This window comes from Arthrobacter sp. TmtSoilC79 (assembly GCF_059739405.1).
In genome coordinates, this window is sequence record NZ_AP046052.1 from 115343 (window position 1) to 173013 (window position 57671).

Below are 57671 nucleotides of genomic sequence, written 5' to 3' on the forward strand. Positions count from 1 at the left end.
GCCTGACGATGTCGGCATTCGCCAGCCAGGCTGCAACCGCCACGACGCCAAGCCCAACCTCAGACGTGCTTCCCGCAGTGGGGGCCGAGGGTGGCATCGGCTCGCTCCGGGAGGAGGCCGCGAAGGCTGGCCTCATCATCGGATCCGGTTCAATCAAGGGCATGACATCAACAGCCGATGGCCGGCCCTCGAACTACCTGGCAGAACCTCAGTTCGCGAAGGTGCTGGCCGAGCAGTTCAACAGCCTGTCCCCCGAGAACGACCTGAAGTGGCAATTCGTTGAGCCGCAAGAGGGCATCTTCGACTTCGAGGGCCTGGACCGACTGGCAGCCTTCGGTAAAGCGAACGACATGCAGGTCAAGGGCCACGGCCTGATCTCGGGTTGCTGCAACCCCGATTACCTTGTATCTAAGGTCAATGACCCTGTCGCGTTCCGCGCCGCCATGGTCAATCACTTCAATACGATCATGAAGCGCTACAAGAACAAGATGGACCGCTGGGACGTCGTAACCGAGGCGCTGGAGACGATGGGTGGGGGCCTTCAGCACAACGACTTCTACAACGCCCTCGGCCCAGGCTACATCGCAGACGCGTTCCGGATCGCCCATGATGCGGACCCGAAGGCCAAGCTGTTCCTGAACGAAAACCTTGTGGAATCACTCCCAGGGAAGCGGCAGGAACTGTACGACCTCGTTTCCGGTCTCGTTGCCGACGGGGTGCCGATCAACGGCGTGGCCTTGCAGATGCACGAAACACTCCAGGGGCCTCCGCCCGGAGCCATCACCGAGATGACCAACTTCTTCCACGGCCTGGGACTCGAAGTCTCCATCGCGGAACTGGACGTGCACACATACGACCCCGTCTCCCAAGCAAAGATCTACGGCAACATCGTCACTGACGCGCTCAACGCCGGCATCAAGGAAATCAGCGTCTGGGGCTTCACGGACAAGCACCTCTACACATGGCTCCCGGGAGCGAAACCGTGCCTGTTCGACGAGAACTACAACCCCAAGCCGGCGTACTTCGCCGTTCGTGATGCCCTGCGGAACTACGTCGAGAAGACGGAACCACTCAAGTACCCGCTCGGCAAACTACCCAAGCAGCCTGTCAGCAAACCCTCCAACACCAGCGACTTGCAACTGTAGTCCCAAAATGGACGCGGCAGCTGATTGTGCACCGGCCGCCCGGTGACACCCGTTGTGGTGCGTGGTCGCACTAACGCACCACAACGAGTGTCCTTCCTGCACAGCGGTAGAGCATCCAAGGGGTGATGGCGCCCGGAAATCTCATCCCCTCGTAGTAGTAAGCCTTCAGTCGAGTCGGCCGGCAGTGAAATGGGAGCTAGGGTCTAGTCGACGCTGGGAAGCCAGGCCGTCGCCAGCAAATTGGAATCCGTCCGCCACCACCCAATGACGCTCTCCGACCCGGGTAGGACTCCCGCCGGGCTCACCCTGGTAACGCGCAGGTTGGAGAGGTGCGACGACGGTTCTCCGCACTCTCCGAGCTTCAGCCCCGCGCTATGCACACAGTCCCGTGCCGCGGCCAAAGCATAAGTATCAGAGGAAGCGTCTTGGCCAGAAGCCCCCGCCTTGGCATTTACACCCCAACCTGACTTCACAGCCTTCTGACGAGGGAAGACTTTGGCGTTCGTGCGACCTATCCGCACTTTCTTTGCGGCAGTCTGCTCACAACTTGAGAGGTGGCAACCGCGGGTTCGATCAGGGCCTGTTCAATCCTAGATTTCCTAGGCTATTCCGAGATTTCGTCGTATCCCACCCGATCCATCTTTGTGAAACCTGTCAGGGTGGGGTCTATGAACAGCATGAGGCACTGTCAATAAAGCGACATAGTGAACTTACTCTGACGCCGGCGGGCGTCGCGGCGAACGGAGCACTACTTCGAGGGGAGTTCAGGCTTCACTCGAATGGAGCTGAATTGGGAAACCCGATATAGTTGAAGCACTACGACCGGTTCCGCCTACTTCGGTAGGTCCAGGGCCGGTCTTCACTTTCTCCTGAGCAGGAGGCTCAGTTGCCCGCACCGGTTAAGGCCTATATGACCTACGACGAGCAGGTCGACCTTCTGGCTTCCCGGGGTATGGGCATCGGGGACAGGGAGGCTGCGATCAAGCAGCTTCAGCACATCAACTACTACCGTCTCAGCGGGTATTGGTATCCGTTCAGGCAACAGGGATCTGCAGGACGTGACGACAGCTTTTACGCCGGGACAACCTTCACTGACGTCGTGAAGCTGTATAGCTTTGATGCGAGTCTCCGAACAGCAACCTTCGCGTCTTTGGCACCGATCGAGCTGGCATTGCGGGCCTTGCTCGGGCACGCCCTTGGGGCGATCGATGAATGCGCACACCTCAAGCCGGCGCTTTTGGGCCGCGGGCGACCCACGGACCCTCCTACGCCACGTGGTTACAGCGGTACAAGAAGAGCCTCGATGATTCGAAGGAAGACTTTGTCAAGCACCACCACTCAAAGTACGGCGGAACTCTCCCCATATGGGCGGCAGTAGAAATACTTGACTGGGGAGCGCTCACCTACCTGTACGGTGTCTCCCCACGGCAGACACAGGACGACATCGCGGACAAGTTCGGCCTGACCGCTCCCCAGCTGGAGTCATGGATGAAATCGCTCAACGTCGTGAGGAACATCTGCGCCCATCACGGAAGACTCTTCAACAAGGTCCACGCAATCAAGCCAAAACTTCCCAGCGTTGGCCGGCTGCCTGAGCTCGATCAAGCCCGCCGCGAGATGAACCGAACCTTCGGGCAAGCTCACTCTCATCCAGCACATGCTCCGGAGCCTGGATATCGGGCGGCACCAGCTGCTTCCAGCCGTTCTACGCTCATACCCAGATGTACAGTTGCTCCCCATCTCGCACATCGGCGCCCCGCCCGATTGGGCCGCATCTCCGCTCTGGAGCTAGCCTCCAACCAACAGCCGTGTCCCTCCGGTAGCCCAAGTAACCTACGGAATCACAATTGTCGGCGTTTGAGAGGACGAGTGCTTCAAAACGGCGGCCGGTTCCGTCACGCATTCCTAGTGTCCGGAACGCGTCTGGCAGTCGACGGAGGGATGTCCGGACTAAGGCTGAACTGACCATCAGGAGGTCGGAACAGCTTGCCCGGCCTCCGGACCTGATCCCTGGCTGGACGAAGCCCAAAATTTCGGAGTGCGGGGCCGACATGTGCGAGAGTTCTTCCATGGATCACCCCCAACCTGGCGTCAAAGGCGCCTGGCAAGGAAAAACGTTGCCATCTGTCAGCGCTGGTCTAAAGCTGTGGTCGAAGCTGAAGTCCTCCAACGATTTACGGGCCGGGAACCCCGCGGTCCTGGGTACGGGCTTCGGCTCCGGAGGCTTCACGGGCGGCGACTTCCCGGGAAAGGACCGCGGCGAGGTATTCCTCATGGGTCCATCCGGTCTCTCGTGCCTGCTCAGCGAGACGGGTGGCAGCTTCCCGGATCCGGGGTGCTTTCATTGCCCGGGAGTAGTACTCGATCTGACCGACTGTTTCCTTGGTCCCGGGCATCACGCGACCTGCTCGTCATCAAGGTCGATCCCAAACGCGCGGTCATAGTCAGCAAGGTCCCGCAGCCCTGCGGCGTCCGCGGCGGGTACGGGGTTTTGGAAGGCTTTGCGCAGGGTCCGGGCGGCGTCGACGTGGTCCGGGTCGGTGATCGTCAAGCCGGTGCCCAGGACCGGGGCATGATCGCCTACGGTTCTGCCGTCCAGGCTGATGCGGATCGTGTCCAGGTCTTCGGTGATCTCGACGAACCTGCCGATGGCCTGCGGGTGGACGGAGTAGTCATTCGATACCACCCGGACGTAGTAATCCCGTGGGAGCCTGATCCTGGCAGCGAACCCTGTCACGGGCGGGACCGGAGGCAGGGCCAACATCGCCGCTTTGTCCTGGGCAAGCAGGTCCGTGGGCCGGGCCCCGGTCCGCCGGACCAGCCGGGCATTGGCCTTGGGCAGCCACTGGCCGAGCTGGGCGTTGAAGTCCTCGGGCGAGGCGAAGGACCGACCTGGCAGGAATGATGTTTCAAGGAACCCGTTGGCCCGTTCCACCACTCCCTTGGATTCCGGGTCGTAGGGCTTGACCTGCACGATCTTCGTCGCGAGGACCCCGGCGAACGCAGCGGCCCCAGCCGCGAAGCTGTTCCGGCGACCGATGCCTGTCTCGTTATCCCAGATCAGCCGCCGCGGAACAGGGACCAAGCCACCAAGGAGTTCCCACATCCCAGCGAGCAGATCCCCGGTCGTGCGGGAGGAAATCATCCGCGCCATGATGAACCGCGAATGCAAAGACACCATCACCAGCACCGGCAGGATTCTCGGCTTCCCGGACCCGACAGGGATCCGCACCTCCGGGAACCACAAGTCGCACTGGGCCTGCTCGCCCGGTTCGTAACTGATCGGATCCGCGGGATCCGGTGGTGCGTACTCCGGCGGGATCCTGGCCACGTCTTCCCTGAGCCAGGCCGGTGACCCGGTCCACCCCACCCGCTCTGCCACTACCGTGGCCGGCATCCGCGGACTCTCTTTCAACAAGGCCCGGATAGCCGGCTCGACTGCCTTAATCCCGGAATCCTGCGGCGCGCGCACATACACCGGCGGCCCTTCGGCTCTGACGGCCTTGGCCACCGTATTCCTCGAGATACCCAGCCGTGCGGCTATCGACCTCATCGACTCACCCTCGGCGAGATGCAACCGCCGAATAAGCGCCCAATCCTCCACAGTGATCACCCACCCAATCGTTTGGAACAGGTGGCTCAGTTTTCAACCGTCACAATGGCTCAATTTTCGACCGTCGCCGACACCATCCCGGAAGCGTTCATCTGGCACCCGCCCAACACAACATGCGGAAAACCAGTTGCTGACTCCAGACGGATTCCACCTGCTCTGAGTTCCTTGCACTATCTAGACCCAATTCGAGTCATAGCACACCGGAGTGGATTGAACCCGCCAGGATTTTTCCCTAGCAACTGTCAAGTCAGGTTCTAAGAACAACATGGCGTTGTCAGTAGTGGAAAGTATGCCCTCAAGCGAAGGGTCGGGTCGCAGGACCTGGTCCAGTCGGCGACGATCTGGGTGGATCACCCGACGCTGATTATCAACATATCCGCTAGGGGCAATTCGTGTGCTTGTCCTTTGATGGTGCCCGACGCGCCTACTTTTTGATTTTCGGTGCCTTTAGTTGCTGCGTCATTAGCCCGGCGGTGAGCCCTCCCGCACCGATGCTGAGGGTTGCAATTCCTGCTGAAAGAGCCTGCACTGACTCAGCCGAGACGGCGCAAGTGATGCCGGCGGCGAGGAGTAATGCCATGACGGCATAGTAGATGCGGAGCATTGGCCTTCCCATTTCGTTCCTGGTGGGTTTTTGGTTGGATCGATTCGTAAAGGATTAACTGACGGTCTCTGCGTTCGGAGGTAAGGATGAAAGCGGACGACCCTGATGGACGCTCTGCAGGACCACTAGATGCATAGTGTTTTTCATGCCCATGGGACCGCCTGTTCCGATGGTTCGGCGTCTCGGCTAGGTGACGCCGAACCAGGGGTCTAAGGCTTCTGCAGGATGCCATCAGGGGCGAGAACCGGTTAGGGTGCAGAGCCTGCCCCAGGTACTCTTCGCCTGCATGCAAGTGGAGTAAGTCTGCAAGGGGACTGGAACCTGCGAACCTCACGTTCTGCCTACGGAGCGGAAATTCTTAACTTCTCTGGAGAGCCCACAGGGTGAGCGCTTCCGTCGGATGCCAACAGCTCGTTCGAGGCTCTTGCCGCCCGGAGTGCAGATTCTATTGCCCCGTCAATCCAACCGGCCCATCCAGACGCCAGATCAGAATTTGCAAAGTGAACACGACCGTGAGGTACCTGAAGCTGGTTTGAGTACTTCATGACCTGGCCCGGCCGGTAGGCCATCCACGTTCCCAGGGAGAATTCGTCTTTGTTCCAGTCGTGCGAGTCGACGGCGAGGACGGTTGCTTCGGGAAGGAATTGGCGTACCGCATCGGTGACGGCGTCCATGTCAGTTGCATCAATGTCTGCTTCGGCGCTGGCGAAGCAGCAAAGGTAGGTCCCGTCGTTGGTTGTGTATTCCGAGGCAATCCACTTGAATGTGGTGTCCATTCCGATGCCGTAGAAGTCCTTTTCCAACGTTGGCACAAGTGCCCAGACTTTTACCGATTGCCCTGCCTGCTTCTCGATGGCCATGGCGCGGTGCGCGTCGGGCAATTCGGGTGCGAAGTTGATTCGCTCCCAGGTGTTCACAGGAGCAGTTACGATGACGGACCTAGCGAGAATGGTCTGGCCGTCTCGGGTGACGACTCGTACTTGTGTACCTTCATCCGCGATCGATGACACAGCGGTGTTGTATCGCACGTCGGCTTCAGCTTCGGCGAGGATGTGTTCGATGAGATTCTTCGTTCCTCCGACAAACTTGTCAGTTAGCAGGGTGTACCAACCGACGGAGCTGCCGAAGCCACTGACCCAGGAGATCACGTGAAGAGCTGAAAGCTCGTGAGGGTAGGCCCCGAAATAGAACGTTGGCCAAGCCAGAAGGAAGTCCCGCGTCCTGGCCGGGGCGTTCAGTGCCTCTACGTATGCTGAGAATGGAATGTCCAAGTCCTCCAATCCGGGCTGTCCAAGGGGCGCTTCGTAAAAACGGATTCGTTCGGCGTCTTTGTCGATTTGTACGATGGCATATTCCAACGCGGCCCATTCGTCGGCCGGGATCGGAAATGCAGTGTTCAGCATCTCGCCGTCAAGGCCCCACCCGAAGCTGGACGCTACGGGGCTTTGAAAGGTCTGCAGGTTGTAGCGTTCCAGCTCCGCGTGCACGAACTTCTGCTGGTCGGGGGCAACCCAGGTTCCGCCGATCTCGACTCCCTGATCCGTTCCACGGAACTTTCTGTACCAAGTACGGCCGCCGAGGCGGTCGCGCCCTTCCAGGACAAGCACGGACTTCCCGTCGGCCCGTGATTCGCGGGCGGCAATTGCGCCTGCGAATCCGCATCCGACGACAACGACATCAAATGACTCCATTATGGTCATCTCCTCTTTATTCTTGCTCCGGCAATAGGCCAGCCGGTTGGCATTCAATTCATGGACGTTTGTTGATCAGGTGTGGCAGACTCATGGTCCCGTCGGTTAGCGCCGTTTAGGACCAGGGTGGCCTTCTGCTCGGTTCTGTATTTGCAAACTCTCATCTCGGGTTGTCTGCCTTCAGCCGGACCACGGCCGGGTGTCCTTGGCCGTGGGCCGGTGGATACTTCGTTCGCTTCGTCGCGAAGCTCGTTAAGAAGTGGCCGGCCTATGATCTGGGGCTCTAAAGGTAGTCCCGTTATCTCGAGTCCGCTCGCCTGTGTGAGGAGCCAGCACCGGGGTGTGGCTCAGACTAAAAGTCATCTCCTTCGGTAGTGCTCGATGTGATTCACCTTACGCTCAACCGAGAAGCCTTCGAATAGTACGTTTGCAAGAATTGCGGAACTTTATCCAGCATGAGTACTAGTCAGGAGCGTCGTCCTGGACTTCCCTGGTCGCTGCGCATTCAGCACGTCCTGCAGGCCTGGCACTGGGCGGGTCCCGCCTGTGTGGGTTCGTTCAGCTGCACACATGGCCGAAGGGCCAGGCTAACGCTTACGCGTCGGCGCTGGCCCTTCAGCGGGTATTCATAGATTCCCAGTCCGCGAGGACGAGTATCCGGCCTTAAGCTTCTTGCCGTCCGATGCGGGCGTAGACCGCGGGCTTCGTCCTGCGATAGATGAGCGCGAGAGCGATGCCTACGATGAGCGCACCATAGAACAACGCGAGTAGAATGCCAGCCAAGACCTCATTGCCCCCGATCAGAAGGGCTATGTTCTGAGTGCCGATCACGGCTACCACCGCAAATCCGATTGCCGCTAAACCAGGGGCCAGCAAGCTCTTCCATGCACCCACCTGATACTGGGGGTTCCGGCGGAAATAGACGATGACAGCGACGCTGGTGAGAAGCATTAGGAGGATGAGAGGATAAGCGGCGATTCCTTCGAGAATGCCGAACAAGGAGGTTCCATCTACTCCGGCAATGGCCAGTACGGCGATAAAGACCAGGGCGACAAGACTCGTGGCAAGTGAGGCCACATGGGGGGAACCGTGCTTTGCGTGGATCTTCCGTAGGGATGCATGGAAGACGTGGTCCATGCTCAGGGAGTACATGTACCTGGCGCTGATATTGTGCGTGGCGATCATGGCCGCGAAAATGCTGGTGCACACCAGGGCCAGGACGACGTCGAAGGCGATCTTGCCAAGGTAAAGTGCGACGGCCCCGGTGGCGGTTCCGCTTGGATCTTCTGCAGATGCGGCAACGACGCTGCTTGCCCCCACTCCGTTGATGAGTGCCCAGGCGCTGATCGCATACATGGATCCCATGGACAAGATGGAGATGTAAGTTGCCCGCGGGATCGTACGTTCTGGATTGCGCGCCTCTTCGCGGAAGACCGCCGTTGCCTCAAAACCGGCGTAACACATGACGCCCAGAAGGGCGGCCAGACCCACGTTCCCGGAGAAAATGTTCGACGGCAGGAAAGGTGCGACACTCACGCCCTCCGGTCCGCCATTCACGAACGAAGCTACGTCGAAGGCGACGATGATGACAACTTCGAAAATCATGAACACTGTCAGTATTTTGGCGGAGAGGGAAATTTCAACGTAACCCAGGACGCCGACGATGGCAATCAAGACGAAGGTGTACACCCACCACTGGATGTCAGGTCCTGAGAAGACGTCCGTCACCAACGACTCCAGGGATACGCCACCAAATGCGAACGCGCCTGCGAGGAAGAAGAAGTAGGCCAGCAGGGCCAGGAACGACGCGCCGAGTCCGAGCGGTTTGCCAAGTCCTGCAGTGATATATGCGTAGAACGCACCTGGATTGGACAGGCGCCTGCCCATGCTCGTGAATCCGACAGCGAAGCAAAGCACCAACGCGCACGCTGCCAAGTATGTGACGGGGGTCCCGAGTTGATTCCCGGAGCCGATGATGAAGGGTATCAGGCCCACGAAGACTGTAAGAGGCGCATTGAAGGCCAGGACGGTGAAGACAATCCCCGACGTTGTCAGATTGCCGGTAAGCCGCTTCGTCGCCGCTCCCCCAGGAGGCGATTCAGGGATTTCTTTCTGTTCGTTCACAGTTGTCATTTCTATGCTCCAAAAATTATGGCCGGGGTAAGCCGGGCCTTGCTGCGGAGGGAATGCAGTCGATGCCGGCATTACCGGCCAGGCTGCGTCTCGACATGTTGTCTGTGCTGCCTACCCGTACGCTCTTCAGGATCAACTGATGGTCGTGTTCTCTAGGTCAGCCCCGGCGCCGTTAGTGGTGTACCGGCTGATCGAATGTGTGCTGGGTCTCATTTCTTACGTCAAGAAGACCACGTGGCGTACAGCGGGCCAATAGTGGCAAGTTACATATCTTTGATTTTTTTCATACTTATGTCTAAATCAGCACCTGCACTCCGGTGGAGTTGGACCTAAGGCGAACGGGTTTATGGCCTCCACGCCCCGGGTGGCATGGGAAACGATTCGGGAGGGGATGCTCACGCTAACGGTGCTGTATGGATCGCGGCGTACTGGACGGGAGATGCGCGCTGGGTTGAGCATCCCTTTACCGGAATCACTTAACCTCCCCACTTGATTCAACTGATCAGCCATTGATATGAAAAGCATCATCTTTTGTGGCATTTTTAGTATGGTTGCGACGGCATTGCTCGCATAAGTTCGAATCTATTCAGCTACCGGATACGGCCTGTCCATCCGGTGCTCTCTGCCAATTACACGAGGGTGCTTCTGACGGCCCCGCCCACGCACCGAAATCCCTAGGAGTACTGTGGAGCACGACACCACCCGAGAAGTGATTCTTTCCCTCAGCTGCCGAGACACTGTCGGTATCGTCCACGCTGTCTCAGGCTTCCTGGTCAAACACGGTTGCAATATTCTCGCCAGCCAGCAGTTCGATGACTCGTCGATCAACCGATTCTTCATGCGCGTCCAAGCTACCTACCCTTCCAAGGTCGCCATTGGTGAGCTGAAGGTAGCTTTCCAGACGACGGCCGACAAGTTCGGCATGAATTGGACCATGTCGGACACGACTGTCAGGCCCCGGGTCGCGCTCCTTGTCTCCAAGGCTGAACATTGCCTGAACGACCTGCTGTTCCGGTGGCGGTCCGGGCAACTCAAAGTTGATTTCCCTTTCATCGCCTCGAACCACCAAACACTCCAGCCTGTAGCAGAAACACACGGCATCCCGTTTTTCCACATCCCGGTGACACCCGAGACCAAAGCGGCAGCAGAAGAAAAGCTCGTCGCCTTGATCGCTGAACACCAGGTCGATCTGACCGTTCTGGCCCGCTACATGCAGGTGCTCAGCGATGACCTCTGCAGTGAGCTCGCAGGAAAGGCGATCAACATCCATCACTCCTTTCTTCCCGGCTTCAAGGGTGCCAAGCCCTATCACCAAGCGTTCGACCGCGGTGTGAAACTGGTCGGCGCCACCGCTCATTACGTGACCGCCGAGCTTGATGAAGGACCCATCATCGAGCAGGAAGTGCTTCGCGTTGGACATGACTACAGCCCGGCGCAACTGGCAGTTACTGGACAAGACGCTGAGCGCCTTGCTCTGGCACGTGCCGTGCAATGGCATGCCGAACAACGGGTCCTGCTGAACGGCAACCGCACCGTTGTTTTCAACTGACGAACCACCCTTGCGCCTTAGCGGTGCACCGATCCCAACAGAAGTGAGAATTACCATGGACCGCCTCGTCGACCGCTCCATCAGCGCCAAAGCCTTCACTGAGACCTCCCGCGATCCGCTCCCGCCTCGGGTCCGGACGGTCATCGTGGGAGGCGGGATTGTAGGCAGCAGCATCGCGTACCACCTGGCCGCTGCGGGCGAGAGCGACATTCTCGTGATTGAAAGCAATGTCCTGGGCAGCGGCACCTCCTGGCACGCGGCAGGCCTCGTAACGGGTGCCCGGGGATCATCCACAATGACCAAGCTGGCAAAGTACGGCTTGGAGTTCTACACCCATCTGGAGCAGACGTCCGGGATTGACGTGTCTTTCCAAAGGTCCGGTTCACTCAGCGTCGCCCGCACTCCCGGCCGGGTTGATGAACTGCTCTATGCCAGGGACGTAGCTGACCAGCAAGGCGTCCCCACGGAATGGCTCACAGAAGACCGCTTCAAGGAGGTATGGCCGTTGGCTAGCCATGAAGGGGTCCTGGGTGCGCTCCTGTTGCCGGAAGACGGACACATCAACCCGGGTCACGCCACCGTAGCCCTCGCCAAGCTCGCTCACGATTTGGGCGCCCAGATCCGTGAGAGTGTCACGGTTGAGAAGATCCTGCAAGAAGACGGCAAGATCGTCGGCGTCCTCACTGATCAGGGCACCGTCCACTGTGATCGTGTGGTCCTCGCTTGTGGCTTGTGGACACGGGAGTTGGGCGCAACTGCCGGCGTTCATGTTCCGCTGTATGCAGCGGAACATGTGCATGTCAGGTCCGGGCAGATCGATGGAGCCGCGCCGGAACTGCCGGTGTTCCGCGATCTGGATGGCAGCTACTACCTGCGACATGAACAAGGCCGGCTGCTGGTGGGCGCTTTCGAACCCGACGGGCTGCCCCGCCCGGTCGAGGAAATCTCCAAGGCAGGCTTCGCTGAATTCGACCCTGACTGGAACCATTTCGCTCCCATCCGGGCGAAGGCCGAAACGACCGTCCCCGCGTTGGCGGCAGCCGGATACGACCGCTTTCTCAACGCTCCCGAAAGTTTCACCCCCGATGCGAACTTCGCGCTCGGAGAGACCGCTGAGGTCTCAAATCTGTATGTCGCAGCAGGTTTCAATTCCCAAGGCATCATTTATGCCCCCGGCGTAGGCAAGGAACTCGCAGACTGGATCATCTCAGGGACGACGCGTTTCGATTCATTCAGCGTGGACGTGCAGCGTTTTTCCCGACACCAGAACAGCCGCAGGTACCTCAAGGCCCGCACCAAGGAAGGCCTCGGCCGCCTCTACGCCATGCACTGGCCCAACCTGCAAATGGACACAGCCCGGAACGTACGCCGGACACCCTTGCACTCCAGGCTGGCCGAACTCGGAGCATGCTTTGGCGAGGTCAACGGTGGAGAACGCGCCAACTGGTACGGCGAGCCCGGAACGTACCCGGCCTACGACTACAGCTACGGGCGTCCCGGCTGGTTCTCCCGCATCGCCGAGGAACACAAAGCCGCGCGCGAAGGAGTCGTGCTCTTTGACCTGAGCCCGTTCGCGAAATTCGAGGTGGCGGGGCCGGACGCGCTGGCTGTGTGCCAGCAAGCCTCAACCGCCGACGTCGACGTTGAGGTGAACAAGGCGGTCTACACCCTGTTCCTCAACGACGCTGCCGGAATCGAGCTCGACGGCACCGTCACGCGCCTCGAAAAGGACCGCTTCCTCGTTGTCACTCCCTCTTTCACACAGCAAAAGACCCACGCCTACTTGAAGCGACTGGCAAAGGGCCGGGCCGCATCCGTGTTCGACTGCACAGCCGCCCTGGCCACGATCGGAGTCATGGGACCGAAAAGCCGTGAACTGCTTTCCCGGATTTCACCAGAGGACTGGTCCGACGACGCCCAGGAATACACCCATGGCAGGACCGTTGAAATCGCCGACGGCTACGCCTACAGCCTCCGGGTCAGCTTCGTCGGTGAACTCGGCTACGAGCTATACCCCAGTGCTGACCTGGCCGTGAACATATTCGACGCCCTCTGGGACGCCGGTCAGGATCTGGGCATCCGACTGGCCGGATACCATGCCCTCGATTCGCTCCGAAGCGAAAAGGGATTCCGGCACCTCGGACACGACATCGGCCCCATTGACGATCCCTACTCGGCCGGTCTTCGCTTCACCGTTGCCCTGGATAAACCCGGCGGCTTCGTGGGCAAAGAGGCACTGCTGAAACTCGACCCCACCAAACCCGATCATCGCACGGTGTACGTTGCCATCGACGATCCAGAACCAGTTTTCGTCCATGACGAAACCGTCTACTGCAACAACGTCCCCGTCGGCAGGATGACCAGCGGAAGCTACGGACACACACTCGGCCGCGCCGTAGGCATAGCAGCAATCGACCCCGAGGCAGACCTTTCCGGTTCCTTCGAAGTCCGGTGCAAAGGACGCCTCTACCCAGCCACCGTTTCCCGTCGTCCGTTCTATGATCCCAAGGGCGAACGCCTGCGCGACTAACACTGCGGCGGAGTCCGCAATCCCCTCAGGAACTGCGGACTCCCCCGCCATGGCCCCGGATACCGGAGCCCTATAAGCCACACGAAAGGACTGACCATTGTCAGAGAATCAGCTAGAACGTGAAGAATCCGCTGCCCTCCATGGCCCGGGCAGCGTTCTCGACGGCAAAGCCACAGCAGCAACTATCAAGGCAGAACTCGCCGGACGCGTCGCCGCGCTCAGGGACGCGGGCATCGCCGTCGGGCTGGGCACGGTCCTCGTCGGAGACGACCCGGCAAGCCACTCCTACGTAGATGGAAAGCATCGCGACTGCGCTGAGGTCGGAATCACATCGATCCGCCGGGATCTTCCAGCCGACATTTCACAAGAAGAGCTCGAAACAGTCCTCTCGGAGCTCAATGAAGACCCTGCCACCACCGGGTATATCGTCCAGCTTCCCTTGCCGGCACACATCAACCAGAACGCCGTCCTGGAAAAGATCGCCCCCAAAAAAGACGCCGACGGACTGCACCCAACCAACCTCGGCCGACTTGTCCTGAACGTCGGAGAAGCCATCGATTCTCCCCTCCCCTGCACACCAAGCGCCATTGTCGAGCTGCTCGAACGGCACAACATTGCCTTGAAGGGTCTGGAAGTGCTCGTGATCGGGCGCGGCGTAACCGTCGGACGGCCCTTGGGCCTGTTGCTCACACGTCGTGCCATCAACGCGACGGTTACCCTGGCACATACTGGCTCCGCTGACCTGGGCAAACTGATCGCACGTGCTGATGTCGTTATTGCCGCAGCGGGCGTGCCCGCGATCGTCAAAGCCCACCAACTCAAACCCCGGGCGATTGTTCTGGACGTGGGAGTGTCACGGGCACTTGACGAGGTCACAGGTAAGTCCAGGCTGCAAGGTGACGTCGAGACCGGTGCCAAGGTAGTCGCCAGCTGGTACTCCCCAAATCCCGGTGGCGTTGGTCCCATGACCCGGGCCATGCTCCTGGTCAACGTCGTGGACATAGCCGCAAGAACAACTCCGAACGGCCAGTAAACGCGACGACTTCGTCTTGGGCAGGCGTTGTGGCGTCACTCGCAATAAGCTCACCCACACAACCCGCGCGTAGGCCCACGACGAACCACCGACGGCTCAGAAATATAAATTGCCACAACGGATGCCCCGCCCCAGGGAACGGGGCATCCGTCGTCTCTGCCTCAGCCTTCTGCTGTGGACAGTCGGCATTAAAAGCTGCAGCGCCGGCCGTTAGGGCCGGCGCTGCAGCTTTCGGACTTTCAGATCGCGTACAGGGTCAGGGGATCTTCCCGCAGGTGCAGAGACCGTGAACCGATGAGTTCGAAGCGGAGCCAGACAATGTTCCATCCCCAAAAAGCGTATCCACAACTGCCCTGGTGACTTGGCCATCGCCGGTGTCCACCTGAACCGGTTGACCCGGCCTTAGGTCTTTCCAGTCGGAGATCTCGTTGGCCAAAGGATGGTTCACTGCCCCCATGTCCCCTCCGCCCCAACCGCGTCAGGAGCTATCCACACGGTCTTCATGTTGGTGAATTCGCGGATTCCCTGGCGGCCGAGTTCCCGCCCATACCCCGATTTCTTAATCCCACCAAATGGTAAGCGCGGGTCAGAGACCACCATGCCGTTGACGAAAACCGCACCGACATCCAGTCGGCGCACGACTGCCTTAGCTCTGTCCGTGTCCCGGGTCCACAAGGACGCCGCCAGGCCAAACTCAGTCTGGTTTGCCAGGACGATTGCTTCTTCGGTCGATGAGACGCGGGTAATGGCCGCGACCGGGCCAAAGGTCTCTTCGTCAAAGGCAGCCTGCCCCGGAACAACCCGGTCAATGATCGTTGGCGGGTAAAAATACCCAGGCCCCTCTGGCAGTTCTCCACCCAGTAGAAGCCGTCCTCCTGCCTCCAGCGTGCGCTGTACCTGATCGTGAAGGGTCGCGCGAAGGTTTTCCCGGGCCATGGGTCCGATGTCCGTGGCTGGGTCCAGCGGATCGCCAAGAACGAGTTCCCTGGTTTGGATCACGAACTCGGCCACGAACTCGTCGGCGATCTCTTCATCGACGATGAATCGTTTGGCGTTGATGCATGCCTGTCCCGCGTTGGTGAAGCGTGCCTTAACGGCGGTCCGTGCGGCGTCTTTGATGTCCGCGTCGGCTAAAACGATGAATGGATCAGACCCGCCGAGCTCGAGGACCTGCTTCTTGAGGGCCGCTCCGGCCCGGGAGGCGACAATTGCGCCGACTTGAGTGGAACCGGTGAGCGCGACCGCGGCGATCCTGTCGTCGGCAATTACCGCCGCGACCTTCTCTGGTTCGATCAGCACCGTAGCACAAAGACCCGGGGCCAAACCTGCCTTGTCGAGAATGTCCTGGACGGCCAATGCCGACCGGGGAACGTTGTTCGCATGCTTGAGGATCGCGCCATTCCCGGCCGCCAGCGCCGGCAGTGCGAAGCGGAAGAACTGCCAGAACGGATAGTTCCATGGCATGATGCCCAGCACGACGCCCAGCGGCTCGTAGGCCACTCCGCTTTCCTTGGCGTCGGCATCTATGCTTTCGAAATCCAAGAACCTTGCGGCGTTGTCGGCATAGAAATCCGCGGCGCCGGCTGACTTCTCAATCTCGGCCCGTGCCTCGGAAATCGGCTTGCCCATCTCCAACGTGATCAGATGCGCGTATTCGTTGACGTTTTCACGCAGAACCTTGGCCGTGTTGCGGAGGATCTGTACGCGATCCTCAACGGGTACCAAGCGCCAAGCCTGCTGCGCGTCAACGGCGGCAGTAAGGATCCCGTCCAGCTGGAAATTTGAGTGCGAATCGAATGTCTGAAGTTGTGTGCCCGTCGCCGGGTTGATCGAGGAGATCATGGGTTTCTTCCTTTGCGAAAGGGGATAAACGTCCCGGTGTTGGACCAGTCCGGGCAACCGTGGGGAAAGTACTGCCGCCGTGTTCTGGCTAGGTAATCCAGTCAGGACACGACGGCAGCAGATGCTGGTTTCACCAGCTCCGTTGCACCCGGGAGGTCATCCGTCCAGTCGTGTCAACAAGGTTGAGAACTGGCTGCGGTCCGATGACCTCAGGTGCCGCAGGGTCAGGCTCCAGCGGCTGCGTAGCGGTGGGAACTCTGGACGGTGGCTTCTTCGCTGATCTGGGCACCCTGCCAGGCTTCCTTGTCCCGATAGGGGAACCACCAGAAGTCGTGGCTGGAGGCTGCCGGATCGATCATGACGAGTTTGGTGTGACGGAAGGTGTCGAGCCCTTCGGCGCCGAGCTGGCGGCCGATACCGGACATCTTGCGGCCACCGAACGGGCCTGCATCGTTGTCGAGGATCGGTGCGTTGACCCACACCATGCCACTTACAATTTCGTTGGTGGCCCGGGTGATCTCTTCGACGTCCTTCGAGTACAAGGTAGCGCCGAGACCGAACGGGGAGTCGTTGGCGACCTTCAAGGCCTCTTCAAAGCTTGAGACCTTATACACCGGAGCAACTGGACCGAATACCTCAGTGGTGAAGATATCCATGTCCGGGCGCAGGTCCTCCAAGATGGTGGGGGCGTAGAAGAACCCGTCCCGCAGCTCCCCTCCCAGGTTCAACCTGTTTCCGCCGATCGTGACGGTGGCGCCCTGCTCGACAGCCCGGGCCACCAGCTGCTCAACACGGGCTACCTCGCGGGCGTTTTCCATCGGTCCGAAATCAACCTTGTCAAGGCCGTGGCCAACCCGCAGCTGCTTCACATTGGCGATAAAAGCGTCCATAAACTGGTCATAGACCTCCTCATGGACGAGGATCTTCTCCGCCGACGTACATACCTGGCCGGCGTTGAAGAAGGACGCAAAGGTAGCTGCACGGGCGGCGACATCCATGGGGGCAGAGGGCATGACCAGGAAAGCATCACTGCCTGACGCCTCAATCAGGTGTGGCTTGAAGTGCTCAGCACAGGCCCGTGAAACGGCCTGTCCCGTCGCAACACTTCCGGTGAAGGCGATCATGTGAGTGTTCTTGTGGGAAACGAGCTGCTTCGCCGTGTCGGCACCACCGGAGACACACTGGACCAAACCAGCAGGCAGGTTCCGAAAGACCCGCATGAAGGAAAGAGTCGTCAGGGAGGCGTTCTCTGAGGGTTTGACGATCACGGAGTTACCAGCTGCCAAGGCAGCGGCCGCTGACCACATGAACAACAGGATGGGGAAGTTCGCGGGAAGGATGCTCACCACCGTGCCCATGGGTTCCTTCAGGGTGTAGTGGGTCTGACCGACAACAGAGGTGCCAAGAACCGAACCAATCGAGTGCCGGCCCAGTTCTGCATAGTAGTCCACTGCAGAGCCTGACCAAGCCATTTCGTCGGAGCTCTCCTTGTACGGCTTGCCTGTTTCACGGGTCAGTAGTTCGGCAATTTCGGGTGCGAGCTTCTTCATCTCCGCTGCCACTTCGTGCAGCATCTCGGCACGCTCGAGTGCCGTACGGGCGTACCATGCCTTCTGCGCAGCATTGGCGGTGGCCACGACGGCTTCAATGTCGTCGTGGCCGACCTCGGCCATTTGGCCGATGACTTTGTTGTTGGAAGGGTCCACGACATCGCGGCCCTGCGATACGGGAACGTATTCTCCGTCGTGGAAGAACGTGTTACTGACTCGAGCGAATTCGAGGTTGGCATTCATGGGTGGTTCCTTACGTTGTTTATGTGAAAGCAAAGAATGGGGAGCACCGTGCTGGCGGCTCTACCTGGTCCGGACAATCGAATAGGACTTAATGAGCTCTGTTTGCACTTTCCAGCGGCCCGCCCAGCCCTCAGGGAGGACCACAACAATTCCGGCCTGCAGGTTGGTTTCGTGCCCCTGGTCATCAACCAGTTGACCTTGGCCGCCAACGATGTGAATGATTTCCGTGTAGCCAGTCAGCTTGGTGGTGAATTCGCCAGGGGTGACCCTCCAGAGGCCAGCTTCCGTTGCCGGGTCGCTGTACAAAACCAAGGTGCTGGCCGAAGGGTCCCCTGAGAGGACGCGTTCCGGGCTGATGGCCACCTGCCCGGGCCAGTGGATATCGTCTGTCGCTAATACGGCTGCGTTCATGCGCTGACCGCGTCAACTTTGAGGCCTTGGACAGCATTCCGAATCCTGACCGCCGCCCGTTCGCCGCTGCGTAGCGCGCCTTCCATCAGGCCCGTGAAGTCCGGGTCCGCGTACTCGCCAGCGAAGAACAGGTTACCCACAGGTCGTTCCAGTTCTTCTGAATCCTGCTTTCCCCCCGGGGCGAAAGCCGCATACGCGCCGCGCGCAAGGGGATCGTTACGCCATATAGTGGCAACTGCGCCGCTTTCGCTGAAGTCCAGGTCAGGGCGGATGTGGCGGGCATGGGTTATCCAGGCGTTGAAGTCTCCATTGCCTTGTGCGCGGTCCAAGGCGCCAGGTGATCCCATGAAGGAGTTGAGCACCGGAGCAACGGTGCCGGTATTGCCCAGGGCCGTCCATGTCCAGAAGCGGCCGTTGGTTGACATCACCGCGCTGGTTGCCGGGACTGACCGCAGGGGGAGATGAAGCTTGGCGGCATCCCCTTGCAATACCCGGTTCAGTGCGTTGGTCTTCCACTCCGGAACGGACATGGCAACAGTTGAAGGGTCGCGCACGATGGACAGCGGGAGCGCTACGATGGCGGCGTCGAAGGCGGCACTACCAGTTGATGTTTCAACGAGCACCTCGTCGCCGACGTCCGTCACAGCTCGCACGGTCTCCTCGTAGCGCACAGAGCCGCCAAGGCGGGCTGCGAGGGCGTTAGGAAGTTCCTGGTTTCCGCCGCTGATCCTCCAACTCGGACGCGGCTCGAAAGAGGCGATGTGCTCAAGAGTGTCAGCGCTGACCTGGTCTGCTGCGACAGCGGTTGAAATTTCGATACGTCCGCGAAGTGCATCCACGAGCCGTCCGTTACCGTCCAATCGCTGGAGAACTTCCTCTGCCGATGGTGGTGATGGGTAGGTCCGGGCGATGGCCGCAGCTGCCCTTCCCGCCTCAACCACATCCTGCGTGCTGATCCCTGGGGTGTCAGCCAGTTCACGAACGTAGTAGCTCATGCCAGTGTCAACGAGGGACAAGTCAGTCAAATTAAGCAGACGCTGCATCGTCGTGTAGCCATGCAATACGAATTCAGCGCCACGTTCGATGATGCAAGATTCGTCGCGTCCGGCCCTGATTGCTTGTGACCAGACGCGCCCACCCGCACGTTTGCGAGCTTCGAAAACGGTGACATTGAATCCATCAGCTTCTAGCTGTGTGGCAGCTGCCAAGCCAGCAAGCCCGGCTCCCAGCACCGCGATGCGCGAACCTTCGCGGAGGAGGCTCATGATGCGGCCTCCATCGCGTGCATCAGGCCAATGGAAGCCATGACACAGCTCCCCCTCGCTGCAGTCCTCAGCGCGGACATCGGTGCAATATCTGCGGCCATGTCGGAGTCATCTCCTTTGATGAGGTGTTGTCGTATGACTCACGATAGTGACGCAAAGAGCCGCAAAGAATCGTACCAATGTAAGAAATTTGCCCTCTATTAGTAGAGGTGTATATTTCATTGCATGGAACAGTCGGTACTAACCGTCAACGATCTAGTCGATACGCAGAGCCTAGGAACACGTGTTCTGGCCGGGGCCAGCGGACTTGACCGTCAAGTACTCTGGGCTCATAGCTGCGAACTCAGCGACCCGGCACGTTGGCTTGGCCCCCACGAACTACTCATGACTGTGGGTCTGTGCGTTCCTCATACCGCCGAGGAACAGAGCGCGTTTGTCCGCAAGCTTAACGAGGCCGGCTTGGCGGGTGTCGCCCTCGGCGACCACCCCAGCCTTCCGTCGCTGACCCAAGCGCTCTTCGACGAAGCTGACAGACTGGGTTTTCCCGTTCTCCTAACTAACGAGGAAACGCCTTTTGCCGCCATTGGCCGTACCGTTGCCGCAGCAACAGCCACCACGCAAACATTCCAGGTCCTGAAACTCAGCAAGCTCTACCAACTATCAACGTACGCACACGCAGACCCCAAGCGCCTCATAAGCGATCTTCAAGACCTCCTAAGGTCCCGACTCACTGTCGTGGACACGCAAACAGGGCTGACCATTATTGACGGTCCTGCCTTGCCTGCCCTGGGAGAAAATGGTCGCGAACGTTCATACACTCTTCCTGGCGGGCGTGGAGCGAAGCTGGTCGTCGGAGAATACCCTGGAGAGGACATCAGCAGCTTCCTGTTGATCCACATCCTGCAGGTCGTTGACGTGGCAGTAAACCAACTGTTGAACGCCATCCATGAGCGGGCAGAACGTTCCAGGAACATGCTGGAAACAATCCTGGAAGGGCGTATCCCCGAACAAATCGATGATGTCCTCAACCCCGCAGACATGGTCGGAGGCTACAAGATGGTAGCTCTCAATGCGGAGGAGGGTCCGAAGATAAACCGCGCAGCTTCGATCGCGGCTCTGCCCGTCCTCGCCGGGCCCGGACGGAACTCTTTCTTTGTGCTCGTTCCTGAACCAGCGCTGCACCCCATTCGTGAAATTCTCGAAAAACTCGACATTCGAGCTGCAGCGTCCTCCTCATATGCAGACATCCGGGACGCAAAAGTTGCCGCCGAAGAAGCACACAAGGTCCTCTCTGCCGCAGGAGCCAACGACAACTGGCTCGACTTCACCGGCGTGCCCGTCTCGCTTCTCGCAAGATCCAGAAAAGAAGCAGACAGTATTGTCCGGCAGGTACTCGGAAGTCTCGCAGACCTGGACCCGAAAACAACAGCCCTACGGGAGACTCTCTTTAGTTTCCTGAAAAATGACCGCCGTTGGAACGAAACCGCCGCAGAGTTGGGCATCCATCGACAGACACTGTCTTACCGGCTCGCCAAAATCAAAGAGACAACCGGACGGGACACCTCGACCTCAGCGGACTTCGCCGCACTCTGGCTGGCATACCAGGCATGGCTTTCCCACCCGCGGAGCGATGCCCAAGAACCATCATCGCTTCGCCGGTAAGGCCCCAACTACTGCGATCGCCAGCCAGCTGCCCCGATAGCCCCAGCCTGGTCATCGTGGCCGACCTTCCCCGAAAAGGCGCGCCTGTTCCACCAGTTCGGTCATCCATGGTCGATGGCCCTGCCGAAACGTCAAGCCCTCGGGCAGCCCTTGAACGGCCGCCTCAGAACCGATGACGTCAATAGTGATGGGACCTCTGCCCGTCGGTGCGTTGGTGATGTGCAGATCGCCAAATGACTCCGGAATAGCCGGGTCCATCCACAAGCCCCCTCGGGAAACATGGGCGTCGTAGCGCAGCAGACTCATGACCAGGTGTATGGGGGTCGTGGCAGCCCACGCCTGGGGCGAACAAGCCGCGGGATAAGGTATGGGTTGCGGAAATACATCCCGACTGAATCCGCAGAACAGCTCGGGAAGACGGCCATCCGAAAACTCAGCCGCCTCAAAAAGAGCTACGGCTATACGCTGTGCCTCCGCCACGAATCCATATCGCATGAGACCGGTGGCGATGATCGCGTTGTCGTGCGGCCACACAGATCCATTGTGGTAACTCGCCGGATTGAAGGCCCCCATGTCACTCGCCAAAGTCCGTACGCCCCATCCACTGAACATCTCTGGCGACATCAGACGGTCGACAACGAAGGGCGCCTTATCCTTATCCACGATCCCCATCCACAGGCAGTGGCCCATGTTCGATGCGCACGCGTCAACCTGCCGCTTCTTTGCATCCAGCGCAATCGCATAATAGCCCCGTTCCGGGATCCAGAACTGTTCGTTGAACTGCTTCTTAAGCCGTGCCGCCTTTTCCGCCAGCTCGGACCCCAGAGCGTCATCGCCAACGTCGTAAGCCATCCAAGCACGCGAAAGATACGCGATGTAAACGTAGGCCTGCACTTCGCACAGTGCTATGGGAGGTTCCGCGAGAGTCCCATCGGCAAAGTTGATGCCATCCCACGAGTCCTTCCAGCCCTGATTGATCAGTCCCCGCTCGTTAAGCCGTTCATATTCAACAAAGCCATCACCGTCTTTGTCACCGTAATCGCGAATCCAGGACAGTGCGCGATCCGCATGCGGCAGCAGGGCAGCGACCGTATCCGAGGCAAAGCCCCAACGACTAAGCGCTCCAATGGTGTTCACGAAGAGGGGCGTGGCGTCCACACTGCCGTAGTAAACGGACTTACCACCCAACGACAATCCACTTGAAACACCGAGCCTGACTTCGTGAAGAATCTTTCCAGGTTCTTCCTCCGTCAGCGGGTCCACAGCCTTGCCTTGGCGGTCGGCAAGGGTTTGCAAGGTGCCCAGGGCGAGTGAGGGGTCCACAGGAAGCGCCATCTCAGAAGCCCACAACGAGTCACGCCCAAACAGAGTCATGAACCACGGCGCGCCAGCCGCCACAACAACCCGCTCGGGTTGATCAGGATCTTCAATCCTCAGAGCGCCCAGATCGTCATAGCTGCGCTGTAAAGTGCGTTCAACAGACCTGTTGCCCATACGCATTGCCGGGATCTTAGCTACCCACTCCTGTCGGCGGCGATCTTCCGGGGAAAAGCCCGTCTCATCCGATCCTGTGAACGGTAGAGACGCCCTTCCCTCAACTGCCGGGACAATGGTCAGGCCAGTGGTCCAGGAATCACGCGATGAAACGACCGCCTGATAAGTCACACACCGAGGCTCGACCACAGCACCGGCGGCATTAATGTCAACGCCCTTGCGGACATCCTCCCAAGCCGCCCAAATTTGAAGTGAATCTTCGTTCGCTTGGTGGGTTTTGTCCCAGCGGCGCTGACTCCGTGCCTCCTTAACCTCGAACAGATCAGCAAAATCCGCGTCTACGCTAAACCGAATGACACAATGGAACGGCTCTGACGAATAATTGCGAATTGTGATCCGCTCCAACATTCCCTGACCCACCTCCCTCAGCCGTTCGACAATCAGAGAGCTATCCGCATGGCCGTCGGTTCGAGGAACACGGCCAATAAACTGGGCCCGATAGGGTTCCTTTCCCCCTGAAGCCAGAGGCTCGAGAGCCAATCCGTTGATCGTGAGACTCCAGCAGGAGATGATCCGCGTGTCATGGACAAACAATCCGTGCGGAAGTGCCGGATCCATGTCCCCATTCGGAGAAGAGATACAGAAAGACGAACCCGCCACCAAGGTAACGGCTCCAGATCCCGGCGTACCTGCCAACGTATCGGCATTCCATCCAGCCACGTGCTGTCCCTTCGACGGCTGGTCAGTTGGGAACCTACGGAGACTTCGAGTCCCGATGAAGCCTTCGTCGCTGTAATTGACGCTACGCCAGACTTCCTCCCGGCACCATAGCCCGATGAGGTGCGACTGGGCACGGGAAAGCCGCGTCCGCTGCTTCTCAATCAGGAATGAGGGACCTAGAGATGGCCTGACGATGCCGCTACGCACAGTCCGCTTAGAGCACACCCTAACCTGACGTCAGGTTGGTCGTAGATACGCGTCAGGAAAGGGTGCGTAAAGCCTTTGTTGGACAGGTTTGACCGGACGCCTTAGGGGCTAACCTGCCACTTACGGTTCCCCTCCCCGTACCTGCCATGCAAGCAAAGGACCAATCTAATAACAACGGTGTAACACTATATATTGGGGCTGGGATTCGGTAACACTACAATATATAGTGCTCAAGTGACCGCTTCGTTCGGTTGATATTTGGAACACATCTGATTGGGGAACCGAGCTTTGGCTAAGACCGTATTCTATTCTTTCCATTACGAGCGAGACGTTCATAGGGTCCAGCTTGTCCGAAACATCAATGCGCTAGAGGGGCAGTCGCTGCTCAACTCACAGGCCTGGGAAGAGGTCCGCAGGCGAGGTCAGCAGGCGATCAAGAACTGGATCGACGAGCAGATGAAGTGGAAGAAGGCCGTAGTGGTCTTGATCGGCCAGGAGACGGCTGAGCGTCCCTGGGTTACTTACGAGATTGAGAAGGCCTGGCAAGCCAAACGTCCGCTACTTGGAGTTCGTATACATGGGCTCTCGTCTATGGGGACCGTCGATAAACCGGGCGCCGACCCCTTCGCGGGGGCAGCAGGGGTTTCGGGTGTTCCAATTTTCGACCCTACGGTTTTGGATTGGCAGCGGCGAATCGATTCGAAGGCGACCTACAACAACCTCGTTCGGAACCTCGAGCACTGGTCCACCCAAGGAGTCGTTCGCTGGTGGTGATGGCGCAATGCCCCTTCTGCGAGATAGCCGAGAATGAGGATCCCGACGCCCGCGAGGTGTACCGGGACGGCAAAGCTGTTGCATTTTTCCCACTTGAACCAGCAACACTGGGGCATACACTCCTCATCCCTCGAGTTCACGTTCCTGATATCTGGAACCTGCCGGAGGAGGTAGCAGCGCATCTAGGCATCACCTCCGTGCGTCTCGCCACTGCGATACGCCAAGCTGTGGCGCCTGAAGGGCTAAACATCATTCAGTCCAACGGCGCGGCCGCGACCCAAACTGTTCCGCATTTGCACATCCATCTGGTGCCTCGTTGGACGGGAGATGCCGTAGGACGGATATGGCCGCCTGAGACCCACTACACCGAGGAACAGAAGGACGATGTCTGGGGCAGGCTGAAGACCGAAATGCGCAGCTTGGAGCAAGGATGACCCAGGGGCCGACATATGATTCTCCGACCCGCGAGGATCTCAGGAAACACCTTGATTTAATCCAAGCAGTGGTTACTCGGATGTCCGCTGCATCGTCTAGTTCTAAAGGCTGGCTGCTGCCCGTGGCGACGGCAGCGTACGGCTTTTCGTTGACACAGCACTCTGGGTCCGTCGGCCTCCTCGGAGTATTCGCGGTTGTAGTGTTCGCCTACATAGACGCTAATTACCTGAGGCAGGAGCGGGCTTACCGGACGCTTTACAACGCTGTTGCCCAGGGGGACGGCAGAATTCCCCTTTACTCACTCAATCCGGCTGATGCTCAGGTTCCCCTCCCCGAGGATGCGGCCCGAGGGAAGTTTGCAGGTGCAATTGGCATGGCCAGACGCTGGGTTCCAGGTTGGCGCATCTGGGCGTCTTGGTCGGTAGCGCCATTTTATGGGAGCCTGCTGATGCTCGGTGCGGGCGTTTTCGCTTATGCCCTGGTCACTTAGTAGTACCGCCTAGGCAAGCCTCGGTACAGGTGGTTGACCAATTTTACGAGGAACCGGAAGCGTCTGACGTGTTGAAGACGACGGATCTGGTTGCAGCGCGACATATGGGCGCTTATCGGCGTTCGGCCGTTCGAAAATCCTCTTTCAACTGTGGCGAGCTGAGGTTAGTGAGGAATTCGGGAGGACTCGCAGGACTCAAGCTTCTTGCGAGTGAGTTCTAGTCAATGACTAGCGCAGCCGGCGTCGTTCAGTCTTCGGATTCTGTGCTTGCTTCTGCCCATTCGAGCGCGGCGACAACGTGTCCTTCGTTAGGAAGGGCGGCTTTTTCGTCTGCTGGCAGTTTGTCGTAGGTATAGGCGGCGACGGCCATGGGTGAGGTTGAGCGGCCGAGGCTGTACCGGACGCTGCGGTCGTTCTTGGTGCCACAGATAAGGATGCCGATGGTTTCGTTATGGTGCTCACGGCGGAGCATGTCATCGACAAGAGCGACATAGAAGTTCAGCTTGCCGGCATGCTCGGGCTGGAACTTTCCTGTTTTGAGCTCGATGACCACATACCGGTTCTGGTCCATGTGAAAGAACAGCATGTCAACGTAGTAGTCATCGCCGTCAACATCGAAGTGCACCTGCCGGCCAACGAACGAAAACCCAGGGCCCAGCTCCCGCAGGGTTTCTGTGATCCTGCTGGTCAGCGCCAGTTCAAGATCACGTTCGGCAACTTCCCCCGACAGGCCTAGAAATTCGAAATTGTAGGGGTCCTTGGCGACTTGCTGGGCCAGCTCGGAATCCTGTCCAACAAGCCGTTGGACAAAGTTCGACGGCGCCGCGCCAGTCCTCTCCAAGGTCCGGTTCATGATCATGTTCAGCAGGACGTTGCGGGACCATCCATGTTCCGCTGCCGCCCCGGCGTACCAGTCCCGCTCACGCCGGTGGTCCAACTTGTCCAACAGCACTGTGATGTGGCCCCACGGCAATTGTCCAACAGCCTGTTGGACAATTGGGTCCGGCCAGGCCGCGGCGAATCCCCGCATGTAGAAGAGGTTGGATCGAGACAGTCCCTTCATCTCGGGAAACTCGGCCCGAAGGTCTTCGGCCAGACGCCCCATAACCCCGCTTCCCCATTCCTCGACCTCCTGACGGGCCAAGACAGCCTTGCCAATCGACCAATACAACTCGATCAGCTGAGTGTTGACAGTTCGCAGGGCGGTCAAACGCGCGGTCCGGACCCGTTCCTTGAGCGAGGCCAAGAAATCGGAATACCCTGACGGCAGGGCCAAGGAGCGCGAGTCAGTCATACCCTCAACCCTAATGGCCGCCACTTAACCAGGGATTCAGTTGTCCAGACGGTGTACGGATAATTGCGCCACAGGCTGTGGCGCAATTGGGGGCATCATCTCAACCGGAAGCTGTTTTGGGATCGGATTGTGCCCTTTGTGAGGCCCCCCCGGATGAACAGCCAGTAGTGCAACAGCGTGTTGCACTATTGAGCCTGAACCAGTGCGTGGTCGATTCGCCCTGCTACCGCGTACATTCGCTGCCGGGAGCCTACGGCCGCATCCCTCTCACATCGGGGAACCAGCCTGCGGGTGCTTTCTTGGGTTCCAGATGTTCGGGGTCGCGGTGTTTTTGCATGTCGCATTTGTGAAAGGGCCCCCGCGGGTCCAGGAGGACGCGCATGTGGTGGTCTGCGTGGTCTCTCCACCAGACGCTCATTCCGGTGGCCCCGTCGAGTCGGAGGTTTTCCCAGGCCCGCCACAGCGCTTCGACGCGGGAGACGGCCTCGGGGTGGAAGTACCACTCGATGCACCACTTCGCGGCCCGACCATCTACGTCCCGCACGTAGGTGGGGAGCAAGTGCTCGTGCAGGAACTCTTCGGCCGACCTGTACACCAACTCCGGTGCTTTCGGCTCTTCTGTTTGTCCCTCGCCAGGGACCCCTGAATCACCGACCACGGTGGCAGTGGCGAATAGTCCAACTTCGGCTGTCATCGCAGACTCCTAGTTCGTAACCCAGGGATTGACCGCCGGCGCAGCAGCTGGAACCGGTAGAGCCGGTTCTTCGGAGCGTGGGCTGTACTTTTTGATGGAGGCTTCGACCGTTTCCTTGTGGGGTCCGGTGTACCAGGGCATGGTGCGGACGAGGGTGGCGGGTGCGCCTGAGGCGAGGACGACGGCGCGGCCACGGTCCAGCTCGGCCAGGTTGGAGACGTCGAAGATGCGTTCCTTGCTCTCTTGGCGGGAGCGACTGGACCCGGACTTGCCGGAGGAGGTGGAGACGTTGATGTAGCTGTAGTCCCCGATCAGGTCCATGAGCTCGCGGAGGAAGCCTGCTTCTGCCACGCCGCCGCCGTAGACCTTGACGTTCGCCGCTGACCAGATTTTGCGCATGTTCGCCTCTCCCCACAGCTCGACCCCCTGGGACCAGGACTGCAGGATGCCCATGACGATCAAGCCCTTGGAGCCGTAGTGGCTGAACTGGTCCGGCAGTCCCGCCCAGCGGACCACGTTGGCCAACTCATCGAGAGCGAACACTGCGGGCTTGGGCAGGCGGCCGCCGCTGCGCTCGGCTCGTTCTTCCATGGCTTCGGCAATGGCCACAGTCAGGGCAGTGGTGAGCGGCGCTGCCGAGCCGGCACCTTCCTTGGAGAGAATGTAGATCGTCTCCCGAGAGGCAGCGAAGGCGTGCGGGTTGAACTGGCGGCGGGCGTCGGTGGTCACCGTGGCCCCACCGGTCGGAGCGACCCAGCGCAGCGTGTTCCGGCTCTTGAGGCATTGGATCATCTTTTCGGCCGTGCCGAAGATACCGTCGCGCTGCTTATCAGCCAGCTTCAACGTCGATTCAAGGCCTTTGTACTGCAGCTCATAATCATGCTCGCGAAGGATCTCAATAGGTTCCTGACTGACCTGCTCCGTTACCCAGATGTAGACCTGCGTGATGGGCAGATCCTCGAGTGCGGCCGCGAGGAAATAGGAGGACAGAATGTCCTCGGCCTTGGGATCGAAGTAGGCATCGGGCTTGGACCCGGGGACGCGGGAACCGACGGAGAAGTGTTGGGTGAGTTTGTAGGCCTTCTCTTCGTCGGTGACGTAGGAGAGCGGGTTCCACCACCAGCCCGGTTCTTCCTGCGCGATCTTCTGCGGATCGAACACCCACACCGGAGCGATGGTCTCGCGGACACCACGTGTGCCGTCCACGACGTCGCGCTTGTTCGACGTCGACACCACGGCGCCTGGTGCGTCCAGGATGGCGGGCATGACCCGTGAGGTCGATTTACCGGTACGGGGCCCCCAGATGTCGAGGGACAGGTCTTCCCAGGACTGAATGAACTTCTGCCCAGTGGAGACGACCTTGCCCACCACGATGCCGGGAGTGTCAGTGACGCCCAGGCGCTCGGCGGTCGCTTTCGCTCCCTTCTCGGAGAACGCAGCCAGCGACTTACCCCGTCCGAGATAGCGGGCGGCCTTATCGACGCGGGCACGCTTTGAGGCACCCTTCCTCCAGGCCACCAGGACGACAACGGTCAGAGCCAGAACCACGGCGGCCATGAGGCAGGCGACGACTGTAGCTTCGGTGGGCCACCGTACACGGCCCTTGGCCAGTCCGGCGATCAGATCAATCGGATGGGCTGGCGGGGCGGCGATGCCTGCCATCGCCGAACCTAGGTGCAGGGCGGCGTAGGTTCCGCCGCCGAAGACGACGATGAAACCGATGGCCAGCCAGACCAGCAAGGCATCACCCAGGCCGATCCCTTTACGGTTTGGCGCGCTCATTTCTTGCCACCTTTCCCTTTACGGCCATTCGAGAGAACATCTCCGTCCCCGACCGTGGCCTTCCTGTTCTTTGCTGCGTTGTCAGACTCCTGCTTCTCCCGTAGTAGCTGTGTCCTCTCCGCCTCGGCGGCGGCTTCGCCCTTCCAGATTGGTACAAGCGTTGCAAGCGACAGCACTATGAAGATCCAGCCGATCAGTGTGCTCCACAGGGGAACGGCCTCCCATCCTGTTTTCCAGGAAGGAGGAAAGTTGAAGGCAATGGCTGTGGCGTAGACGCTAAGTATCGAAATCCCGTTTCTGGACCAAGTGATTTCGTGGTTTCGAGTTCGCTTTACGAGGTAGATCACGACGGCTACGGCGGCGGATATCAAGCCCAGACCCACCCAAAAATAGAACCAGCCGAGCTGGCTCTCGTAGACCGACGGATCAGCAATGATGTTCATGCCGACGCTAAGAGCCACAGCACTTAAAAAGATCACAGTGGTGACGCTGCCGTACCACCATTCGTTTGGGGTTGGGGCTCTCATGACGTTCCTTCTTGGGTGGGTAGGGCCGGGGCTGCCGTCTCGAGCAGGGTTTCCTGGGCTGCGTGCCATTTGCCGTCGGTATCGTTGACGCCTTCGGGGCCTTTCTCCAACGAGGTGAGGCCGACTTGGACGGGGATCCCGGGACGGCCACCGACTTTGATGAGGAATTTTCCCCGGCCCGGAGGTTCGACGTCGACGCCGCGTGAGTCCCACGCGGGCGGGTCCTGCCAGCCGATGAGTTTCTGCTGCTCCTGCCGGGACAACGGAATAGCGGAAGTCAGCAGCGGCATCTCGGAGGCGGGGAGGCCGCTGCAGATCACCATGCCGGAGCGTTCGACGAAGCCGCGGGCTTTCATCCGGTCCTCTTCTGCCGGCAGGGCCAGCAGGTCGGACATGGTGTGGGAGATCATGATCTGTCCGACGCCCACGGAGCGGTTCAACCGGGTCAGGGCGTCCACACGGTCGACCATGCCTTTACCGGCGCGCAGCGCCCGCCACAGCTCGTCCAGGACCACTAAGTAGTTCCGTCGCGGTTCCAACCCTGCGTCGGCGAGGGCGTTAGCGACGTTGACCGTGCCGAAGCCGTAGGACCAGCACGCGAGCAGGATGGCGGCCTGCAGGTCCGTTTCTGTCTCGTCAATGCTGGAGACGTCGAAGACCACGGCCCGGTCACGGACCATGGGCTGGCTGGTCTGGCGGGAGAAGATCTCTCCGAGCTTTCCGCCACCGGTCAAGCCGAGCAGGGTTGCCTCCAACGCCCGGGTTTCCTGCAGGTAGATCTTCATGTCGCCACGATCCAAGGCGACCTGGCGCAGCTCGTCAGGTGCGGAAACGATGACGTCGAGGAGGTCCTTCAACACCGGCACACCGTCGAAACGGTCATCGAGGACCCGCAGCGCACGGTCCAGGATCGTCTGTTCCTGATCGGTGGGCGGGTTGTTCCGGCTAATCGTAATGAGGGAGACGACCGTGGTCAGGCGGCGGCCGTGCGCGTCGGCACGGACCCGGGCCGCGTCCTCGGGGTGGCCGTTGTCTTCAAGGAGCTGCGCGGCTTCAACAGCCTGGCCCGGGTCAAGGATGTTCAGATACCCGACGCCACGGCCGAGCCGGATGACCTGCCCACCGAGGGCCCTCACGGCTTTGACGTGCTCTCCCTTGAGGTCACCAAGGATCAACGGGTGAACACCTTGGGCGGAGAGTCCGATGAACATCCGCCGCACGACCGTGGACTTTCCCAGCCCGGGCTTGCCCAGGATGAACGCCGAGGGGTTGGAAATCAGGCGTGCGCGCTGGAACCAGCTGATCGGGTCGCAGCAGACCGTGGCCTGGGTTTCCTCGTGGCGTCCCAGCGGGACACCGATCATGGGCGAGGACGCACCGGAGGAGAACGGCCACAGACCACAGACCTGAACCGTCGTTCCCCGGTACTCCTTCACGGAAGGTACGAGCTGGGCCATGCCACCGCCGCGCCCGGGCCAGCCACGGGCACCAGGACCGGCCTCACGCGGCTGCTTCTCAGCCTTCTTCGGCGCAGCCTTCGCAGGGGAAATGCTGTGCTTGGAGGAACGGGTGAAGAGTTTCGGGAAGGCCATTACAGAGCATCCTTAATCTCGGACGGGACCATGCTGTGCTTGGGCAGCACCAGACCCAGTGGCAGGGAAGCGGCGAACGCGGTGTCCTGCGAGCCGTAGGCGCGGCGCAGCAGCACCCGGGCGGTGCCCGAGGTCTGCTCCACGGCCGCTACAGCGTCTGCGAGTCGTTCCCGGTCGGTCACGGTGGCGGTGACGACCATGCCGAAGTTCACCAGCCCGGCACCTTGGGCTTCTTCCTGGGCGGTCTGCGCCGCCGATCGGGCATCGACCAGCGCCCGGGCTGAGGGGCGGGTGCCGGAGGTGATGCGGACGTTGGCGTTGTTCTGGTCCCGCTCCACCACGGCAGCGGCCCGGGCCGAATCCATCGGCCGGTACAGCAGCGAGACGCGTTTGCGGTCAATGTCCCCGTGCGGGGCCAGCAGCCGGGACAGGACCGAGGAGTTCACCGATCCACGCGGTGCACCGGTCATGGTCCAGGACGCGGAGAACGCGGAATCGTGCCGGTAGTCATCCCAGCTTGCCTGCGTCGCTGTGGGGCCAACCTCGCCCCAATTCAACGACACCGGAGAACCGGCTGCGTGGGCTTCATCAATGATCAGCGCAGCCGGAGGATCGTAGGCGATCCTCACAACCTCGCACAGTTCCTGGGCGGACATGGGCCGGGCGATCCCGGCACCGGTGGACTGCAACCGTGCCGACAGGCCCGGGATACGGGACGCCATCTCGCGGGCAACATCTTCCGGCGTCCGCTTCTTGGCACCTGCACGGATCGCGGAGTTAAACGTCAACGACACCCAGGCGCGGACAGTGGCCGATCCTTCAGGGTACGTTTCCACGACCTCGTTGAGCATTTCCCGGGCGAACTCGGGCGCGTCCGGGTCAATGTTCATCAGTACTTCGTTCCGGAGCCGGTACCCCGAATCCGGGGCGGTCTCGACCGTCACGGCTGCGGCGTCCAGCCCGGCCTCATCGGCCAGCCCGGCGAGCCAGCCACCCCAGTTAGCGACCCACGCATCGACCTGCTCAGGGTCCACCAAGGACGCCCCATCGGGTTCGGTCGAGAAGATGACCGTGAAGTGGCTCGTGGCGGGCACATGCAACATCGCGAACGGGCGCTTGTAGGAGTCAGTGAACTCGTACAGGGTCGACTTAGCTGCCAGGCCGGGGAGCTGGTACATGCCCCACTCGGTCACTCCGAGCGGCCCGGAGCGGTACAGGTTCGTCCCAGACGATTTGGAGACCTTGAAGGCCAAACGAGTTCCGGCGCGGTCAACAACGGACTGGCCATGCTTGTCCTTGACTGTCAGCAGCAGAGCGCTGACACCGGCAAAGGCAAGAACGCCCAGGCCGACGAACAGGCCCCAAATAGCGAAGCTCACAATGCCCAGCAACAGGCCGGCAAAGACGATCGCGGTGCCGATCGCGCCGAGGTTTGCCAGCCCCGCTGAGCGGGGAACGCGCCAGTTGCCGTAGGACGGTTCTTTGTATTCGGTGCTAATTGCTGCCACTGGGGCCCTCCCCGGTTGAATCGTGCGCTGTCTTTTCGATTGCGTGTGACGTTTTGGACGCCACCTTTGCTCCTGTTGCTACAGCCACACCCACGGGGCCAGCTGCCGCTGCTCTCCCGCTGGATGCGGCCGTTCCTGCACCGGCACCAGCAGCCGACCCTGCGGTTCCAGCGGTACCCGCTGTTCCGGCCTTGGCTGCTGCAGCCGTGCCAGCGGCTCCACCCGGACCCGTGGCACCCGGTGTTGGTTGACCGCCTCCACCACGGGGGCCGGATGTCCCATCGCTGCCCTTTGGCGAACTGCCGCCCTGAGTGCTCTGAGTACTCTGGGTGTTTATTGAGGATGCGGGGGTGGGTGAGGCGTTGCCTCTGCCGCTCCCGCCACGGCCCAGTGAAACAGCACCGGTGGCAATGGCCCCAACAGCCGCACCGGCCCCAGCACCACCGCCCGAGGCCACGGCACCGACCATCGGAGTCACGAAACGCATCAGAGCAGGCAGCGCGAATAACGCCACCACCATCAGCGTGAACCCCGTGATGGATTGAATCAGCGTGTTTTTGCCGTCGCCGTTTCCCATGAGCAGGAACGCCACAGAGTAGACAATGGCGGCGGCTGGTTTGTAGAGGATGAAAGCTATGGTCCAACCCACTGCTTTCTGGAACCACTGCCTACCCATCTCGGTGTTAGTGAACGCGGCCGTGGTGGGCAAAAGGCCCGCAAGGATGACCAGCATGCCGCTGCGTACCACCATGAGCACGACTTGGACGAGAGATGCGATCAACCCAATCAGCCCAAGGACGATCAGAATGAAGACTCCGACGCCGGTCTGGTTCGTCATCACCAGGATCTTCAGGGATTCGGCGAATCCCTGCCCGTTAGTGGAACGGTCGATGACGGCTACGGAGAAGGCATCAGCGGCAATCACCAGAATAGAAATGACGCCCAAACCAAGGCCGGACACCAGCGTCAGCGTCAGCAGCGACCGGAGTAGGTCCTTAAGCGGAGCCCCGCGCTGTTCCCAAATCAGGCGAATGCCACCAAGAATGACGGCGAGGACTGCAAGTGCGAGGGTCCACGGCATCAATTCGCTGTTGACCATGGAAACAACAGGGCTTGCCGTCGAACCGTCTTGGCTAGTTAGGTTCACCGTCGGAGTTGAGACCCAGAAGGTAGACAGAGTTGTCACCATCTGGCTCATGCCCTCCATGATGGCTTTGGCGAGGTTGTTGATGGCGTCATCTGTTATCCCAGCAACAACTTCACCGGCACCTTCCTTGGCCTGGCATGCTAAGTCCCATATTTCGCACGCCATGTCAGACCCCAGCCCAAGGGATGAATGCACTCAAGTCACTTATCTGTCGGACCGTTCCGCCGCCAGCAGCCGGCATGTCCAGTTTCCAGTCGCCGTCCTCCCAGAGCAGTGAGGTTGAGAGAGCGCCGTATCCGCCATCGGTGGTCTTGAAAGCCAACTCCACGACTGCTGCTGTTGGCGTGTATGAGTGCATGACGAACCCGGCGATTTGGAGCTTTGGTGAGCTTCCACCGCCGACGTCTTTGCCTTCATTGATGGCCTTTACCGCTTTGTCCCGAGTTGGACTGTCGGCAGCAAGATCCAGATAGACCTGTTTTGCGGAGCCGTTGAACGAAGCGGCCCAGATGTTCGCCGTTGCGTAGAGGGCACCGGTAGGTGATTGGGCAAAGCACGACCTCAGGCCGTCTTTATCCACCTTGCCGGGCCCAGCCGTTGATGGATCGGTCGGAACGGCCATGGTTCCCACCAGTTCCCACTTAGACTTCGGCGCGGCACCAAGGGCTGTTTCCTTCCCGGCAGGGAGCCCGCAGACACTCTTGCCTGCCGCAGCTGGCGTGCTGGGCTTGGCTGAGGCGGAGCTGCTCGGTCCTGCCGGTGCTGGTTGGGCGTTTCCTTGTCCTTTGGGGAGTAGGAAGACGACGACTGCTGCTGCGATGAGTGCGACCACCAGCGAGGCGGCAATGATGAAACCGGGTTTGGTGAACGGATTGCTTTCCGTGGTGTTCTCTGTTGACTGGCTCAAGGGTGAACCTCCCGTTGTTGGTGTTGCTTAGACGAAGGCGCGGACGATGCCTGCGGCACCGGTGATGATGATGCAGCCGAGCAGGACCCAGCCGAGCTTGGCCAGGGACTGGCCGCCTTCGCCGCGTTGGAGCTGGATGACCATGGTGATGCCAACGATGATGACGCCGAGAACGCCGAGGACGAGGCCTATACCGGAGGCCCAGTTCAGGACGGTGAGCAGGCCGCCGGCTTCTGCTGGAACGACCGGTGTCGGGTTCGGGATGGTGCTGGTGGTGATTGCAGTGATCGAGTTCATGGTGTGACCTTTCAATGGTTGGTGCTTGGGTTGGTTTTGGTAACCAAGGTGGTTACGTCGGTGATGAATCGTTGGTATTCACGGGCTGTTGGTGTGGTGGTGGAGTCTCCGTGCCGCCACGCTTCGACCCAGGGAAGGGTCCAGAGGCGGGGTGCTCCCCCGCCGACGATGACCGTGAAGTCGCGGAGCGCTCTGGGAGCCTTTCCTGGTGCGTCCGCGAGGACGGCGAGGCCGATCAGCTCCACAGCGGGGGCGGCGCCGGATGCCCATTGGGTCAGGGCGTTTTGGGCTGTGGTGAGGCCGTGCATGTCTGAGCGGCAGACCAGCAGCACGTGGGGTTTGGACCCGTCCCGCGGGACGGGCCAGAAGTGCCCGGTGGGGCGTGCCCCATTCAGCAGGTCAGCGGTGCGGCTTTCACCGGCTCCGCCGTGGCTGCCGACAACCCACAACGCTGCGGTACCGGACATGGTGCGGCTTGCCATACGATCTGCGGTGTCGGGTTCGACCATGCCTTTGAGCGGAGTGTTGATCATGGCAGCCGGCGGGACGTGCACGTCAGGTGTTTTTTCGTCGATGTTCTCGTCAGGGGTGGTGATCCAGGGGTTCAGTGACAGTTGCATGCTTCCTCCTTTCTTCAGTTCCGTGTGGATGGGTTAGAAGCCTTTGGCGACGGCGGCCGCTGCGGCCAGCCATGCCCGCTGGGTTGCGGGCTGGAGGGCTTCGTAACGGATGGGGCCGTTGACCAGCGCAGGGTCGTAGGGAATGCGGACGACGGCCCGGACGTACGGCTCGAACCCGTCAGCGATCCGCTGGGCTTCCGCCTTTGCCCGCTTGAGGGCGTCCCCGGTCATGCTGCGCTTGGCATCGGTGGACTCGGAGACGATGACGACGGCGTTGCGTGCTAGTTCAGCGTCGTGGCCACCACGGGAATCGAGCGTCTGCAACGTCAGCCTCGCGGCTTCGGCACGGTCCTCGATAGCGGTCACGGGAACGACGAGCTGGTTAGTGTGGTCGATCATCCGACGCCAGTTCGCGGCCCGGGCGGTGTTACCGGAATCCATGACCACCAGCCGGTAATAGCGGGTCAGGACCTGGTGTGCGATATCGACTTCCTCAGCGGTGACCTCGTGGTCGCCTTCTTCGTTCTCATCCGAGCGCAGCACATCGAACTTGTCGGCCGTTTGGTGATGCACGAACTTGGCGATCTCTGCCGCGTTCGTAGACGGTGAGAGCAGTTCCGTGGAGGAATCAATGAGGTCCAGAACGCTGCGGTTATGTGCGCCCTTTTCTGTGCGCCAGCCCAGCGTGCCCTGAGATTCGTTGTTGTCCCAGGCGACGGTGGCCGCGCCGCTGTAGCGGGCAAGAATGGCCGAGAGCATGACCACGGTGGGGGTCTTGTTGGCCCCGCCCTTGCGGTTGACCACGGCGATGGTCCGGGGTCCGGGCCAGTGCTGGCTCACGGTGCGGATATCTTCCCGTTCAGCTAGCTCTTCCGGTGAGGGGTCCATACGGAACCCGAGCCGGGTGAGTGCTCCACGCCAGCCCTGGGTGGCAGGTTCCAGCACCGGGGCGCTGACCAGGAACGAAGTTTCCTTGAAGCTCCGCCGGGTCTGTGGAGCCTCCGGCACGGCTGCAGCTGCCTGGGGTGTTTCCGCGTCGGTGATCCGCTGCCCGTTCGAGCCTGCGGCCTCGGCCGCAGCGGGGAGGTCCGTTTCTGCTTCTGGTCCCACCGGAGTCGGCGGCCACGGCTGGCGATCCACTCCCGCTGCCGTAGCTTCGAGGCTCACGGGCTGCGCGGGAGCAGGGCTAGGTTCCGGAGCCGCTACGGGCACGGTGTCAATGACGGCCGGGGCCACGGTCGCCGGCGTGGTCTTCGGGGCCTGAGCACGGCGGCGGGCCGGGCGAGGCTCGTAGGAGACGGATTCGATCTTGTTATCCGGGTGCACGATCAGCTCACCGTGCCCTTCGGGATCCTCGATCTGGACCCGCACCGGGCGTTTCAGCGTCTGTGCTTCGGCCACGACGAGTGCGAGGGCGTTGTTGCGGAGGTCCTGCAGGGAGTCCCCGTCGGGGACGACTCGGGAGTTACCGGCAACGACGACTTCGGCGGTGCCGTTGTCGCGGACGATGGCCTTGATGCTTGGGAAGGCCAGGACCTCGGCTGATGCAGTACTCATGAACTTTCTTCCTTTACGTGTGTGAGGTGAAGAGAGGGCCAGCGTTCAGGACGTCGGTGGTGTCAGTCGGTTGACCTTCCATGGAGCGTCCTTGCCCGTGCGGAGCAGCTGCAGCGTGTAGGTCCCGGCGTCGGTCGGGACAGCGGCTGTGACGCCGTAGCCGTTGGATTCATCGACGGTCAGCTTGGCCGGGCCGGTGACGCGGTTGGCGGGGACGTTGGCCGGGTCCACTGCCGAGTAGCCGGCGGTGGCCTGCGGGGTAAGCCAGCGGGCCAGGTCGTTGGCCCACTGTTGTTCCTCGGCCTTGGGGCGGGCGAAGTCGGCCATTGCCTTCTGCGCGACGTCCACGGCCTGATCCTTGCTGACCTGATCCCAGGCGATGCCAATAGTGGCGGGGACGGTCCCGCCCGGTGCCTGCGGGCCGCTGTCGACGCTCAGGGAGACCGGGGCAGAGGGGGTGGCCGTTGTCTGTGCTGGTGCCGGTGTGGTGTTCGAGGCCGGTGCGCATCCGGCGCACAGCAGGGCTGCTGCTGCGATGAGGGCCAGTGGCTTTTTCACTTCTTCTCCTCTTGGTTGGGCAGGTACAGGAACGCGGACGGGACACTGCTTTTGACGGTGCGGGTGTAGTAGTTGTGGTCATCCGGTGGCGGCTTGCCGTTGTAGCCCTCTTCGACGTAGGTCCCGTCGTCTTTGACTTCCTTGACCACGGCCACGTGGCCGTATTGCGGGTCCGCTCCCCCGGTGCCCGGTGAGTACCAAACGACTGCACCGACGCGGGGCGTCTTGCCGGAGGGCCAGCCTTTGGCGTCCCAGCTGGCCTTCCACGTGAGGGCCGAGCCGAGGCCTTGGCCGTCCGGTCGGAAGTTGCCGTTGAGGAACTTGAACGGTGCGCTGGTCGAACCCATCTGCTGGTTGACCCGCCAGAGGGCGAAGTCCACGCATTCGCGGTAGAACATGCCCAAAGGTGATGCGGCTGAGCCTGTCCCGACCTGCATCCAGGTGGGAGAGTCTTTCCATGGGTAGTCGTCCCCCGCCCCGGACTTCCCCGGGATCCCGCAGTCGCCGCCTTCGACCGAGAACTTGCCGTCCGAGAGCGCCTGGACGATCTTGACCGCTTCGGGCCAGTACTTCTGGTAGTGGTAAGGGTCGGCGTTGCGCTGGACCTTGTTCCCGGCAATGGTCGGCTCCAACAGTTCCCAGCCCGGGACGGCCTGTAGCGCCTTGATGAAGTTCGTGGCACTGATGGTCGGGTCCATGCGGTCCGTGTAGGAACCCCACGCGCCGTTGTCCCGCTGCTGGAACAAACCACGGGAGTCCGGGCCGGGACCGTCACCGTAGTCCAGCACGCGCAGACCTGACTCCCCCAGGGCCACCATGATGCTGATGGTCTGACCCTTCACGGAGAGGTTCAGCGCTTTACCGGCCCCCATGACAGCGGCCGCGTTTTTCAACTGCTCCGCGGAATACCCATCAACCTTCGTGCTGCCGTCCACGACCACGGACACCGGGCCGCAGTCAGCCGCAGCAGGTTTCGCCGGAGCCAGCAGCAGGACGAAAGAGAAGATCAGCCCAAAGAACAGACTGGGGATCGCAATAAGGGCTACTAGACCCAGCGATTTACGCTGCATTAGGACCGGCCCCGGGAGCGGGCACGGCCGGCCCAGGAGTCTTGAATCCGCAAAGAGCCGGCGGCCTCAACGGTAAGCACAATGTCCGGGCGGCGAACGCGGAGAACGACCCCGGGGCGACCATTTGAGAAGACATCTGCCGCTGGGTGGGTCGTGAGTAATCCGGCGTTCCTCAACTCGGCCAGGACATCTTGAAGGGCTTTGCCCAGCCCGGTGCGTCGGGCAAGCTCTGCCTCGTAGGTCACACAGGCGGCGCGGCCTTCAACGAACTCACGCTCATCCATCAGCCCCAAAAGTTCATTCAAAACCAGGGACTGTCGGTCGGGAACGTCGAGTGCGGTGATCCAGGAACGGAATGCCTCACGCTCCTGCAGCGCTCGTTCGCGCAGCTCGCCATGCATCGGCCATTCCGTGCCGAACGGTAACAACGAAGTCATACCTGTCCTCCCCCTGAACATCGCTTCCATACCTATCAGAAGCCACCGACGATCCACTAAATCCAATCGATGGACTGAGTCATTGTCTCCGCATTCCAGCGAAAGCGCTTGTCACAAGGACTCAGTGCGATACATACCTCCCACATTCATGAGCCTAACATTAAATGTTAGTGTAATATCCAGGGGTGAACAAATACGGCAAAATAGGCAAGTGCCCCGATATGCAAAGCCCCTCGCCGCCGTGCAGCCACAGGCTGAGGCAGCCATGAAGGCGTTTGGAATGAATCAGGTGCGCGCTGCGATTATTCGACATTTAGCGCTCAACCCCGGCGGGACTACTTCAGGGCAGATTAGCCGCGAGCTGTCCGCGACGTACCAGACCATCTTCCGGCACCTGCAGGACTTGGAAGACCAGGGCATTATCGTGTCGGATGCTGGCGAACCACGACAGGGCCAGCGGGTCGTCTACACGCTCAACCAGGCCGCGCGGGATAAGGCACTGGCCGACTATGCCGACTACCTCGACGGTAAATAACGCTTCTTGAATGCCCGCGAAAGTCCGCGGACGATCTGGGACACGCCGCAGATCAAGACCGGTTTCCACTCCCGATATAAAAAGCGAGGTAGTGAAGTATGAGCGCACATGTTCCATGCGCAACGTCGAAGGTGGATGAACCTCGCATTGGCGTCCATCGTCATATTTTCCCGGTTCGACATAGGCATGCACACGGAGCGGTCCGCCGCTATGGGCTATCCACCAGGGACTACCAGGGTGCCCTGAACGGTGGTGACAACGGGTATCGCGGGCGTGTCAGTGCCGTTGAATTGCGCCCCGCACCACGGGCTAACCTTGGCAGGTATACAGCGGGCCTACGACTGAAGAGTCGACTAGCCATAAGCTGCTTACGGGGCGGGAGGCGACACGCGGAGCTGTTTTCTGTAAACAAATCCCCGGCTGGGACTCTTCGCGGTGCTAGGTTCGATTTAGTCGATAGCTGTAAACAGAACTTCGATCGACTGCATGTGGCACCAACAATGAACCAGCTACAACCCCTGGTTGTGCGAGATTCAAAGGACCTGACAATGAGCGCAGTAATCAATCGTGGAGGCGGTCGGCCCAGCAAGGGCCTCCGCAAATACATTGGCTTCCGCACGCCGGCCAAGACCGCGGAGGACGTTCACATGATCGCCGCCGCAAAAGGCATGACTGTCACCGACTATGTTGCCTCTGCAGTCGACCGATCCTTGCGTGAAGATTTGGCCTTGCTTGGTCAGTTCACTCAGCAGGATGAACTCCCGATCCGTATGGCCTCATAGATACAAGGAAGGCCCGCCATAAGCGGGCCTTCGAAGCTGAAGATTCACGATCCGGATAGCTTGCCGGCAGACAGATCGTAAATCGTATGGAAGTCCTGGAACAGGCCTTCATTTGTGTTGCAAAACCGATCTGGCAGGATCGGCCATTTCTCATTCCCTGAACAGGAACAAAATCATCGTACAACAGCACGCTCCCGTGCTGCCAGCAGCCCACGTTGCTGGCGTGTCTCAGGAGCCAACCCAGACTTCAAGCGCCGCCCAAGCGTGGGCCGCGCTTGCGCCTCTTCTCGCAGGTCAAGCCCGTATGCGCCTCTCCCGGGACGGTGGTAAGACCTATCCTCAAAAGCACGAACGGGCTCTGACTGAGACGCTACCCACTTTTCCTGCTGCAGTCCGGATCTTCGGGAAGGATGGTAGCTGCTCGGCTATCTTCCTTGACTTCGACTCCTCCATTGCAGGTGTCGACTGGGTTGAGGCTGATGTGAAATCACTCCAAACGTGGTTGCACAGCTGTGGCGCTCGGTGGATCGAGGATTACTCGCCCAATGGCGGAAGGCACGTGTACATCCCACTGGAAAAGCGGGTCGCCTTTTCAGAAGCAAGAGACGTTGTAGAGGCACTTGGCACTCGGTACCGCACGTTGGACAAGACGCCCCACCAGAACATGCTTCATGGATGCATGCGTCCACCTGGCTCACCGCACAAGCGCGGTGGCTACCAGGAACTCGCGATGAGTCTCAACATGGCTTACGACGTTGCGCGGCGCCCAAACAGGGAAAAGGTATGGGGGGCAATGCGCTCAGATCTGAGCCATGAAATCGCTGAGATACGAGCGATGAGGCTGGACCAGCCCCTTTCAGCGGACCGCGAAGCCTCTAGAGCACCAACGGTGGCCGGGCGAATGTCCCGGCCTATGCAGCAGATGGCACTATCCGGTTTGTACGACGCAAACCGGTATGCCTCCGATTCAGAAGCCCGTCAGGCGATTCTGACAGCGGCCGCCGCTGCAGGCATGGGTCTTATTGATGTAGAACGACGTGTCCTCCAAGGTGTGTGGCCTGGCCTCGCGTCCTTCTATGCCCGCTACGCCGCGCATCAGAGACTCCCCTCCCTGAAGCGGGATTGGAAGAACGCGGTCGCCTACCTACGAAAAAACCCAGTGACTGACGTCGGAAATAACAATGCACGTAAATCCCCCACAAGCCAGCCTTATACACAGCCCCCCGCTCTACTGCCTACATCTGACGTGAATAGCGAGCACCGATACCTGCGCACCTGGGGAAACGCCGCCCGGCTACGAGAACCTACATACGCTAGCTCGCGGAACGGTCTGGCACGGCGAATGGTTCTACGGGCTCTTGGAGCAGCCGCTCACATGACTGCTTCGCGTTTCGTTGAGTTCGGTGATCGGTCAATCGCTGTAGCGACAGGTCTTGACCACACAACGGTTGGTTCCCACCTAAGGGCCCTGCGCTCCGAAAGTGATCCGCTGGTTACTTTGGTGGAGCGTGGTCGGGGAACGAAAGGGGATCTGTACATGCTGACGGTGCCTGAGGGTCTTCGTGCTGGCGCGAAGGAACTGTCGTGGCGGAAGGGTAGAGTCCAAGCACTTAGACCGGTATTCAGAGAGCTAGGCATGCCTGCGGCATTTGTTTACGAAGCCCTAGAGCACACACCAGGGCTGACGACTACGGAGTTAGTGCACCAGACTAAGCTCTCCAGAAGTGCCGTAAGGGAAAGTCTTGAGATTCTGGCGGCCTGGAACCTGGTGTCTAGGGGTGATGGACGAGTCTGGACGGTCGTGGTTTCAACTTCCCTCCAGGAACTTGCGGAGTACTTCGGAGTGTTGGAAGCTGTGGCCGGCCAAGTGCAGAAGTATCGTATCGAACGGGCTATCTGGAGGGAGTGGCTTTCGAGGAATGTCCGAACTGTAGCGGAGCTCCTGTCCCCCACCGAGGATTACCCGTGGGAAGCCTATGAAGGGCCACCAGATGAGTGGTCTCTAGCTGATATGGCATTCAACAGAGCTGTGTAATCCGTGCAGTGGCTTTTCTCGGATGCACTCCTATTCGGACCTAGCGTGGGCATTTGTGTGTTTCGTTGTCGTTGGGCGTGCGAGGCGACCGGGCGCCCGGTTCACTGCAGTGCCTCTGTTCGCCCTAGGATGACAATTCTGTCCGGTTCCACCGTTGGTGAGCTGCTTGGCGCGACATACCTGTTTCTGAGCCTATGTCGGCCCAGGTCAGATCTGAATCGCGTGCAGTTTTCACCGCTTCGTCCAGGCGAGCGGCGGCCCGGTTGTAACTGCGAGCAGCCATCTGCAGCCCCCACGCCCTTACGTGTTTCCGCCATTCGATCAGGACGGATTCTTCTACTGACAAGGGTGCTGTGGCTGGGGACCCTATCATTGCTTTGGCTCGGTACCTTGTGATGTCGGTTTTGGCTCTCCCCTTGACTCGCTGCCACTGCCTTCCAGTCCAACCACATTCGCAAGCCCCTTGCCAACCCGCTACTTCTTGTTCCCCCACGAGCTCAAAGCCAGACCTATCTGGATCTCGTTTGTTTTGACCAGTGACCCCTTGGACGCTGATCCATTCGTCGCCTTCGTGATTAAGGCCCAGCCGACCGTCTTTCAGAAGAACCCCAACTATTCCTCGATGGTGCCCGTCTCCCAGATCCCATTGCACGGGTTCGTCCTATTCGTCAGGTTTCATTGACAAATTCCCATCTTAGGGGTCGGCCGACGCTCCAGCGGCTTACTGCCATAAAGAGCCTTGGGACGAATTAATTATTTCATGACTGAAATATTGATTGATTGTCGCCACCGTGCTCGGTGGCTGCGATTCGTCCCGTCAGGGAATGTCCCCTCCGTCGAACGCAGAGGCTTCTCCATTGCTACAGGATCTCAGCGGGTGTCACCGCCCGTGTTGACCTTCCCCGACGGTGCGAGAGGTCTGATGGGCCCCTTTCGCGCAATAAATAAATATTTCATGACAGAAAGATTGATGGATGTCTAGGCGACAAGCCGGGCCCGCCCGCCCCCACCCCTAGGACGTGCAGGGTAAGTGACAGATTAGAGAGAATAAATAATTATGTCATGACAGAAAGATTGATGTATGTATTGATATACGGATTGATGGATTGCAAGCTGTATTGATTGAGTGATAGATTGATGTCCGGATTGCATGACAGAAGGATTGATGGATTGTCCATCGATGCCTGGCGAGCTTTGGAGGACGAGGATGAGAGTTACGGCCATAGGCAACCGCAAGGGGGGTGTGGGTAAGACATCGGTGACACTTGGCTTGGCGACTGGCCTGCGTCTGATCGGAAAGCAAGTATTGGTAATTGACCTTGATCCGCAAGCCAACGTAACGGAAGCACTTGAAGGGGCTGGGGAGTTCGACGTCTTCGATGTGCTGTACGGGGGAGAGGCTGGGACGCTCGGGCAAGCCATCACCGAGACGACATGGCCGGGTGTCGACCTAATTCCTAGCTCTGAATCCTTAGCGCGACTTGAATCGGAAGCACTACTGACGCCCGAGATGCGACTCAAGACCGCGGCATGGGGGGCCGACGAGCTTCAACGGTACGACCATATTCTCATCGACCTTCCGCCGGCCCTAGGTCGGCTGACGCTGAATGGACTGATCTGGGCCGACCGTGTACTTGCTGTTACCGAACCGGCTGCGTTTTCCGTGAAAGGGGTCACGGAGTTCCTGGACACCGTGAAGAAGGTCAAGTCGCTGCCGCACTTGAATCCTCAGCTGGAATTCCTGGGCATCATCATCAACAAGACCAGCTCACCCCTCACCTCTGAACACTCCTTCCAGATCGGAGAGCTCGAGAGTACTTACGGCGAGGATGTAAGAGAGCCGCATCTTCCACTACGAACAGCGATGCAGGACTCCGTCAGTACACGCTCACCGCTTACGAAGCTCGCCGGCCGTGGAGCGGCAATCATGACTGAGAAATTTGTTGCGCATGCGCGCTACCTGGATGGGGTGAACTAATCATGGCTTTGGAGCGCAAATCATCTATTCGCAAAGCACCAGCAGCCGACGTTGTGGATGTTCTGACTTCTGCGGAGAAACGAACGCAAACCGCGGAAGTGGGGGAGGCGATTGGGCCGACCCCTGCGATCGACCCAGCCCAGTCGGAGCTGGCAGCTGTCACTGACCTCGAACCGAGGCGTCCGGGTCCAGGAAGGCCGAGAAGTAAGCGCCGGATGGAACCATTCTCATCGAAGATAGAGATTGGACTTCGTGACGAATTGGATGCCTACTCGACTAAGTACGGAATCACTATTACAGATCTACTGGACGAGGCCCTGCGGGAACGCCTTCGCCAGAAATAAATCTATCTGGACATAATTATTCGGCTGAAGCTTCAGACCTGCAGCCTTAGCTCACCTACGAAAACCGTGCACAGGATCTTGTGACAGGCAATTCACGGGTATCCCCGCTAGCGTGATCTCTTTATCGGAAGAGTCGCTAGGGGGAGTGCTCGATGGTGGGGCGTAAGAAGCATCAGATCGATGGTCAGCTGAGCTTTGACGCTCTGTGGGCGGCACCAGAGGAGGACCGCAATGAACAAGTACGGCAGGCAGGCTCAGGAAGCCTGGAAGGCAGCGAGCCCAACTCGCTACAGCCAGATTCAGAACCCGGACGAGTTCTTCACGAATCTGGGGGAGCAGGCTCAGGAACAAGTGGACGAGCTGCAGGTCAAGCTGGCCGGCACGGACCCGAAAGGGGAGGGGTTCCTGGAGAAGGTGGGCCGGTTGAACGCGGCACGGAACCAGGCCGAGGAGATCGTCCGGTACGAACTGCTCTCGCCCCCGGAGACGGAGGACGAGGAAGACGAGTACGAGAATCCGAGCATCAAGGAATACCTGGGCTGGAAAGCCCAAGCGGAGGAGCTGCGCCAGCAACTGTAGCTGGCACGGAGCACCGTTTCAGGCCCGCCTCGCAGGAGGACCTTGCACCTTCAGGGGCCAGGAGCCGCATCAGGGCGAACCTTGAAGCCCTCGAGGTACTACAGACCCTGCAGACCGAGAACCGACCGGCCACGGACGCCGAAAAGACGGTGCTTGCACGGTGGGGGAGCTGGGGAGCGCAAGGCGTCTTCCAAATCTTCGATGAAACCTGGGAAGAATACGCCGGGGACCGTGAACACCTACGCAGCCTCCTGACCGCGGCACAATACGACGCAGCCCGCCGCACCACGATCAACGCCCACTACACCGACGCCGCCTACGTGCAGGCCATGTGGTCAGCGGTACAGGAACTCGGATTCAACGGGGGCACTGTGCTTGAACCGGGATCCGGCGTCGGTACCTTCATCGGCTTCGCACCCGAGAACGCGGAGATGACCGGCGTTGAGCTGGACCCGACTACCGCGGCCATCTCCCAGGCCCTCTACCCCGATGCCACTGTCCGGGCGGAATCCTTCGCGGACACCAAACTGCCCACGGGCCACTTCGATCTGGCCATCGGCAACGTCCCCTTCGCCAACGTCACGCTGCACGATCCCCGCCACAACGCAGGCGGGCACTCGATCCACAACCACTTCATCCTCAAGTCCCTGGAACTGACCCGCCCCGGCGGCATGGTGGCTGTCCTGACGTCCAGCTTCACCCTGGATGCCACCAACCCGGCAGCACGCAGGGAAATGAACCAGCTGGCCGACCTCGTGGGAGCTGTCCGCCTGCCCACCGGCTCACACCGCAAAGCCGCCGGCACTGACGCCATGACTGACCTGCTGATCTTCCGCCGCAGGGAACCCGGCCAGGAACCGGCCTCCACACTCTGGGAGACCGTCAGCGCCCGCAGGATCGACGGGACCATCACCCGCCTGAACTCCTACTTCGATGAGCACCCCGAGCGTCTGCTGGGGGAGCTGCACGTGGCCCACGGCATGTACGGGGCCGAAACCCTGCAACTGACCACCGATGACCTCTCCGCCGTCCCCAACCGCCTGGACGCTGCCCTGGCCGGCGTCGTGGCCGAAGCCAAGGCCGCAGGACTGGTCATCACCGAACGCACCGCAGAGCAGGAACGCCAGCGAGCAGCCTACGTCCCGGCAGCAGCCACGGAATGGGAAGGCCACATCAGCGCCACCGACAACGGCTTCACCGTTGTCGAAAACGGCTCCCACACCGAACTCGCCGTCCCTAAAACCCAAGCCGCCGAACTACGCGCCCTTCTGGGACTCAGGGACGCAGGCCGGAAGCTCCTCACCGCAGAAGCCGACAGCCGTGACGACACCGCCGACATCGACACGCTCCGCGACGAGCTGAAAGCCGCGTACAGCCAGTACGTGGACACCTACGGACCGATCAACCGCTTCACGCTCCGCAATACCGGACGTGTGGACGAAGAAACCCAGGAACCCATCCAGGCCCGCACGACACCCAGGGCCGTGTCCATCCTTGGCCGTGACCCGTTCGGGCCTCTGGTCAAGGCACTGGAGAACTTCGACGAAGCCACCCAGACAGCCACGCCTGCTGCGGTGCTGTCCAGCCGCCAAGTTCAGCCCCGCCGACCCGTCCTTGGGGTGGACACCGCCGAAGAAGCCCTCACCGTCACCCTCGACACCGTAGGTGAAGTTGACCTGGACTACGCCGCGTCCCTGCTGGGCATCAGCCGGGAAGAAACCCGGGCTGCCATGGGGGAGAGCATCTACCAGATCCCCGGCCCCGACGAGACCTTCCAGACACGGGCGGAATACCTCTCTGGGAACGTCCGCGAGAAGCTGGAAATCGCCCAAGCCGCCGCACTCTCCGATGACCGGTTCGAGGCCAACGTTCACGCCCTGGCCGAAGCCATTCCGGCCCCGTTGCGGATGGACGAAGTGGAAGCACGCCTCGGCGCTGTCTGGATCGACGCCGAAACCCACCAGGAGTTCGTCCGCGAAATCCTCAACGACCCCTACGCCACCGTCTCCAACGCAGCCGGGTCCATGTGGGACGTCAAAGCCAACCGCCACACCCTCGCGGCCACAAGCAACTGGGGCACCCAACGGATGCCCGCCTCCGACATCCTCAAACAGGTCCTCGAACAACGGCCCGTCCGCGTCACCGACGAAGGCGAGGACAAGCGCCGGATCCTGAACCCCACCGAAACCGCAGCGGCCCAGGAGAAAGCGCAGCTGCTGCAGGAACGGTTCGGCGAATGGGTGTGGGAAGAACCCGAACGGGCCAACCGCCTCATCGACGAATACAACCGCCGCTTCAACTCCATCGTGCTCCGGGACTACAGCACCGAGGGGGAGCGGCTGACCCTGCCCGGTATGGCCAAAGACTTCTCCCCGCGCCCACATCAGCGCGCGGCTGTAGCGCGGATGCTTTCCGAGCCGGCTGTTGGGCTGTTCCACCAGGTCGGTGCCGGAAAGACCGCAGAAATGGTCATGGGCGTGATGGAGCTACGCCGCCTGGGCATGGTCAACAAACCCGCCGTCATCGTCCCGAACCACATGCTCGAACAATTCGCCCGGGAATGGCTCCAGATCTACCCTCAGGCGAGGATCCTCGCCGCCTCCTCAGCTGACCTCGCCGGAGACAAACGCCGACAGTTCGTTGCCCGCGCGGCCGCGAACCAGTGGGACGCCGTGATCATGACCCGCACCGCATTCCAGCGCGTCAGCCTCAGCCCGGAATCTGAAGCCGCCTACATCAACAGCGAAATTGCCCAAATGCGAGCCGACTTGGAATCGGCCAAAAACAATGGGCAAGACAACGGACGCGCTAACGCCAGCATCGTCAAGCGCCTCGAAAAAATGGTTCTCTCGCAAGAAGAACGCCTCAAGGCCAAACTCGACAGCCCCGCCGATCCGGGGATCAGCTTCGAAGAGACCGGCATTGACTACCTCGTAGTGGACGAGCTGCACGACTACAAGAACCTGGAAACACCGTCCAACATCCCCGGTGCCGCCATCACAGGTTCAGCCCGTGCCTCAGACCTTCACATGAAGACCGAATTGCTGCGCGAACGCGAAGGCCGACGCGTGATCACCGGTGCCACAGCAACACCGATCGCGAACTCCGTCACGGAAATGTACGTCATGCAACGCTACCTGCGCCCGGACCTGCTCCAAGCAGCCGGGATCAAAGACTTCAACACCTGGGCCGCCACGTTCGGGCAAGTCGTTGAAGAAATGGAACTCTCCGTCGCCGGCGGCGACCGGTTCAAACTCAAGAGCCGGTTCGCGAAATTCCAAAACGTCCCCGAACTGCTGAAGATGTTCCGCACCTTCGCAGACGTCAAAACAGCCGAAGACCTCAAACTGCCCATCCCCACACTCGCCCCACGAGACGGAGACGGACTCCGCCAACCCAACATGCTCGCCGTCGAACCCAGCCCCGAACTGCGCGAATACATCCAGGACATCGGCAACCGCGTCGACGCCATTCAAGGCCGCCTCGTGCCCTCCGAGGAAGACAACATGCTCAAAGTCTCCTCAGACGGCCGCAAAGCCGCTCTGGATATGAGGCTCGTGGATCCCACACTGTTCCAGCACGGACCCACCAAAATCAGCGCCACAGCCGACCTGCTGGCCAGCGTGTACGAAGAACACAAAGACCGCATCTACACCGACCCCTCCACCGGAGAACCCGACCCGGTCCCCGGTGCCCTGCAACTGGTCTTCTGCGACTTCGGCACACCCTCGGATAACTGGAACGTCTACGGCGAACTCAAAGACCAGCTCAGTCGCAGGGGAGTGCCCGAACACATGGTCAGGTTCATTCACGAAGCCAAAAACGACAACGAGAAAGGCCGGCTGTTCGCTGCCGCCCGTTCCGGACAAATCGCCGTGCTCGTTGGATCAACATCGAAAATGGGTGTCGGCACGAACATTCAAAAACGTGCCGTGCACCTGGTGGACATGGACGCCCCGTGGCGGCCGGCCGACGTTGAGCAACGCCACGGCCGGATCCTGCGCCAGGGCAACCAGAACCCGGAGGTCCGCATCTCCCAGGTCGTGACCAAGGAATCCTTCGATTCCTTCATGTGGCAAGGACTGGAACGGAAGTCCCGGTTCATCAACCAGATCATGCGCGGGCATTTGGACGTCCGGGAAATCGAAGACATCGGGGACAACACCCTGAACTTCGCCCAGGCCAAAGCCATCACCAGCGGCAACCCCCTGGTCCTGGAAAAGGCCGTCGCGGACCAGGAACTTGCCCGCCTGTCCCGCTTGGACCGGGCGTACAACCGCAACCTGGTCGCGGTGCACCACACCAAACGCGGCGAACAATCAGCAGCTGACGCGGCAGCACAGGACCTGCCACTGATCCACGCCGCCGTTGCAAGGTCCGTGGACACCACCGCGGACGCGTTCAAAGCCACCATCGGCGGGCAGAGCTTTGAGAACAGGGCCGAGGCCGCGGAAGCTCTCCGGGCATGGGCCGGTCGGCAGGGACATCGGCTCATGAACCTCTACGGGTACGACGAGTTGGGCGCGATCGCCACCCTCGGCGGCCACGAGCTGCGCGCCAAGCTTGTCCCCGGCAGAGACCTGGACCGCTCCACTGTGGAAGTCCGCATCGAGGGCGTGCCTAGGGCGACCACCCAGATATCCCGTAAGGGCTTACTGGCAGCTGACGTGGGGACCGTCAGGCAACTCGAAAACAGGGTGTCCTCCCTGCCACGGCTCGCCGCCGACGTCGAGACACGACGCCAGGAAGCCCTCACCCGCATCGAGCAAGCAGGCAAAGCCCTGGCGGAACCGTTCAAGCACACCGCAGCACTCAAGGCTGCCCAAGACAACACAGCACGCGTCGACCGGCTCATGGCCGATGCAGCAAAACCAGAAGAACCACCACAGCCCGAATCCGATCCCGAGGTCGACCCTCGCCTTGGGAAGATGCAACGCCTCATGAAGGCGTCATTCCCGCAGCCACCCGGCACCGCTGCCCCAAGGACCGGTGTAACCAAAGCCCAGCCGCCGACACTGAACCGGCAGCACCAGCAACGGCAAGGGTACGGGCGGTGAGTCCATGCGGAAGCGTTGGCGTTATCCTTCCTGTTCCGAAGCCCTAGAGCCAGCTGAGGGGGACAAGTTTGTCGTCCCTCCAGTTGTGCACGACTGAGTCCGCAAACCACTCTTCTGAAAGGTCGGCATGATCACTAACGATGATTTGAAATTCGGGCGAGAGCTCTTCAACGACGTCTTTCATGAGCCGGAACATTGCCAACACGGCCGTTCGGTCGGAGGGTTTGCCTGAGCGCTTCTCTTCTTCCGACTCGTAGTACGCCTGTGTCGGTTGATCGAGCATTAGAAACCGTGGAACTGGTCGGTGTTGCCTGGTAAAGAACCTGTGCAGTGCTAGATGAGTGACGAGGTGGTAGCCGATCGAGTTAGCTGCGCTGCCGATACCATGCATGGGTATTCGTCCGTTCTCACTGTCGACCACGACCGTGAGTTTGGACAGATCGAGCCGAACTTCTTTTTCCGCATGTTCGAGTGCAAGTTTTTCGGCAAATGCCGTCATGTCGCGGCCCAAGGTGACTAATTTTGAAGTCAACTGCTCGCGGGCCTCATCGTCATCCAGCTCGTGCTCAAGTGCGCTCACTCTCGCCCTCGCTGCTTCAGCTTGTCGTTTGAGTAGGCCGAGGTGATTGTCGTCGGTGTAGGAGTGCCGACTGAGGATGGCATCTATGCGACCGCGTATAAATTCGCGGCTCTCGGCATCGCTGACCGTCCCGGCTTCTTTGCCGCGAAGGTTTACCGTCTCTAATGCTCTATCAAGGGCCTGGAGCTGCATGCGCAATTCTGAAATGGACTCTTCTAAACGAATGAGGGCAGTCCGACGATTCGGTTCTGCAGCCGCCAGAGTTACTAGCTCCTTTCTAAGCTCAGCCAAGCGTTGTTCCAGTTGGCTCGGCAAAGGATCCGGAGCCCCAAGTTTTTGACTACAGACGGGGCAGTGATCGGTTTGCCCGTCGGACTGCGGACCATTGTGTCCGGCGCGTAAGAGATCCAGGCTGGTCATTCGCCCTGTCTGCAGAGCGATGGACCGCTGGTAACTGCCTTCCCCGCTGCGGAAGTCGAGTAGAAGATCCCGCTCGGACAACAGTCGCTTCATCTGCTGTCGCAGCTCAGTCCTTTGTCCTTCAATTTCTCGCCGTGCATCTTGGGACCGCACGTCGGAATTTCGGTCTAACTCTTTCGACCCTGAAAACCGAATGTTACTGAGAAGGGCGACTGTAGTTCGTATGTCCGGAGCTGATGGGATGTCTGTCATTCCTGCTGAGTGCGCTTCAGAGAGGACTGCTTGCAGGGTGACGTCCGTTGTCTGCGCACTGGACTCAGCGTCACTCAAAGTCATTTCCGCCCTACGCAAGTCTCTACGAGCATCGCGGAGTTGTGCGCGCTTAGTGGCTTGGTCTTCCTGCAAAGCCCCCAAGAAGAACGGCAGCGAATCCTTGAGCGTCTGGTCAATGCCTCTCTCAGCTTGCCTATGAAAGAGCAGACTCCTGCTAGCAATTTCATCCTGCCCTTGAAAGCACAAGAGTGCGGCGCTGCCCAGGCCGATGGAGTAAGGAGATCGTGTCGAATATTGGGATGGTTCGAAACGGACTTCCGGCAGCCCGATTCGAAGCCCCACCTGGGAGCGAAGGGCATCGGAATCTGTATTCACTTCAAGGTCACGAAGATGAAAGTCAGCAAGATCATCCCCGCCAAACTCAAGCATGGCACGCGAATTCGAGGAAGCGCTTGTCCTCATCGCAGGACGTGCCAGAAAGGCTCGCGCCCCAGGCCCCAGCTGCCACAGTGTGCCAAACCATGCCACTGTGTCGGAAATCGGTCCGGCTGGAACTTTGGCGCCATCGCGGCCCAAACAGTAATCGACGATCGTTAAGAGAGCGCTTTTGCCGGTTCGTGACTCCCCGGTCACGATGTTAAGCGAGCCCGGCTTGAACTCGACCGATCGCTCACGGCCATCGTGGTTGTAAAGAGTGATATTCAGTAGCTGCACGGTCTTATGGTGCCACGCCGAAATAGCCGTATACGGTAGATGACCGTTCGATCTTTGTGAACCATCGGCCCAGAAACGCGGCAGCTCTGACAATCTCTTTTACATCGCCGGTGTTCGCCGGCCGGGCTTTTGCCGGCAGAGAACCCGTTAAAAGTCCGGCCTCATCGATACTGATAACGCCAGCTCGCAGTGCGAATCGAAGCCCTTCCTTAACATGGGGGACCATAGTTTTGGCGCGTTCTGCAAACCCAGCGTGGATAGTTGGATGGTTCGCAATCCAAGCTGACAGATGCGAAGCGGTTGTCCGGGGGAGTGCAGCACGAGTGGCGTGGTGCAATACGAGAGGAGCAATGATGAAAAGCAGTTCCCATGGCATACTCTTGCCGGTCCGCCGTTCGTATTCTTCGGCGGATGCGGCGAATATAGCTGCAAACAAAGCAGGGTTGAGCATTGTTGCCACTACAGGAGACCTGGCATCCCATTCGCTGAGTGCGGGCGAATTATTGTCCATCAGCGAGCCTTTCGGCTAGCAGAGCCTGCACGCGGTCTTCAAAATCTGGGTGCCAACCGATCAGGCGTCTGTCAGCTAACTCATGTCTCTTACCGCGGGCGAAGAAGGCATCGGTGTAACGACTCCGGACTGCTATCGCGGTCGAGTCTCGGAGCTTACGCCAGAGCTCCCGCCCGACGTTTTGGCGTAGAGCTTGATCGGCATCTATCTCTAGGTCCTCCATCATGTCCGCGTAGGCTCGTTCCCACTCGTCCACGAGGTTATCTTCGAAGGTGCCGAGCTCGTTTAGTCCGATGAGCGACCGGTCAATCCACTCAGTAGTCTGGGTCACGGCCCGATAGTAGTCGCCGACCGCTTTGCGTAGGTGGGGGGTGCTGACATTCACCCAGCGAAGTTGATGCACGAACATATGTGCATCGTGGCTTTGCACCAGTGTCTCTTCGTCAATTTGGCTTAATTCAACCAGCGTCGGGAGATTGTCCGGGACAAACATATCCCGAATGACTTGAACTTGTTGCTGCGCCTCTAGGACCTCGACCCGATCTCGCCTCTTCTGCAGTAGGTCCAGGGCAACGCGTCGCCACCATTGCCAAAGAAGGCTCAAGAAGGTTTGCTCCTGGCCTATAGGGAGTGCCCAGCTAATCTCACTTCTGACGAGGTTTTCAACGTCTTCGATACGTATCGCACCTCCTAGGACGCGAATCCTCTCAACCATCGAGATTCGTGAGGAGAGCGGCGTCCCAATCCACTTCAGACGTGCTGCCTCTGTAGTAGAGGACGTTGATGCGGACGCTGCTGTATCGAGAAGCTCCAAAGCGCGCCCTGGATCTCTATCGGGTCCTGGACCGAGATGAGACGCCGCCGTTCCTGCTCCACACTCGCTCGTGGTCAGCAATGTGAGAAGAGGCCCCCCGTCGTCCACAAAAGCTGGGGTGTCCAGCCAAACTTTGAGCGTTTTCCACAAGTCAACGCTCATATCTGAGAGACTTCCTGCAGAATGCTGATGATGTTTAAGTTGGAGCAGCTCGTTTACTTCGCCATTCTTTTCCCATGCAACGTCGTCGAAAAGCTCGATGGTCATTGACTGGTCCGGCCGGTCTCGAGCCCCTCTCAGGAGTTCTAGAAGGGCCCAATCCGTTTGGTAGAGGTACCCAATCGCGCTAGAGGACGCATCGTGAGAAGTCATGAATTGCGCCTCCAAGGAAAACTCGGCAGGAGAAACCTGTTCCTGCAAACACCGACTGGGGCAACAGTATTCGCCCCTTCTGCTGTGACTCTAGCTCATGGCTGATTCGGCCGTCTGTTTGGCTGCGATGTCCTTTGGGGTGGTACTGCGCTGAGCAAGGCCGGGAAGAGGATTGGAAAGTAGCTTCACAACCCTCAGAAGAAGCTCAATGCTCTCTCGGAGGTTGTCATCGGACAGCAGGTTATGTGGGTTCTCCGGGTGATGGATCATGTTGCGAACAGCTGTGGGCAGGGTTGTCTTTTTTACAGCCACTGTGCCGTCAGGACGCATTTCGGTGTAAGACGTTTCTCGAGCGAGATGCTTGTTTACAAGCCAGTTGTCAAAGGCGCCCACTCTGGTTGCCCCTGCGTATTCCTGCAGGCGTCCATACAGTACGGTGTGGTTGACCATGAAGGTAGGCCGGTCAATGTCAGTCAGGTCGTCGAGTGTTACCCAACCGCTGTCAACTAGATCTTGATGGTGCCAACGGAGTGGCAGTGAGCGGTTTTCGGCACTTTCGGCAAGGACTCGGAGGGTGAGCGCTACATCGAGGCCTCGAATGAAGTCCTCAAGGAATGCATGCTCAGTGTCCCAATGCGCTAGACGGTTCAAAAGATACTCGTAAAAGTCCCAGGCATGCGGTTCTAGATCCTCCGACGTAAGCGAAGCGAAGTCGACTCCCGCAAGAGCGCGCCGGAAGTCCGAGAAGGAGAGACGCAAGTCTGCTGTGCGATTCCAACGTGAAACAACAGCCTGGAACTTCGTTTCTGTCTCATGCTGGGAGTAACCGAGATGACAAAGACGGAAATAGGTCTCGTTTAGGGTCGTCTCAAATCCTGGCCTTCTTTCGACTATCCCGTGGGCGTACTGATACTCAACCTGGGTGATGCTCCCAGGCGGGAAAAGCCAGTGATGGTTCGTCCAGTACCGGTTCTTGCCCCAGTCGATGTCGATGCCGTTCAGTGCCAGCGAGATCATAGTCCCCACGACTCAATACTTACATTGCTTCTCCATCTGCAAGGCGTCGTCAGGTCTGCCCCTGGCCGACGACGAGTCCTAAGTGACGAGTGATTCCGCTCGGCTGAATGGGAGACTGTTGTCCCAGCGAGTAGTGGGGTCTTAGAAAGCTAATGCTTCCTGAGACCGCGCTGCAGCTGCGGCTGGCAAGCCAGAAACTCAGGATTTCCGCTCGCGATGTGTCTCGTTCAGTCGTCCCGACGTAAAGCGCCTCAGTATCGGCGGGGGAGAGGGTTTGCGGGACAGAGAACGTAAGGGAAGCCCTCACAGGGACATGCCTGCAGCGGAATGATGAAGCCGACTCGCGGGCCCACAAGCGCTTGGTCGCGAGTTCGAGCTACCCGAACATTCCTTGGTCGTCTTAACGAAGAAGCCGGGTCGATGCGACTACGGCCCCTGCGGCCGCACTACGAAGGATCCCGGCTCGAACCTGCGCAGAAGGCGGACCTATCTCAAACCCGGCAAGTCGACCTTGAACCCTAATCCGAGGTCTGTGACTGGCCAGGACCGTGAGCGAAAGGCCCTCGCCAGCCTTGAGCTGACGAGGTGCCAACTCGAAAACCGACTCCACCATGTCGGGGTCGACGAACACGCCGTCAGGCCTCTCAGATACCCGCAGGGTGCCATCAACCGGAGTAAGGACGCTTTCGATTATTCCTCTGCCATAGTTCGTTGATCCGGAGGTGATGAGCCTCAGGTACCCGCCTTCGAACGCGGCCGGCGAAAGGTCGATTCCGCCAACATTGATGATATCCACTACCGCGAGCCATGGATCGGTGATCTCTCGGTCCTCTAGCAAGACCCTCAAGCGTTCCACGTGAGAGCTCTGGGGGATAAGAGCTGATTCGGTGACCCTGAATGCAAGGCGTCCTGATCCTGGGTGGCTCCGGGCCCAAATGCCGTATACGACGCCCACCGCTCCGAGCACCGTGCCAGCCACACCTATCCAAAATCCCCAGTCCACGAAGAAACTATAGCCGCGTTGACGGCCCCGGCCCACGACTGAGCTCCGCAACACTCGAACTGAAAGGGGGTTTCTCAGTACGCAAGACGCCCGTTAGCCGGTCCCTCACCGTGCCGGGTAATCCCGCCGGCATGTCCCGCACGGCTACTGACCAAAGTCGTGTAAGTACGGCCCGCACGGTGACAATGCACGATGACGGGGGGATAACAGCAACCTGTCGGCTCCCTGTCTTCATCTCATCAATAGATCGGTTCCCAAGATGTACGCGCAGCCCAGCCAACGAATCGGCTTGGGTGCGAGCACCGGAACTCGGAGCGGCGTCGAGTGCTCATACCCATGGCGGGGTATGAAGGAAATCCACACCCCGCCACCCCCAATATATTTCGTTCAACGAGGTTCGATCAGTGCCTGGTTGGCCTTTTGAGTGTCCGAACCCGCCACGGTGAACTCCCCGATCACCGTTTTACCGTCGGATTCGTAAACGGGTATCGACCGGTCGGCTCGTCCCTCGGTTTCCGTCCACTTCACGGCGTCTTCGGGAGTCCTGAACTCTCGTGAAGCTGCGGTGCCGTTGGCGACATCCAGCTCGGCTTTCGAAACGTAGCCTCGTTTGCCGTCGGTCGTGAGAGCTGCGATGAGATCGGGCTCAGTTTCTGGCGATATGGAATCTATGGCGAACCCGTAGGTGTTTGCCGTTAGCGTTCCTCGGATACTCCGGTGCGACCTTGGTCTGGGAAGCCAAATTGGAAGGGGAGGAGCCGCCTGCCGCGACTGCCATAGATGCGCCGGCACCCAGTCCCAGAACCGCGCACAAACTGACGACAACCACGTAGCCCCGCGTGGACAATTTTGGAATTTTCATGATTTCTCCTACCAATTTCCCTGAAGAACTGTCTTGTATGTGTAGAAATCGTTATAGCCAGAGCCGTTCCAGCCACGGGCAACACCCCAGCTGTACCAGTTGTAGGACTGGTATCGAGTGCACGAATTCCCGTTGGCAATTGTTCCTGGAGAAGGATTGTACATATTTAAGCCTTCGCAGCTTAGGTAGTTGTCCTGGGTAAACAAACGACCCCTGGCTCCAGCCCACCCAGTGTATGTCCCGCCACCGGTGAATGAACTCTGAGTACCGCCCACCGCGTACCCTTGGGGCTGCGTGTAGATAACGGCAAACGCGTCGTACCAGTGGCCCGCCACGTAATACTGGGCGACTTGGCTGTACACCGCCCCGTAGGCCAAGGCCGATTGAGCGCCAAACATGACAGCAAATGCAGCA

General features: G+C 59.9%; 43 protein-coding genes and 2 pseudogenes (2 of these 45 running past the window's edge). 15 read left to right on the forward strand and 30 right to left on the reverse strand.

Annotated elements, in window-relative coordinates:
* The 3 genes and pseudogenes from AC6JA3_RS22305 to AC6JA3_RS22315 form a co-directional block, all read left to right on the forward strand.
* Window positions 1–1145 carry the 3' portion of an endo-1,4-beta-xylanase gene (locus AC6JA3_RS22305; RefSeq protein ID WP_497920742.1) on the forward strand. Its footprint begins 46 nt before the window's first position, so only the last 1145 of its 1191 coding nucleotides appear in the window; its start codon lies beyond the left edge, outside the window; it ends in the stop codon at window positions 1143–1145.
* 952 nt (window positions 1146–2097) lie between these two features.
* Window positions 2098–2373: pseudogene (locus AC6JA3_RS22310) on the forward strand (Abi family protein); the annotation flags it as partial.
* The gene (locus AC6JA3_RS22315) at window positions 2358–3110 is read left to right on the forward strand and encodes an Abi family protein (RefSeq protein WP_497920743.1); all 753 of its coding nucleotides are present in this window, start codon (window positions 2358–2360) and stop codon (window positions 3108–3110) included. The pseudogene AC6JA3_RS22310 and the gene AC6JA3_RS22315, both read left to right, overlap by 16 nt.
* A 181-nt stretch (window positions 3111–3291) precedes the next feature.
* Here the strand turns inward: AC6JA3_RS22315 and AC6JA3_RS22320 are convergent.
* The 5 genes and pseudogenes from AC6JA3_RS22320 to AC6JA3_RS22340 form a co-directional block, all read right to left on the reverse strand.
* Window positions 3292–3541: pseudogene (locus tag AC6JA3_RS22320) on the reverse strand (ATP-binding protein); the annotation flags it as partial.
* On the reverse strand, window positions 3541–4758 hold the full coding sequence (istA, locus tag AC6JA3_RS22325; protein ID WP_497920744.1) for an IS21 family transposase: 1218 nt from the start codon (window positions 4756–4758) through the stop codon (window positions 3541–3543). The gene istA and the pseudogene AC6JA3_RS22320, both read right to left, overlap by 1 nt.
* A 424-nt stretch (window positions 4759–5182) precedes the next feature.
* Complete coding sequence (locus AC6JA3_RS22330) at window positions 5183–5338, reverse strand: hypothetical protein (RefSeq protein WP_497920745.1); 156 nt, start codon at window positions 5336–5338, stop codon at window positions 5183–5185.
* A 365-nt stretch (window positions 5339–5703) separates the two neighbouring features.
* Entirely contained in the window at window positions 5704–7053 is a 1350-nt protein-coding gene (locus tag AC6JA3_RS22335; RefSeq protein ID WP_497920746.1) for a flavin monoamine oxidase family protein, read from the reverse strand.
* A 663-nt stretch (window positions 7054–7716) separates the two neighbouring features.
* Window positions 7717–9186: an APC family permease gene (locus AC6JA3_RS22340; RefSeq protein ID WP_497920747.1), complete on the reverse strand. Its 1470-nt coding sequence runs from the start codon at window positions 9184–9186 to the stop codon at window positions 7717–7719.
* A 685-nt stretch (window positions 9187–9871) separates the two neighbouring features.
* On the opposite strand from AC6JA3_RS22340, the gene purU reads away from it, so the two are divergent.
* The 3 genes from purU (at window position 9872) to AC6JA3_RS22355 (ending at window position 14298) form a co-directional block, all read left to right on the forward strand.
* Window positions 9872–10735 carry a formyltetrahydrofolate deformylase gene (gene purU / locus AC6JA3_RS22345; protein ID WP_497920748.1) on the forward strand — a complete coding sequence of 288 codons (864 nt, stop codon included), beginning with the start codon at window positions 9872–9874 and terminating at the stop codon, window positions 10733–10735.
* A 55-nt stretch (window positions 10736–10790) separates the two neighbouring features.
* Window positions 10791–13265: a GcvT family protein gene (locus AC6JA3_RS22350; protein ID WP_497920749.1), complete on the forward strand. Its 2475-nt coding sequence runs from the start codon at window positions 10791–10793 to the stop codon at window positions 13263–13265.
* A 97-nt stretch (window positions 13266–13362) separates the two neighbouring features.
* On the forward strand, window positions 13363–14298 hold the full coding sequence (locus tag AC6JA3_RS22355) for a bifunctional methylenetetrahydrofolate dehydrogenase/methenyltetrahydrofolate cyclohydrolase (RefSeq protein ID WP_497920750.1): 936 nt from the start codon (window positions 13363–13365) through the stop codon (window positions 14296–14298).
* A gap of 444 nt (window positions 14299–14742) precedes the next feature.
* On the opposite strand, the gene AC6JA3_RS22360 is transcribed toward AC6JA3_RS22355, so the two are convergent.
* The 4 genes from AC6JA3_RS22360 to AC6JA3_RS22375 all read right to left on the reverse strand — a co-directional run bounded on the left by AC6JA3_RS22360 (window position 14743) and on the right by AC6JA3_RS22375 (window position 19609).
* Window positions 14743–16140, reverse strand: a complete 1398-nt coding sequence (locus tag AC6JA3_RS22360) for an NAD-dependent succinate-semialdehyde dehydrogenase (protein WP_497920751.1) — start codon at window positions 16138–16140, stop codon at window positions 14743–14745.
* A 224-nt stretch (window positions 16141–16364) separates the two neighbouring features.
* The gene (locus tag AC6JA3_RS22365; protein ID WP_497920752.1) at window positions 16365–17933 is read right to left on the reverse strand and encodes an aldehyde dehydrogenase family protein; all 1569 of its coding nucleotides are present in this window, start codon (window positions 17931–17933) and stop codon (window positions 16365–16367) included.
* A 60-nt stretch (window positions 17934–17993) separates the two neighbouring features.
* The gene (locus AC6JA3_RS22370; protein WP_497920753.1) at window positions 17994–18344 is read right to left on the reverse strand and encodes a cupin domain-containing protein; all 351 of its coding nucleotides are present in this window, start codon (window positions 18342–18344) and stop codon (window positions 17994–17996) included.
* Window positions 18341–19609 carry a flavin monoamine oxidase family protein gene (locus AC6JA3_RS22375; RefSeq protein WP_497920754.1) on the reverse strand — a complete coding sequence of 423 codons (1269 nt, stop codon included), beginning with the start codon at window positions 19607–19609 and terminating at the stop codon, window positions 18341–18343. Before AC6JA3_RS22375 ends, AC6JA3_RS22370 begins: the two co-directional genes overlap by 4 nt.
* Before the next feature lie 225 nt (window positions 19610–19834).
* Between AC6JA3_RS22375 and pmfR the strand changes: the two genes are divergently transcribed.
* On the forward strand, window positions 19835–21271 hold the full coding sequence (gene pmfR, locus AC6JA3_RS22380) for a transcciptional activator PmfR (protein ID WP_497920755.1): 1437 nt from the start codon (window positions 19835–19837) through the stop codon (window positions 21269–21271).
* A gap of 51 nt (window positions 21272–21322) precedes the next feature.
* Here the strand turns inward: pmfR and AC6JA3_RS22385 are convergent, their stop codons facing one another.
* Window positions 21323–23485 carry an amylo-alpha-1,6-glucosidase gene (locus AC6JA3_RS22385; protein WP_497920756.1) on the reverse strand — a complete coding sequence of 721 codons (2163 nt, stop codon included), beginning with the start codon at window positions 23483–23485 and terminating at the stop codon, window positions 21323–21325.
* A 495-nt stretch (window positions 23486–23980) separates the two neighbouring features.
* Between AC6JA3_RS22385 and AC6JA3_RS22390 the strand changes: the two genes are divergently transcribed.
* Window positions 23981–24466 (forward strand): TIR domain-containing protein, encoded by a 486-nt coding sequence (locus tag AC6JA3_RS22390; RefSeq protein WP_497920757.1) that lies wholly within the window; start codon window positions 23981–23983, stop codon window positions 24464–24466.
* Window positions 24466–24900, forward strand: coding sequence for an HIT family protein (locus tag AC6JA3_RS22395; protein ID WP_497920821.1), 435 nt, complete (start codon window positions 24466–24468; stop codon window positions 24898–24900). The genes AC6JA3_RS22390 and AC6JA3_RS22395 overlap by 1 nt, the downstream gene beginning before the upstream one ends.
* 738 nt (window positions 24901–25638) lie before the next feature.
* On the opposite strand, the gene AC6JA3_RS22400 is transcribed toward AC6JA3_RS22395, so the two are convergent.
* The 14 genes from AC6JA3_RS22400 to AC6JA3_RS22465 all read right to left on the reverse strand — a co-directional run bounded on the left by AC6JA3_RS22400 (window position 25639) and on the right by AC6JA3_RS22465 (window position 39381).
* Window positions 25639–26685 carry a PDDEXK nuclease domain-containing protein gene (locus AC6JA3_RS22400; RefSeq protein WP_497920758.1) on the reverse strand — a complete coding sequence of 349 codons (1047 nt, stop codon included), beginning with the start codon at window positions 26683–26685 and terminating at the stop codon, window positions 25639–25641.
* A 250-nt stretch (window positions 26686–26935) separates the two neighbouring features.
* Window positions 26936–27379, reverse strand: a complete 444-nt coding sequence (locus tag AC6JA3_RS22405) for a DUF4913 domain-containing protein (protein WP_497920759.1) — start codon at window positions 27377–27379, stop codon at window positions 26936–26938.
* A gap of 9 nt (window positions 27380–27388) precedes the next feature.
* A complete protein-coding gene (locus tag AC6JA3_RS22410) occupies window positions 27389–29161 on the reverse strand; it encodes a type IV secretory system conjugative DNA transfer family protein (protein ID WP_497920760.1) in 1773 nt (590 codons plus the stop codon).
* Entirely contained in the window at window positions 29158–29688 is a 531-nt protein-coding gene (locus AC6JA3_RS22415; protein ID WP_497920761.1) for a hypothetical protein, read from the reverse strand. The genes AC6JA3_RS22410 and AC6JA3_RS22415 overlap by 4 nt, the downstream gene beginning before the upstream one ends.
* Complete coding sequence (locus AC6JA3_RS22420; protein WP_497920762.1) at window positions 29685–31280, reverse strand: helicase HerA domain-containing protein; 1596 nt, start codon at window positions 31278–31280, stop codon at window positions 29685–29687. The genes AC6JA3_RS22415 and AC6JA3_RS22420 overlap by 4 nt, the downstream gene beginning before the upstream one ends.
* A complete protein-coding gene (locus tag AC6JA3_RS22425; protein ID WP_497920763.1) occupies window positions 31280–32788 on the reverse strand; it encodes an SCO6880 family protein in 1509 nt (502 codons plus the stop codon). The genes AC6JA3_RS22420 and AC6JA3_RS22425 overlap by 1 nt, the downstream gene beginning before the upstream one ends.
* The gene (locus AC6JA3_RS22430; RefSeq protein ID WP_497920764.1) at window positions 32775–34100 is read right to left on the reverse strand and encodes a TrbL/VirB6 family protein; all 1326 of its coding nucleotides are present in this window, start codon (window positions 34098–34100) and stop codon (window positions 32775–32777) included. Before AC6JA3_RS22430 ends, AC6JA3_RS22425 begins: the two co-directional genes overlap by 14 nt.
* A gap of 1 nt (window position 34101) precedes the next feature.
* Window positions 34102–34842, reverse strand: a complete 741-nt coding sequence (locus tag AC6JA3_RS22435; protein ID WP_497920765.1) for a DUF8175 domain-containg protein — start codon at window positions 34840–34842, stop codon at window positions 34102–34104.
* 27 nt (window positions 34843–34869) lie between these two features.
* Complete coding sequence (locus AC6JA3_RS22440; RefSeq protein WP_011777317.1) at window positions 34870–35139, reverse strand: hypothetical protein; 270 nt, start codon at window positions 35137–35139, stop codon at window positions 34870–34872.
* 11 nt (window positions 35140–35150) lie between these two features.
* Complete coding sequence (locus tag AC6JA3_RS22445) at window positions 35151–35759, reverse strand: DUF6668 family protein (protein WP_497920766.1); 609 nt, start codon at window positions 35757–35759, stop codon at window positions 35151–35153.
* 33 nt (window positions 35760–35792) lie between these two features.
* Window positions 35793–37316: a MinD/ParA family ATP-binding protein gene (locus tag AC6JA3_RS22450; protein WP_497920767.1), complete on the reverse strand. Its 1524-nt coding sequence runs from the start codon at window positions 37314–37316 to the stop codon at window positions 35793–35795.
* A gap of 45 nt (window positions 37317–37361) precedes the next feature.
* Window positions 37362–37874, reverse strand: coding sequence for a hypothetical protein (locus AC6JA3_RS22455; protein ID WP_497920768.1), 513 nt, complete (start codon window positions 37872–37874; stop codon window positions 37362–37364).
* Complete coding sequence (locus tag AC6JA3_RS22460) at window positions 37871–38944, reverse strand: CHAP domain-containing protein (protein WP_497920769.1); 1074 nt, start codon at window positions 38942–38944, stop codon at window positions 37871–37873. The genes AC6JA3_RS22455 and AC6JA3_RS22460 overlap by 4 nt, the downstream gene beginning before the upstream one ends.
* Window positions 38944–39381, reverse strand: coding sequence for a hypothetical protein (locus tag AC6JA3_RS22465; RefSeq protein WP_497920770.1), 438 nt, complete (start codon window positions 39379–39381; stop codon window positions 38944–38946). Before AC6JA3_RS22465 ends, AC6JA3_RS22460 begins: the two co-directional genes overlap by 1 nt.
* 280 nt (window positions 39382–39661) lie before the next feature.
* Here AC6JA3_RS22465 and AC6JA3_RS22470 point away from each other — a divergent pair, with 280 nt between their 5' ends.
* The 6 genes from AC6JA3_RS22470 (at window position 39662) to AC6JA3_RS22495 (ending at window position 50691) form a co-directional block, all read left to right on the forward strand.
* The gene (locus AC6JA3_RS22470; protein ID WP_497920771.1) at window positions 39662–39916 is read left to right on the forward strand and encodes a MarR family transcriptional regulator; all 255 of its coding nucleotides are present in this window, start codon (window positions 39662–39664) and stop codon (window positions 39914–39916) included.
* A gap of 548 nt (window positions 39917–40464) precedes the next feature.
* On the forward strand, window positions 40465–40698 hold the full coding sequence (locus AC6JA3_RS22475) for a hypothetical protein (protein WP_018779737.1): 234 nt from the start codon (window positions 40465–40467) through the stop codon (window positions 40696–40698).
* A gap of 112 nt (window positions 40699–40810) precedes the next feature.
* Complete coding sequence (locus tag AC6JA3_RS22480) at window positions 40811–42733, forward strand: MarR family transcriptional regulator (RefSeq protein WP_497920772.1); 1923 nt, start codon at window positions 40811–40813, stop codon at window positions 42731–42733.
* Between the two features lie 1207 nt (window positions 42734–43940).
* The gene (locus AC6JA3_RS22485) at window positions 43941–44711 is read left to right on the forward strand and encodes a ParA family protein (RefSeq protein WP_497920773.1); all 771 of its coding nucleotides are present in this window, start codon (window positions 43941–43943) and stop codon (window positions 44709–44711) included.
* 575 nt (window positions 44712–45286) lie between these two features.
* Window positions 45287–45634 carry a TnpV protein gene (locus tag AC6JA3_RS22490; RefSeq protein WP_497920774.1) on the forward strand — a complete coding sequence of 116 codons (348 nt, stop codon included), beginning with the start codon at window positions 45287–45289 and terminating at the stop codon, window positions 45632–45634.
* Between the two features lie 149 nt (window positions 45635–45783).
* Window positions 45784–50691: a helicase-like domain-containing protein gene (locus tag AC6JA3_RS22495; RefSeq protein WP_497920775.1), complete on the forward strand. Its 4908-nt coding sequence runs from the start codon at window positions 45784–45786 to the stop codon at window positions 50689–50691.
* 43 nt (window positions 50692–50734) lie between these two features.
* Here the strand turns inward: AC6JA3_RS22495 and AC6JA3_RS22500 are convergent, their stop codons facing one another.
* The 6 genes from AC6JA3_RS22500 to AC6JA3_RS22525 form a co-directional block, all read right to left on the reverse strand.
* Window positions 50735–52678: a DUF3732 domain-containing protein gene (locus tag AC6JA3_RS22500; protein WP_497920776.1), complete on the reverse strand. Its 1944-nt coding sequence runs from the start codon at window positions 52676–52678 to the stop codon at window positions 50735–50737.
* A gap of 4 nt (window positions 52679–52682) precedes the next feature.
* Complete coding sequence (locus tag AC6JA3_RS22505; RefSeq protein ID WP_497920777.1) at window positions 52683–53189, reverse strand: three component ABC system middle component; 507 nt, start codon at window positions 53187–53189, stop codon at window positions 52683–52685.
* Window positions 53179–54270 carry an ABC-three component system protein gene (locus AC6JA3_RS22510; RefSeq protein WP_497920778.1) on the reverse strand — a complete coding sequence of 364 codons (1092 nt, stop codon included), beginning with the start codon at window positions 54268–54270 and terminating at the stop codon, window positions 53179–53181. The genes AC6JA3_RS22505 and AC6JA3_RS22510 overlap by 11 nt, the downstream gene beginning before the upstream one ends.
* Window positions 54271–54465: 195 nt before the next feature.
* Complete coding sequence (locus tag AC6JA3_RS22515) at window positions 54466–55392, reverse strand: HEPN/Toprim-associated domain-containing protein (RefSeq protein ID WP_497920822.1); 927 nt, start codon at window positions 55390–55392, stop codon at window positions 54466–54468.
* Between the two features lie 400 nt (window positions 55393–55792).
* Window positions 55793–56395, reverse strand: a complete 603-nt coding sequence (locus AC6JA3_RS22520) for a hypothetical protein (RefSeq protein ID WP_497920779.1) — start codon at window positions 56393–56395, stop codon at window positions 55793–55795.
* Window positions 56396–57265: 870 nt separating this feature from the next.
* Window positions 57266–57671: the 3' portion of a hypothetical protein gene (locus AC6JA3_RS22525; protein ID WP_497920780.1), read on the reverse strand. Its footprint extends 83 nt past the window's final position; 406 of the gene's 489 nt are visible here — the last part of the coding sequence; its start codon lies beyond the right edge, outside the window; the stop codon is at window positions 57266–57268.

What these genes read in the sequence shown, in the direction of transcription:
- AC6JA3_RS22315 (WP_497920743.1), top strand. Translation starts at nt 2,358, where the DNA reads ATGCGCACACCTCAAGCCGGCGCTTTTGGGCCGCGGGCGACCCACGGA.
- AC6JA3_RS22330 (WP_497920745.1), bottom strand. Translation starts at nt 5,338, where the DNA reads ATGGCATTACTCCTCGCCGCCGGCATCACTTGCGCCGTCTCGGCTGAG.
- AC6JA3_RS22335 (WP_497920746.1), bottom strand. Translation starts at nt 7,053, where the DNA reads ATGGAGTCATTTGATGTCGTTGTCGTCGGATGCGGATTCGCAGGCGCA.
- AC6JA3_RS22340 (WP_497920747.1), bottom strand. Translation starts at nt 9,186, where the DNA reads ATGACAACTGTGAACGAACAGAAAGAAATCCCTGAATCGCCTCCTGGG.
- AC6JA3_RS22350 (WP_497920749.1), top strand. Translation starts at nt 10,791, where the DNA reads ATGGACCGCCTCGTCGACCGCTCCATCAGCGCCAAAGCCTTCACTGAG.
- AC6JA3_RS22360 (WP_497920751.1), bottom strand. Translation starts at nt 16,140, where the DNA reads ATGATCTCCTCGATCAACCCGGCGACGGGCACACAACTTCAGACATTC.
- AC6JA3_RS22365 (WP_497920752.1), bottom strand. Translation starts at nt 17,933, where the DNA reads ATGAATGCCAACCTCGAATTCGCTCGAGTCAGTAACACGTTCTTCCAC.
- AC6JA3_RS22370 (WP_497920753.1), bottom strand. Translation starts at nt 18,344, where the DNA reads ATGAACGCAGCCGTATTAGCGACAGACGATATCCACTGGCCCGGGCAG.
- AC6JA3_RS22375 (WP_497920754.1), bottom strand. Translation starts at nt 19,609, where the DNA reads ATGAGCCTCCTCCGCGAAGGTTCGCGCATCGCGGTGCTGGGAGCCGGG.
- pmfR (WP_497920755.1), top strand. Translation starts at nt 19,835, where the DNA reads ATGGAACAGTCGGTACTAACCGTCAACGATCTAGTCGATACGCAGAGC.
- AC6JA3_RS22395 (WP_497920821.1), top strand. Translation starts at nt 24,466, where the DNA reads ATGGCGCAATGCCCCTTCTGCGAGATAGCCGAGAATGAGGATCCCGAC.
- AC6JA3_RS22400 (WP_497920758.1), bottom strand. Translation starts at nt 26,685, where the DNA reads ATGACTGACTCGCGCTCCTTGGCCCTGCCGTCAGGGTATTCCGATTTC.
- AC6JA3_RS22405 (WP_497920759.1), bottom strand. Translation starts at nt 27,379, where the DNA reads ATGACAGCCGAAGTTGGACTATTCGCCACTGCCACCGTGGTCGGTGAT.
- AC6JA3_RS22410 (WP_497920760.1), bottom strand. Translation starts at nt 29,161, where the DNA reads ATGAGCGCGCCAAACCGTAAAGGGATCGGCCTGGGTGATGCCTTGCTG.
- AC6JA3_RS22415 (WP_497920761.1), bottom strand. Translation starts at nt 29,688, where the DNA reads ATGAGAGCCCCAACCCCAAACGAATGGTGGTACGGCAGCGTCACCACT.
- AC6JA3_RS22420 (WP_497920762.1), bottom strand. Translation starts at nt 31,280, where the DNA reads ATGGCCTTCCCGAAACTCTTCACCCGTTCCTCCAAGCACAGCATTTCC.
- AC6JA3_RS22430 (WP_497920764.1), bottom strand. Translation starts at nt 34,100, where the DNA reads ATGGCGTGCGAAATATGGGACTTAGCATGCCAGGCCAAGGAAGGTGCC.
- AC6JA3_RS22440 (WP_011777317.1), bottom strand. Translation starts at nt 35,139, where the DNA reads ATGAACTCGATCACTGCAATCACCACCAGCACCATCCCGAACCCGACA.
- AC6JA3_RS22445 (WP_497920766.1), bottom strand. Translation starts at nt 35,759, where the DNA reads ATGCAACTGTCACTGAACCCCTGGATCACCACCCCTGACGAGAACATC.
- AC6JA3_RS22450 (WP_497920767.1), bottom strand. Translation starts at nt 37,316, where the DNA reads ATGAGTACTGCATCAGCCGAGGTCCTGGCCTTCCCAAGCATCAAGGCC.
- AC6JA3_RS22460 (WP_497920769.1), bottom strand. Translation starts at nt 38,944, where the DNA reads ATGCAGCGTAAATCGCTGGGTCTAGTAGCCCTTATTGCGATCCCCAGT.
- AC6JA3_RS22465 (WP_497920770.1), bottom strand. Translation starts at nt 39,381, where the DNA reads ATGACTTCGTTGTTACCGTTCGGCACGGAATGGCCGATGCATGGCGAG.
- AC6JA3_RS22470 (WP_497920771.1), top strand. Translation starts at nt 39,662, where the DNA reads ATGAATCAGGTGCGCGCTGCGATTATTCGACATTTAGCGCTCAACCCC.
- AC6JA3_RS22475 (WP_018779737.1), top strand. Translation starts at nt 40,465, where the DNA reads ATGAGCGCAGTAATCAATCGTGGAGGCGGTCGGCCCAGCAAGGGCCTC.
- AC6JA3_RS22485 (WP_497920773.1), top strand. Translation starts at nt 43,941, where the DNA reads ATGAGAGTTACGGCCATAGGCAACCGCAAGGGGGGTGTGGGTAAGACA.
- AC6JA3_RS22490 (WP_497920774.1), top strand. Translation starts at nt 45,287, where the DNA reads ATGAACAAGTACGGCAGGCAGGCTCAGGAAGCCTGGAAGGCAGCGAGC.
- AC6JA3_RS22505 (WP_497920777.1), bottom strand. Translation starts at nt 53,189, where the DNA reads ATGGACAATAATTCGCCCGCACTCAGCGAATGGGATGCCAGGTCTCCT.
- AC6JA3_RS22510 (WP_497920778.1), bottom strand. Translation starts at nt 54,270, where the DNA reads ATGACCATCGAGCTTTTCGACGACGTTGCATGGGAAAAGAATGGCGAA.
- AC6JA3_RS22515 (WP_497920822.1), bottom strand. Translation starts at nt 55,392, where the DNA reads ATGATCTCGCTGGCACTGAACGGCATCGACATCGACTGGGGCAAGAAC.